The sequence below is a fragment of the Actinokineospora sp. genome (assembly GCF_052390155.1).
GTDB lineage: Bacteria > Actinomycetota > Actinomycetes > Mycobacteriales > Pseudonocardiaceae > Actinokineospora.
This window is the reverse complement of record NZ_JBQTHF010000002.1, coordinates 1-56134: the sequence shown is the minus strand read 5'-3', so window position 1 is coordinate 56134 and position 56134 is coordinate 1. Positions and strand designations below refer to the sequence as shown.

Sequence of the window (56134 nt, the reverse complement as noted above, 5' to 3'; positions counted from 1 at the left end):
CCTGCAGGTGCAGTTGCGCCGACGTGCACGCCGACTCCGAGAGGATGGAGTCCTGCAGGCTGCGCAGCCGTTCCGGGCGCTGCCCCGGCATCGGCGAGCCCTCCATGTTCAGCAGCATCTCCTCGCCCCGGGCGGCGAAGATCTGGTCGTTGAGCTTGCGGTAGCGCGGGCTGTGCGAGAGCCACTTCGGGTGGAAGTGCTCGCCGCGCAGCGTCGGCAGGGTGCCGATCATGACCAGCGTCACACCCGCCTCGCGGGCCTTGTCGCTCGCGTCGGCGATGGTGTGCCGCAGTTCGATCTCCAGGTCGGCGGCCTGCTCGCCGCGCAGCGGCCGGGGCGGCATGTTCAGTTCGAGATTGTGCTGCCCGAGTTCGATGGTGTAGCAGGGGTTGTCGATTTTCGCCAGCACCGCGGTGTTGAGCATCGCGGGCTGCAGCGCGTCGTCGACCAGGCTCAGTTCGATCTCCAGGCCCATGTGCGGCGGAGACTTCGAGAAGCCGCCCTCGGTGAGCATCCGCTCCAGCGCGTCCAGGCACCGCTGGACTTTGTGGCGGTAGCGCTGCCGGTCCTCCTGGCTGAACGCGTCGGTCGATACGTGCTGGCCCATGCCGCCTCCCGTTTGGCCGGCTCACCGTCCGACCCTCGCGCGGGAGGCCAACGTTCGCACAGCGCGGACTCCCTTGCTAGCGGCCAAAGTGGTGCCGTGAGTTATATCGATGTGACGCTGAGCAATCACCGCTCGGCGGCGTCCGCGGCGCGGCCTATGCGAGACTGCCGTTGTGGCGCAGGTGATCGAGGTGACGGACCCGTCGGACCCGCGGCTCGACGACTTCCGCGACCTGTCGACCGCCGACCGCAGGCCGGATCGGCCGGGCGGACGCGGTCTGGTGATCGCCGAGGGAGTCGTGGTCGTGCAACGGCTGCTCGCGTCCCGCTACCCCGTGCGCGGCCTGCTCGGCGTCCGCCGCCGGATCGAGGGGCTCGCAGCGGAGCTGGCCGGGCTCGACGTGCCCGCCTACGTGGCGTCGGCCGAGGTGATGGCCGAGACCGTCGGCTTCCACCTGAACCGCGGCGTGCTCGCCGCCGCCGACCGCGCCGCCCCGCCCGACCTCGCCGACCTGGTCGACCGCGCGCGCACCCTCGCCGTGCTGGAAGGCGTCGGCGACCACGAGAACCTGGGCGCGCTGTTCCGCAACGCCGCCGCCCTCGGCGTCGACGGCGTGCTGCTCGGCCCCGGGTGCGGCGACCCGCTCTACCGGCGCAGCGTCCGAGTGTCGATGGGGCACGTGCTCAGCGTCCCGTTCGCGGCTGTCGAGCCGTGGCCGGAAGGGCTGAAGTGGTTGCGGGACAGCGGGTTCCGGGTTCTGGCATTCACCCCGCGGCCCGGTTCGGTACCGCTGTCCGTGGCCGTTCGCCCCGGCGAACGGGTGGCGGTCATGGTCGGTTCGGAAGGCCCCGGCCTCACCGAGGAGGCGATCGCGGCGGCCGACGCCGCGGTGCGCATCCCGATGGCGGGCGGGGTCGACTCGCTCAACGTGGCCACCGCCGCGGCGGTGGCTTTCTACGCTCTCACCGAAGGGGGTGCCGATGGAGCTGCGCGCCAGGGATGAACGAGCCGTGCTTGTCGGACACGACGGCACGGGCGAACGCGAGGTCGACCCGCACACCCTCGCCCTCGGCGGCGACCTGTCCGCCGCCCTGCACGAATGGGCCAGGGTGGCGGGCGCCGTCCGCCGCACCGACGCCGACCTGGTTGGCGCGGGTGTCGTGGTGTCCCACCGGGGTCTCCAGCTCGCGGGCCGCGTCGCCACCGCCATGGGCACCCCGATCAGCTACGTCGACCCGCTGACGGGCGAGGTGTCCGTGGTCGAGCCGCCTGCCACCGCCACCGAGGCCCCGGCGGAGCCCACGCCGTGGGCGACCGGGCTGACGGTGGCGGCATTCACCCTGGTGCTGGTGCTGTTCGCGATCCTGACCCTGGCCGGCACGCTGTACGAGACCAGCCCGTTCCTGGCGATCGGGTCGAACATCGTGATCACCGGCGGCCTGCTCCCCTCGGTCTGGCTCGCCCGCCGCGTCGCCGTGTGGCGCTGGGTGGCGGCGGGCGTGGCTGGCGGCATCGCCTTGGGCTGGCTCGGCCTCCCCTTCATCCTCTTCGGCTGACGCTTGCCCGCTCAGACCAGCGAATCGCGCCAGGCGGTGTGGAGGGCGGCGAAGCGGCCCTGGCCTGCCACGAGGTCGACCGGTGAGCCGTCCTCGACGATCCGGCCGTCGGCCATCACCAGCACCCGGTCCGCGATCAGCACCGTGGACAGCCGGTGCGCGATGATCAGCGCGGTCCGGTCGGCCAGGACTGACTCCAGGGCGGTCTGCACCGCCCGCTCGGTCGGCACGTCCAGGCTGGAGGTGGCCTCGTCCAGCACCAGCACCGCCGGGTCGGCCAGGAAGGCCCGGGCGAACGCCACCACCTGCCGCTGGCCTGCGGACAGGCGGCCGCCGCGTTTGCGGACGTCGGTGTCGTAGCCCTCCGGCAGCGCCGTGATGAACTCGTGCCCGCCGACCGCGTGGGCCGCCGCCTCGATCTCGGCGCGGGTCGCGGTCGGGCGGCCGAGGGCGATGTTGTCCGCGACCGAGCCCGAGAACAGGAAGTTCTCCTGGGTGACCATGACCACTGACCGCCGCAGGTCGACGTCGGGCACCGCGCGCAGGTCGACGCCGTCGAGGCGGACTTCGCCCGCGGTCGGGTCGTAGAACCGGGCGACGAGCTTGGCCAGGGTCGACTTGCCCGCCCCGGTCGCGCCGACCAGTGCCACGGTCTGGCCTGCCGGGATGGTCAGGTCGAACTCCGGCAGCACCACTGGGCTGGTGTCGGCGTACCGGAAGCCGACCTGGTCGAACTCGATCGACCGGCCCGCGGTGCCCGTCCGCGCGGGCAGGGCGCGCGGCTGCGCCGGTTCGCGCACGTCGGGCCGCTCCTCCAGCAGGCCGGAGATCTTCTCCAGCGCCGCCGTCGCCGAGGAGTAGGAGTTGACGAACATGGAGATGTCTTCCAGTGGGTCGTACAGGCGGCGCAGGTAGAGGATGAACGCGGTGAGCACCCCCAGTTCGAGTCCGCCGTTCGCCACCCGCCACGCGTCGATGGCCAGGACCAGGGCCAGCGACAGGTTGCCGACCAGCCGGACCGTCATGGTGAACCGGGCGACGAGGTTGAGCGCGGTGCGGTTGGCGTCGCGGAAGCTGCCGTTCAGCTCGGCCAGGATCGTCTCGTTGCGGTCCTGGCGGCGGAACGCCTGGACCGCGCGCATGCCGTTCATCGTCTCCACGAACTGCACGATGATCTTGGCGATGGCGCCCCGAGTGCTGCGATAGGTCCGCCCGGAACTGCGGTAGAACCACCGCGTCACCAGCAGCAGCGGGAGGAACCCGGCCAGCACCAGCAGCGCCATCGGCGCGTCCAGCACCACCAGCAGCACCGCGATGCCCACCACGGACAGCAGCGCCGACAGCAGCCCGTCGAGGCCCATCTCCAGCAGTTCGTCCAGCGAGTCGACGTCGCTGGTGAGCCGGGAGATGACCTTGCCCGAGGTGTAGGACTCGTGGAACGACAGCGAGAGCCGCTGCGCGTGCGCGAAGATCCGCTGCCGCAGCCCGAGCAGCAGGTCCTGCCCGATCCGGCCGGAGAGCCGCAGGAAGAGGTACCGCAGCCCGGCGGACCCGGTGCTCGACACCAGGTAGCCCGCCACGCACCAGGCCAACACCGTGGTGTCGCCCGCGATCGCGTCGGGGATGCCGGTGTCGATCGCGGCCGCGATGATCAGCGGCCCGGCGAGGGCGGCCACGTTCTCCAGCACCACCAGCAGCAGCGCCAGCAGGGCCGCGCCCAGGTGTGGGCGCAGCAGTTCGCCGAGCAGCTTGCGCGAGCGGGCCTGCAGTTTCCCGCCCACTACGCGGTCGATGTCCTCGGTGTCCTCCGCCGCGACGCCGCGCCAGGACTCCTCCTCGGCCGCGTCTTGCCCGGTGCTCATGACGCCACGCTCGCTCGGTCGTCGTCCATTGTGGACAGTAGGGCTCGGTAGGCCGGGTTCGTTGCCAGCAGATGGGAATGCTCGCCCACCGCGGTGATCCGGCCGCCGTCGAGCAGGGCGACCCGGTCGGCGAGTTGCACGGTGCTCGGCCGGTGGGCCACCACCAGCGCGGTGACGCCGGCCAGCACGCTGCGCAGCGCGTGCTCGACCTCGGCCTCGGTGTGCACGTCGAGGGCGGACAGCGGGTCGTCGAGCACCAGCACCTGCGGTCTGCCCACCACCGCGCGGGCCAGCGCGAGCCGCTGGCGCTGGCCGCCGGACAGCGACAGGCCCTGCTCGCCGATGCGGGTGTCCAGGCCCCACGGCAGGTTGTCGACGAACTCCTCGGCCTGCGCGATCCGCAGCGCGGTGCGCACGTCGTCGTCGGTGACGTCGGGGGCGCCGAGGGCCACGTTCTCCCGCACGCTGGCGGAGAACAGCACCGGCTCCTCGAACGCCGTGGCCACCGCCGTGCGCAGTTCGATGAGCGCCACGTCGCGCACGTCGACGCCGTCGACGGTGACCCGCCCGGCGGTCACGTCGGCCAGCCGGGGGACCAGCATGGTCAGGGTGGTCTTGCCCGACCCGGTCGGGCCGACCAGTGCGATGGTCTCGCCGGGCCGCACGTCGAGGTCGACCCCGCGCAGCACCGCGTGCTCCGCGCCCGGGTGTCCGAAGTGGACGTTCTCGAAGCGCAGCCTGCCGACGCCGTCCGCAGGCAGGGCGCGCGGCTGGTCCGGGTCGGTGACGGTGATCTCCGCGTCGCGCACCTCCCAGTACCGCTCGGCCGCGGTGGCCGCCTGGTTTGTCTCGGCCAGCAGCCAGCCGATCGAGTCGGTGGGCCAGCGCAGATACGTGGCCACGGTGATGCCCGCGACCAGGGTGCCCACGGTCATGGTGCCGTCGACGATGCCGAGCGTGCCGAACAGGAGCTGGGCGGCGATACCCAGCTCGGGCAGCACGATGATGGTGGCCCACAGCGCGGCCAGCACCCGGATCTTGTGCAGCTCGGTGCCGCGCAGCTCGCGCGCCTCGCGGGCGAACTTCGCCGCCAGGTCCGGGCCGCGGCCGAACGCCTTGAGCACCCGGATGCCCAGCACCGACTCCTCGACCGTGGTCGCCAGGTCGCCCGCCTGGTCCTGCGCGCGCCGCGACAGCACCGAGTACTTCGACTCGTAGAGCGTGGAGATCAGGATCAGCGGGGCGGTGCAGACCAGCGTGATCAGCCCGAGGGTGGGGGACAGGATGAACAGCACCGTCAGGCCGAGCAGCAGCGTCAGGGTGTTGACCACCAGGAAGATCCCGGCGAACGCGATGAACCGGCGCAGCGTCGACAGGTCGGACACGGCGCGGGAGAGCAACTGGCCGGACTGCCAGCGGTCGTGGAAGGCGATCGGCAGGTGTTGCAGGTGGTGGTAGAGGTCGGCCCGCAGCTCGGCCTCGACCTGCGTGCTCGGCCGCGAGATCAGCCTGCGCCGGGTGTAGAACAGCACGGCCTCGACGGCGCCGAGGGCGGCGACGGCCAGAATGAGCCAGGGCAGCGGCCCGGTGTCGCGCGCGGCGACCGGGCCGTCGAGGATGCGTTGGATGACCAGCGGGATGGTGAGCCCGCAGATCATCGACCCGAGCACCGCCGTCCCGGAACCGATGATCCGGCCGCGGACCGGCCGCAGGTACGGGCCCAGCCGCCGCAGCGTCGCCAGACTCGTTCCCCGGGCCGGTCTTTCGGATTCCCCAGGTGGTGCCTCGTCCATGACTTCCCCAATCGCCCCGTCGACGGTAGCCGCCGATGGGCGTCGGGGCATCCGATTTTCGCTGGCGGCAGACTCCTACCTCTAGATAGGTGGAGGTCAACCGGGCGACGGAGTGTCCTGCATGGACGATCAAGTGCCCGCGGCGCCGGTCGCGCGCGCCCGCGTCCGGCGGCATCATGGACGCATGACTCGACCGGAGCCGGTGCGCTACCTGCGCACCGAGCCGAGCATGGCGTTTCCCGACGGCAGGCTCCTCGCGCTGCGCGACGGTCGGCTGCACGTGCTGGCCCCGGACGGCTGGACCCGGCTGGCCTACCCGCGCCCGCCCGCGGCGGTCTGGCTGACGCGGGAGGCCGCCGAGGACTGGTGCGAGCGCGAAGGCTGGGACCTGCACCTGCTCGACGACGTGCCCGCGGCGGACGCGATGTCGTGACGGGCGGGCGCCCGCCACGACATCAGCCCCGGTTGGACCTGGTCCCCAACAGGACGTCTTCCCACGACGGCACGATCGGCCGCCCCTTCTTGGCCTTGCCGCGCCGCGGAGGCTCGGCCGCCTTGCGAGCGGGCTCCTCGATCAGCGCGTCCTGGTGTTCCTCGTCGTCGGCCACCGGCGCGGGCTCGTCGTCGGGGAGTTCCACCTGGGCGGCGGGCTCCTCCTCGACCGGTGCCTCGACCGGTGCCTCGACCGTCTCGGGCACGGGCTCCGGCTCGGGGGTGAGCTCGGGGGTGAGCTCGAAGTCCTCCACGAACGCCTGTTCCGAGCGCGCCACCGGCTCCCGGTACACCGGCTCGGGCTCCGGCTCAACCGGAACCGGCGCCTGAACCGGAGCCTGCTGTACCGGAGCCTGCTGTACCGGCGCCTGCTGTGCCGGGATGTGCGGGGCGGGCGTCGGACGGACGAGCTCCGGGTCGAGGTTGAGCGCGGCCTGGGCCAGCTCGGTCACCGGCCGGACCGTGCGCAACGGCCGGTTCGGCTGGGGGTCGAGCAGGTCGTGGGCGTGGTCGTCGAGCGGGGTGACGGTGCCGCCGTGCGCGCCGGGGTGGAACGACCAGTGCGCCAGGTTCAGCGACCGGCCCGCGGTCCAACTGAGCTGCACCATCCACTTGCCGTCCTCGCCGCGCCAGGAGTCCCAGGCGGCCACGGCGTAGTCCTGGCCGCGCAGCCCGAAGGCGTGCGCGGCCAACTCGCCCAGCGTCTGGACGTCCGGCCCGTCCTCGCGGACCGGGTGGGCCCGTTGGGCTAAATCGGCGGTGCGGGAGCGCTCCAGCAGCACCGGGTAGGCGAACCGTTCGACCTTGTGCGCGGGGATGCCCGCGGCCTCGGCGACTTGCTCAACGGACTCGCCCGCACGGATGCGGGACTGGATCTCACGAGGACGCATCTGGCTCTCCAGCTCGATTTCGATCTGGCCGAGTCGGGTGACGTCGCCACGGGCGGCCGCACGCAGCCGTTCGTCCGCAGGCAGCGTGAAGCGCTCGCCACGCGCCGGGTCCTCGCAGATGACGGTCTTGCCGTCATCCGAGAGCCCGACGACCCGCAGCGCGCGCATCGCGAACCTCCGTACGAAAGTGAGCAGACTTCACTCGCCAGCGTCCCACGGTAGATCGGCGCGTCGACTTGACGGACTAGGCGCGCCGCGATCCCCGTGACATCCACTCGTGATCTTGCCGTATCCACCGCCCGGTGCGCACCTGGGTTGACGCACCGTTCACCCGTTCGCGGGCGTGTCACGGGGCCAGGCGCTCGACCACCCAGTCGACGGCGGCCGTCAGCGTGCTGACGTCGGTGGGCTCGATGGCCGGGAACATCGCCACGCGCAACTGGTTGCGCCCGAGCTTGCGGTACGGCTCGACGTCGACGATGCCGTTGGCCCGCAGCACCTTGGCCACGGCGGCGGCGTCCACCGAGTCGGCGAAGTCGATGGTGCCCACGACCTGCGAGCGGTGCGCGGGGTCGGCCACGAAGGGCGAGGTGTATTCGGTCTTCTCGGCCCAGGTGTAGAGCCGCTCGGACGAGTCCCTGGTGCGCGCGACCGCCCAGTCCAGGCCGCCCTTGCCCAGCATCCAGTCGATCTGCTCGGCCAGCAGGAACAGCGTGGCCACCGACGGGGTGTTGTAGGTCTGGTCCTTGACCGAGTTGTCCACCGCGGTCGGCAGCGACAGGAACTCCGGCACCCACCGGTCCGACGCGCCGATCTCGGCGACCCTGGCCAGCGCGGCCGGGCTCATCAGGGCCAGCCACAGCCCGCCGTCGGAGGCGAACGACTTCTGCGGGGCGAAGTAGTAGACGTCGAAGTCCGCGGCGCGCACCGGCAGCCCGCCCGCGCCCGAGGTGGCGTCGATGGCGACCAGCGCGCCGTCCGAACCCGCGGGCCGCACGACCGGCACGGACACGCCCGTGGAGGTCTCGTTGTGCGCCCAGGCGACCAGGTCGGCGCCCTCGGCGTAGGCGACCCGCGGCGCGCTGCCCGGGTCGGCCTTGACCACGATCGGGTCGGCCAGGAACGGCGCGCCCTTGGTCACGCCCGCGAACTTCGCGGAGAACTCGCCGAAGGTGAAGTGCTGCGAGCGTTCCCGCACCAGGCCGAACGCGGCGATGTCCCAGAACGCCGTCGCGCCGCCGTTGCCGAGCACGACCTCGTAGCCCTCAGGCAGCGCGAACAGCTCGCGCAGGCCCGAGCGCACCCGCCCGACCAGCGACTTCACCGGCTTCTGCCGGTGGGAGGTGCCCAGCAGCGCGGCGCCTTCCGCGGCCAGCGCGGCGATCTGCTCGGGGCGGACCTTCGACGGCCCGCAGCCGAAGCGGCCGTCGACGGGCTTGAGCCCGTCGGGCAGCACCAGCGTGCTCGGATCGGCGGTCTGCGTCATCTCGGCGCCTTTCGAAAAGGGGAGGACTGGGGACCCGGCGACGGTGGCGGGCGGCCGACCCCAGTCTCGCATTTAGTCCTGACGCGTTCGCCACCCCTGCGGGTCCACGCCGCCGGGGATGGCCTCGGCCGTGCCGTAGGGCTCCCGGGTGAACACGAAGGTGGCCAGGTCGAAGTGGCTGGGGTTGCCCTCGGTGTCCCGGCACAGTGTCAGCGTCTCGCCCGCGTAGTAGCCGTCCTGGCCGATCCACGTGTCGCGGGTCACCGGGAGGAACCGGGCCTGGCGGCCGCGGCCGTTGACCGGGGCGAGCAGCAACCAGCCCGCGGGCAGCAGGCGCAGCGTGTACGGGGTCGGGCCCCAGTGCCACAGCCCGGTCAGGCCGAGCAGCTCCGGGTCGGCCTCGGCCATCGGCTCCCACTCGGCGGGCAACTCGGGCTCGTGCTCCTCGACCAGGTTGATCAGGTCGGCCGACAGGGTGACGATGCCCACCCCGGACGTCGAGTTCGCCAGGGCCAGCGCGCCCGTGCCGGTGCGCGCGTCGATCAGCACGCTGGCCAGGAACCCCGGCATCGAGCCGCTGTGGCCGGACAGCCGCCTGCCGCCGATGCGCAGGGCCTCGAACCCGAGCCCGTAGCCGTTGGTCCACACGTCGTTGTCGTCGACGTGCGCGGGTACGCGCATCTCGGCGACGGTGTCCGGGTGCAGCACGTCGCCGGTGTCGCCACCGATGAACCGCACCCAGCGGGCCAGGTCGGTGACGGTGGACCAGAGTTGGCCGGCGGGCGCCATCGCGCCCGCGTCCGGCGTGGGCTCGTTGAGCAGGACGTCGGCGAACGGGTGCACCGCCCACCCCAGCGCGGCGGGCGCCCGCGGGTGCGGGGTTGTGCGCGCCATGTCGAGCGGTTCGAGAACCTCCGCCCGCAGCGCGTCGAGCCAGCTCACGCCGCGCAGCCGGGCGACCAACTCGCCGAGCACGCCGTAGCCGACGTTGGTGTAGTGGAACCGCGCGCCGGACCGGTGCCGCAGCGCGTCCTGCGCCAGGCTCGACGCCAGCGTCTCCCAGTCGGCCCCCTCGGACCGCTCCCACCACGCGCCGGGCGACTCCGAGGTCAGGCCCGCCGTGTGCGCGAGAAGCTGCGCGATGGTCACGTTACCGAACGACGTGCCGGGCACGTGCTTGTCCAGCGGGTCGTTGAGGTCGAGCTTGCCCTCGTCGCGCAACCGCAGGACGAGCACCGCGACGAAGGTCTTGGTGATCGACCCGATCCGGTACTGGGTGTCGGCGGTGGGGCCAGCCCCGTCCACCTTGCCCCGCGCACCGGTCCAGACAAGGTCCCCACCCCGCACGACGGCCGCGACCAGCGACGGCGCACGACTCTCCGCCTGCTCCGTCGCGACCCGGCGGAGCAACGCGAACTCAGTGGTCTGCAACATGAAGGGCATTGTCGGTCATAGGCCCACCCGATAAGTCGGAGGCCACCTCCCGAAACGGGAAGTGGCCCCCGGCGAAATCCGACGGACTCAGTTGTGGGCGATGGCGTCCCAGCCCTCGACCTCTTCCGGCTTGCGCGGGCCCGGCCCGATGTACCGCGCCGCGGGGCGGATGAGTTTGCCGGTGCGCTTCTGTTCCATGATGTGCGCGCACCAGCCCGCCGTCCGGGCGCAGGTGAACATGGCGGGCATCATGTGCGGCGGCACCTCGGCGAAGTCCAGGATCACCGCGGCCCAGAATTCCACGTTGGTCTCGATCGCGCGGTCCGGGCGGCGCTCGCGCAGTTCGGTCAGCGCGGCCTGCTCCAACGCGACCGCCACCTCGTAGCGCTCGGCGCCGAGTTGCTGGCAGGTGCGGCGCAGCACGCGGGCGCGGGGGTCCTCGGCCCGGTACACCCGGTGCCCGAAGCCCATCAGCCGCTCCTTGCGGTCGAGGATGCCCGCGACCACCTTCCGGGCGTCGCCGATCTTCTCGACCTCGGCGATCATCGGCAGGACCCGGGCGGGCGCGCCGCCGTGCAGGGGGCCGGACATGGCGCCGATGGCACCGGACAGGGCCGCCGCGACGTCCGCGCCGGTCGAGGCGATGACGCGGGCGGTGAAGGTGGAGGCGTTGAGACCGTGTTCGGCGCCGGAGACCCAGTAGGCGTCGACGGCCTTGACGTGGGCCGGGTTCGGTTCGCCGCGCCAGCGGGTCATGAACCGCTCGGTGATGGTGTCGCACTCGTCGATGCGTTTCTGGGCCACAGCGGGCTGATGGATGCCGCGCGCGGACTGCGCCACGTAGGACAGCGCCATGACCGACGCGCGGGCGAGCTGCTCGCGGGCCTCGTCGTCGGAGATGTCGAGCAGGGGGCGGTAGGCCCAGATCGGCGCCAGCATGGCGAGCGCGGCCTGCACGTCGACGCGGACGTCGCCGGAGTGGACCGGGAGCGGGAAGGGCTCGGCGGGCGGCAGGCCCGGACCGAAGCGGCCGTCGACGAGCAGCGCCCACACGTTGCCGAAGGTGACCCGGCCGACGAGGTTCTCGATGTTCACCCCGCGATAGCGCAGCGCGCCGCCGTCGCGATCGGGTTCGGCGATCTCGGTGCGGAAGGCCACCACGCCTTCGAGGCCGGGTCGGAAGCCGTCATCCGGTTCGGCCGCCGCCGCTGAGGTCTGCTCGATGTCCTGCACCGCGTTGTGCATTGCCTCGCCTTTCACGCCATGTCCCCCGACGGGTTTCGCGCAGCGGGGCAGTTCGGCACCAAGGCAGGTCGCCTGCACCGAGCACCACCGCACGGCTGGCCCGAACCTTGCTCCTTGTCCGCGCGGTTAGCAATCGTTCACGCTCGTGTCGTCGGTCACGATCCAGGGAAACGATTCAGATTGTCGATTCCCGACAGCGCCCCGCACCCTGTGTCGATCATGTACCGGACCGGGTGGCCGCTGTCACCGTCCGGGCGGTTTCCGTTCACCTGGATTCCCCGTAGCGTCCAGGCTGTGCGGCGATCCCCACAGGTGGCGGAGGAGATGCGACATGGCTGACAGCGACATCGCTCTGGAACTTCCGACCATGCGGGTCGCCTACGAGGACGGTGCGCTCGCCGAGGGCGAACTCGCGGACACCTGGCACGCCCAGTTGCAGCACTGGCTCGACGACGCCAAGCAGGCCGCGCTCGCCGAGCCCAACGCGATGGTGCTCGCCACCGCCGACGCGGACGGCGCCCCGTCCTCGCGCACCGTGCTCGCCAAGGGCCTCGACGCGCGCGGCGTGGTGTTCTTCACCAACTACACCTCCGCCAAGAGCCACGACCTGATGGCCACCCGCCGCGCGTCGGCGACCTTCCCCTGGTACGGCATCCACCGGCAGGCCACGGTCCGCGGCACGGTGGAGAAGGTGAGCCACTCCGAGACGGCCGAGTACTGGGCCAAGCGCCCGCGCGGCTCGCAGCTCGGCGCGTGGGCGTCGCCGCAGTCCATCGTGGTCAGCGGCCGCGGCACGCTGGACTCCGCGCTGGCCAACGTGGAGCGGCGGTTCGCCGGCGCGGAGACCGTGCCGGTGCCGCCGCACTGGGGCGGCTGGCGCATCGTGCCCGAGGTGGTCGAGTTCTGGCAGGGCCGCCGCGACCGGATGCACGACCGGCTGCGCTTCAAGCTCACCCGCGACGGGTGGAAGGTCGAGCGGCTCGGTCCTTAATTACGGCAGGCCAAGTCGTTAGTTGCCCTAAGCTAACGACTTGTGAGTATCGAGTCCCCGCGGCGCAAGCGCCGGGTTCGTGCCGTCCTCGGCAAAGTCGTGATCGACACCCGGCCGCTGCGGATCCCGGCCTACCGCAGGCTCTGGCTGTCCACCCTGATCACCGCCGTCGGCAGCCAACTCACCGCGGTCGCGGTCCCGAAGCAGGTCTACGACCTCACCGGGTCCTCGGGCTGGGTCGGCCTCACCGGCGCGGTGGGCTTGGTGCCGCTGTTGGTCTTCGGCCTCTGGGGCGGCGCGATCGCCGACGCCGTCGACCGGCGCAAGGTTCTGCTGGTGAGCAACGTCGGTGTCGCGGTCAGCTCGGGTCTGCTGTGGCTGCAGGCGTTCGTCGGGCTGGACTCGGTGTGGACGGTGCTCGCGCTGCTGGGCGTGCAGCAGGCGTTCGTCGCGGTCAACCTGCCCACGCGCAGTGCCGCCGTGGCCCGGCTGGTGCCCGCTGAACTGATCGCGCCCGCGAACGCGCTGGGCTTCACCACGGCCACCTTCGGCCTGGTGTTCGGCCCGCTGGCGGCGGGCGCGCTCATCCCGGTTCTCGGACTGTCCACTTTGTACCTGATCGACACGGTGGCGCTGTTCTTCGCGCTGTGGCTGGTTTTCCTGCTGCCCGCCATCCCGCCCGGCGCGGGCTCGTCGCGCCGGGCGGGCCTGCGCGACATCACCGACGGCTTCCGGTATCTCAGCGGGCGCAAGGTGTTGCTGGTGTCGTTCCTCGTCGACATCATCGCGATGGTCGCGGGCATGCCGCGCGCGCTGTTCCCGGAGATGGCCGAGCGCACCTTCGGCGATCCGCCCGGCGGTGGCCTCGCGCTCGGCTGGCTCTATGCCGCCATCCCGATCGGCTCGGCGGTCTGCGGGCTGCTGTCCGGGTGGTTCGCCCGGATACCGAGGCAGGGCGCGGTCATCACGGTCGCGGTGGTGGCGTGGGGCGCCGCGATGATCGGGTTCGGCCTGGCCGACGCGCTTTGGCTGGCCGTGCTGTTCCTCGCCATCGGCGGCGCCGCGGACCTCGTCAGTGCCATCCACCGCGGCGCGATGCTGCAAACCGAGGCCACCGACGAGATGCGCGGCCGGATGCAGGGCGTGTTCATCGTGGTCGTCGCCGGCGGACCGCGGGTCGCCGACATCCTGCACGGCTGGGGTGGCGCCGCGGTCGGCACGGCCATGGCCGCCACCGCGGGCGGCGTCCTGGTGATTGTGCTGACCGTGGCGGCGGTCGTCGCGCTGCCCGCGTTCTGGCGTCACCGGTTCATCCCGAACTGACCTGCTGGGGAAAATCTTCACCGGTTGTGTTGGTGGTGTGTGACTTGTGGCACCCTCCATGCATGGCTGACGAGACGCGGGCGTCCGCGACCACAGTGGAATCCGGTGACCAGGGGCAACAGCCCGAACTCAAGCGGGTGATCGGGCCGGGACTGCTGCTGCTGTTCGTCGTCGGCGACATCATCGGCACCGGCGTGTACGCGCTCACCGGCACGGTCGCCGGGAAGATCGGCGGCGCGCTGTGGCTGCCGTTCCTGATCGCGTTCGCGGTGGCGTTCCTGACCGCGTTCAGCTATCTCGAACTCGTCGGCAAGTACCCGCGCGCGGCGGGCGCCGCGCTGTACGCGAACCGGGCGTTCAAGATCCAGTTCTTGACGTTCATGGTGGCGTTCGCGGTGATGTCGTCGGGCATCACCTCCGCCGCGTCGGCCGCGCAGGCGTTCGGCAACACCTACCTGCGCAAGCTCCTCGGCGACTCGCTGGTCGTGCCGACCGTGTGGATCGCGATCGGCTTCGTCATCCTGCTGGCGGCCATCAACTTCCGCGGCGTCGCGGAGTCGATGTGGGCCAACGTGGTGCTGACGTTCATCGAGCTGTCCGGCCTGCTGATCATCATCGTGATCGGCTTCTACGCGATCGCCAACGGCCAGGGCGACCCCGACCGGCTCACCCAGATCGACACCGTCGGACAGACCCCGCTGATCGCGATCAGCTCGGCGACCGCGCTCGCCTTCTTCGCCATGGTCGGCTTCGAGGACTCGGTCAACATGGCCGAGGAGTGCCGCGAGCCGGTGCGGATCTTCCCGAAGGCCATGCTGCTCGGCATGGGCATCGCCGCGGTGATCTACGTGCTCGTCGCGGTCACGTCCTCGCTTCTGTTGCCCGCCAACGAGTTGGCCGCCGCCAAGAGCGACGCCCTGCTGCGCGTGGTGTCCACGGGCGCGCCGGGCTTCCCGCTCTGGCTGTTCGCGCTGATCGGACTGCTCGCGGTCATCAACTCCGCGCTGATCAACATGCTGATGGCCAGCAGGCTGGTGTACGGCATGGCCAACGAGCGCATCATCCCGCGGGTGTTCGGCACCGTGCACCCGTTCCGCCGCTCGCCGTGGGTGTCGATCCTGTTCACCAGCCTGATCGCGGTCGCGCTCGTGGCCACGGTCGACATCAGCCTGCTCGGCGGCACCACGTCGCTGTTGCTGCTGCTGGTGTTCACCGTCGTCAACATCGCGGTTCTGGTGCTGCGCAAGGACACCGTCGAGCACAAGCACTTCCGCGCGCCCACGGTGCTGCCGGTGGTCGGCGCGATCGCCTGCGCCTACCTGGCCAGCCCGCTGTCCGGCCGGCCCGCGCGGGAGTACGGCATCGCGGCCATCCTGCTCGGCGTCGGCGTGCTCCTCTGGATCGTCAACCGGCTGGTCGTCGGCAAGGTCACCGTCGACCCGGAGAAGCTCACCAAGTAGCCCAGTAGGTCAGCCGGACAGCCTGCGCAGTTCGGTGGCGTCGTGGGCGGAGAACACCGTGACCTCCGCCCCGTGCGCGCGGACCAGGTCCCGCACCCGGGCCTGGTTCGCGAGCCGCGCGGGGCCGTCGACCTGCATGCGGGCCTGGAAGAACCGCAGCAACGGCGGGCACGACGGCGAGTCCGGCACCATCTCGTCGCGGTTGAAGTACGTGTCGCCCGCGTGCAGCAGCCAGCCGTCGTCGGAGCGCACGGCGACGCCGACGTGGCCGCGGGTGTGCCCGGCGAGGGGGACCAGCAGGAAGTCCTCGGACAGGCCGGTCAGCCCGCGCACGGCCTCCAGGCCGAACCACGGCTCGCCCGCGGACGGCTCGTAGATCTCCCATTTCGGCCCGTGCGCCCAGTGCGCGGACCGGTAGCGCTCGCGCTCCACCGCCGTCGCGCGGGCGGTCGCCGCGCGGTGTTCCGGGCCGTAGACGTGCACGGTGGCGTCCGGGAAGTCGGCCAGGCCGCCCGCGTGGTCGAGGTCGAGGTGGGTCAGCACGATGTGCCGTACGTCCGCGGGCGCGAAGCCCAGTTCGGCCACCCGCCGCACCGCGGCCTGCGCCGGGTCGGGCACGGGCCGCACCAGCCGGACGAACGCGGGCGGCAGCACACCGGGCAGCGCGCTGAGGTCGGACAGCCCGAAACCGGTGTCCACCAGCACAAGGCCGTCGTTGCTCTCCACGAGCAGCACGTGGCAGACCAGGTGCGCGAACCGGAACAGGCCGGGCTCGCCGTCGAGCAGTCGTCCGCCGAGAGGGCGCAGGCTGCCGCAGTCGAGGTGGTGTACCCGCATGGTGGTGTCCTTTCTGGAGCTTCAGGCAGAACTATACAGACCGGTCAACAAAAGAGCAGCCTCGTACGCTCTGCCCACATGGACGCACCCACCGGCGAACAGCTCTCGATCCGCAACCGCGACGCGCACGCCGTCGTCACCACGATCGGCGCGACATTACGCGCCTACGAGGTCGACGGCGTGGCCTACCTGGAGACCTTCGGCGCGGACGAGGCCGCGCCGATGGGCTCCGGCGCGGTACTCGTGCCGTGGCCGAACCGGGTCGCGGGCGCCGTCTGGACCCACGCGGGCGAGCGGCACCGCCTGGAGGTCACCGAGCCCGCGCGCGGCAACGCGAGCCACGGCCTGGTGCGCCGCGAGCCGTGGACGGTGACCGCGCACGACGCGGACTCGGTGTCGCTGGCGGTCGTCGTCGAGGGCCGTGAAGGCTGGCCGTTCTCCTTCCGCGCCACCATCACCTACGCCCTCGGCGACCGGGGCCTCACCGTCACCCACGGCCTGCACAACCTCGGCGACCACCCCATGCCCTTCGGCGTCGGCACCCACCCCTACCCGCGCCCCGGCCACGCCGACCCCGACGACTGCGTGCTGCGCCTCGCGGCCACCACCCACCTGCCGCTCGACCCCGAGTCGATGGTGCCCACCGGCGGCCCGGTCCCGATCACGGGCCACGACTTCGCCGCGGGTACCCCGTTGCGGGACGTCGACCTGGACGACGCCTTCGGCGGCTGCGTGCCCGGCCCGGACGGCCTGGTCCGGCACTCGCTGCGCGGCCCGCGCGGCGGCGTCGAGCTGTGGGCCGACCCGGTGTTCGGCTGGGTGCAGGTGTTCACACCGCACGCGTTCCCCGGCCGGGCCGGGCGGGCCGTCGCCATCGAGCCGATGACCTGCCCGCCGGACGCCCTGAACTCCGGGATCGACCTGCTGGAGTTGGCCCCCGCCTGCACGTGGACCGCGGCCTGGGGCCTTACGCCGCTGGCCTGACGGCCACTGTTTGCGCAGGTCACACGTCCGGGTGAACCCGGTCGGCCGCGTCCGTGTCTCGACCGATCGAACCGTGTGGCTCCCCTTGGGTGTGGATCACCGAACCGCCGGAATCCGACAAGGGGTACTGAATGACGCGTCCTGGGCCTGCGGCTCGACTCTTCGACGTCCACGCCGTCGCGTTCGACTGCGACGGAACCCTGGTGGACAGCGAGCGCTGCCTGAGCGAGGCACAGTCCACCCTGTTCGCCCGACGCGGCGTGGTCTTCGACTCCGGGCACGAGTCGCTGCTGTACGCGCTGTCGTTCCCCGACAAGTGCGCGCTGATGGCGGGTCTGCTCGGCGAACCGGGAAACGCGCCCGCGCTCAACCGTGAGTTGCTGGCCCTGGCGGTCGAGGCCGTCGCGGCGGGCGGGCGGCCCATGCCGGGGGCCCGCGAGTTCGTGGCGCTGGTCAGCGCCACCGTGCCCGTCGCGGTGGTCAGCAACGCGCCCCGGCCGCTGCTCGACGCGTCGCTGCGGCGGGCGGGGCTGGCGGACCTGTTCCCGATCGTGATCGCCGCGGACGACGTGCCCAACCCGAAGCCCGCCCCCGACCCGTACCTGATCGCGTGCGCCCGGTTCGGCACCCGGCCCGAACACACCCTGGCCGTCGAGGACTCGCCCGTCGGCCTGCGTTCCGCGTTGGCGGCGGGGCTGGTCACCCTCGCGGTGCCCAGGTTCCCGGAGCTGCCGACGCCCGCTGACGTCGTGGCGGAGTCGCTGGCGGATTCGTCGTTGACCGAGTGGGTGCGGTCCTGGTCCACCCCGAAATCCGCCGCCGACCTGGCCCGGACCGCTCCGTAGCCGGTTCGGGCGCGCACGCGCGGCGACGAAGCATGCCCTAGGGTCGGCGTCGTGACTATCGCGGTGACCGGTGGATATGTGGTACCGATCGAGGGCGAGCCCCTGGTCGGCGGGACGGTGCTGATCGACGGCGGCAAGATCGTCGCGGTCGGCGCCGAGGCGGACGTGGAGATCCCGGACGACGCCGAGATCGTCGACGCGTCCGGCTCGTGGGTGCTGCCCGGCTTCGTCGAGGCGCACGGCCACCTCGGCGTGCACGAGGAGGGCGAGGGCTGGGCGGGTCAGGACACCAACGAGATGACCGACCCCAACACCGCCCGGGTCCGCGCCATCGACGCCATCAACCCCGACGACGAGGGCTTCCGCGACGCGCTGTCCGGCGGTGTCACCACGATCGTGGTCAAGCCCGGCTCCGGCAACGTGATCGGCGGCCAGACGGTGGCCGTGAAGGCGTGGGGCCGCACCGTGGACGACATGGTCCTGCGCGACCCGGTGAGCATGAAGAGCGCGCTCGGTGAGAACCCGAAACGCGTCTACGGTGACAAGAAGACCATGCCCTCCACCCGCCTCGGCGTCGCCGCGGTGATCCGCGACGCGCTGACCAAGGCGCAGGACTACAAGGCACGCAAGGCCCACGCCGAACTGGAGAACAAGCCGTTCGAGCGCGACCTCACCAGCGAGGCGCTGGTCAAGGTGCTCGACGGCGAGCTGCCGTGGTGCCAGCACGCGCACCGTGCCGACGACATCGCCACCGCGCTGCGCCTTGCCGACGAGTTCGGCTACAAGCTGGTGATCAACCACGGCACCGAGGCGCACCTGCTGGCCGACACGATCGCCGAGCGCGGCGTGCCGGTGGTCATCGGCCCGCTGTTCACCACCAGGGTCAAGGTCGAGGTGCGCGGCCGGTCCCTGCGCAACCCGGGCATCCTGGCCCGCGCTGGCGTCCCGATCGCGATCACCACCGACCACCCCGTCGTGCCGATCAACTTCCTTGTGCACCAGGTCACCCTGGCGGTCAAGGACGGCCTGGACGAGGAGACCGGGCTGCGGTCCATCACCGTGAACCCGGCCAGGATGCTCGGCCTGGACGACCGCGTTGGCGCGCTCAAGCCCGGCCTCGACGCCGACCTGGTGATCTGGTCCGGCGACCCGCTCGACGTGATGAGCCGCGCGATGCGGGTCTTCGTCGACGGCCGCGAGGTCTACCACTTCGACGAGACCACCGGCGAGGGCGTCACCGCGGACCCGTTCTACCGCGAGTCCTAAGCGGACGAGTCCACCACCTGGTCGACCGTGCGGTCTGGGTTCTGCCCGCAGCCGTAGAGCACGGCGGCCACGATGTAGGGCTCCTGCGCCCGCACCGGCTGGTTGCGGGCGCGGTAGACGCGTTCGAGGATGGCGCGCTGCTCGGGTTCGCCGAGTGCCCAGAACGTCCGGCACGGCGTGCTGCCGCCGAGGGGCGGCGGCTCGGTGAGCGCGAGGTAGCCCGCCCGCCCGCCGATCACCAGCCCGAGGGCCGCGACCATCGCGGCCACGCCGAGCCAGACCCGTCTCCTGGGCGGCTCGGCCGCGGGCGGCCGTTCGACCAGCGCCCGCGGCGGGGCGGGCACCGTCGCCTCGACCAGCTCCGCCACCGCGTCGCGAAACCGCGGATCGACCAGGAACTGCTGGTTGAGCAGGTCGACCAGGCCCCGTCTGCGGGCCGGTGAGAGCGGGTCGGCCTCGAACACGTCGAACACGCCCGCCATTCGGATCCGGCGCAGGCGTCCGATGATCGCGTCGAACAGCGTGTCCGCGGCGCGGGCGTGCGGGCCGTCGATCGTCCGGGTGATCAGCTTGGCCAGGATGTCGGCCACGTGCTCGGCAAGAGTCGGATAACTCATGTGCTCACCCACGCTTCGCGAAACAGACACTTTCCCCATGTCGGGTGCATCGTTCGCGAGTGGATCAATGTGAGCAGATCCACACTCGCGATTTTGCGACATGATCACCCGGTGCGGAGCTGCCGGGCGATCACCATGCGCTGGATCTGGTTGGTGCCCTCGAAGATCTGCGGCACCTTGGCCTCGCGCATGTACCGCTCCACCGGGAAATCGCGGGTGTAGCCCGCGCCGCCGAGCACCTGCACCGCGTCCGTGGTGACCTTCATTGCCGCGTCGGTGGCCACCAGCTTCGCGATCGACGCCTGGCGCACGAACGGCAGTCCGCGGTCGCGCCTGCGCGCCGCCTCCAGGTAGGTCGCCCTGGCCGACTCGACCGCGGCGGCCATGTCGGCCAGCAGGAACTCGATGCCCTGGAAGTCGATGATCGCCTTGCCGAACTGCGTGCGCTGCTTGGCGTAGGCCACCGATTCGTCCAGCGCGGCCTGCGCGAGGCCGACCGCGCACGCGGCGATGCCGAGCCTGCCGGAGTTCAGCGCGCTGAGCGCGATCTTGAAGCCCTGGCCCTCGACGCCGAGGAGCCGGTCGGCATCCACGCGGGCACCCTCGAAGATCATCTGGGCTGTCGTGGACCCGTTGAGCCCCATCTTCCGCTCCGGCGCCGCCGCCGACAGTCCGTGCGTCGCCGCGTCGACCAGCAGGCAGCTGATGCCCTTGCTGCCGGTGTCGGCGGTCCGCACCATCGTGGTGTAGAAGTCGGCCTCGCCCGCGTGCGTGATCCACGCCTTGGTGCCGTCGACCAGATAGGTGTCGCCGTCGCGCACCGCTCGGGTGGACAGCGCCGCCGCGTCCGACCCGGAGTGGCTCTCGGACAAGGCGTACGCGCCGAGCAGGTCGCCCGCGAGCATGTCGGGCAGGAAGCGCCCGCGCTGCTCGTCGGTGCCGTTTTCGGCCAGCGCGTAACAGGACATGGTGTGCACCGACAGCCCGACGCCCACCGACATCCATGCCGTCGCGATCTCCTCCAGCACCTGCAGGTAGACCTCGTAGGACAGGGCTGAGCCGCCCCACTGTTCCGCGTAGGGCAGGCCGAGCAGGCCGCTGCGACCCAGCAGCCGGAACTGCTCGCGGGGGAAGCGCGCCTGCTCCTCGTGGGCCGAGGCCAGCGGGGCGAGCTCGTCGCGGGCGATCTCCCTGGCGAGTTTGAGCAGGTCTTCCGCGTCGGTGTTCGGCAGGAGCCGCTCGGCAGGCATTCGATCCTCCGTGATACGGATGTCGGTACTGTGGGACGCTCCAGAGTACTGTCCCGGTCGGGTGGATGTCGATACGCTGGGGGTATGACCCGGCGTGCGCCCACCGCTCGGCAGTCGGCCCTGTTGGAGGAACTGCTGGCCCTCTTCCTCCGCGACGGTTTCGCCGAGTCCACCCTCGACGACTTCGCCGCGCGGCTGCACTGTTCGAAGTCGACGCTGTACGCGCTCGCGCCGAGCAAGGAGCAGTTGGCCCTCAAGGTCGTCGGCCACTTCTTCCGCGCCGCCACCGAACGCATCGAGAAACGCGTCGCCACCGCCCGCGACGCCCGCGACCAGATCGCCCGCTACCTCGCCGGCGCGGCCTCGGAACTCGGCGTCGCCTCGGCGCGGTTCGTCGCCGACGTCGCCGCGTTCCCGCCGACCGCCGCCGTCTACCAGCGCAACGCCCAAGCCGCCGCCGCCCGCATCCAGACCTTCATCCAGCAGGGAGTCGTCGACGGCCTCTTCCGCGACGTCCACGCCCGATTGGTGGGCGAGATGGCCGGGTGGCTGATCGAGGGCATCCAGACGGGGGTGCTCGGCGACCGCGCGGACGTGTCGGACGCGGAGGCGTTCGCCGTCCTCGCCGACCTACTCCTCGGCGGCCTCGCCCCTCGCCCGCGCTCTGCCTGAGGAGGTCGCGGATGTCCTCGGGGCCGGGAAGCCGCCTGATGCCCGCGTGGACGGCGGCCTGGTAGGCGGCTGTGGTGAGCTGAGGTTGGATCGGCCCGCGCCATCGGACTCGCCGCCCCGAATGTGGAAGGCGTCGGTTCCTGAGCTGCGCGTTCCTGGTCCACGGACTTCATGGTCGCCTATTCGGCGCACTGGGCCAAGGGCGAAGCGCACTTCTGCACCGCTCTCGCGGTAGTCGAACGGTGCTGTCCCGTTCGGGCCGATGCCCGCGACCCGGACGCGCTCGACCTGAATCGTGTGCTCCTGCGGGCGAGGAGAGCAGGTCAGGTGACGGTCCCTCAGATTTTGCCGACTGTCTGGTGTGGACAGTGTGGATGGGCGACGCGGGTCGGCGGGATCTGGTTGGTGGGCGTCGATCGCGGCCGGGCAGTGCCTGCGCAGGCAGGCGTCGCATCGGGGCCAGGTCGACCACGGCCACGTCAGGTTGGTGGCGTCGACGCACGGTGTACCGCACACCGCTGCACGCGATCCTGTTCGAGCCCGCGCTCCACTTGCCCATCGGCGGCCCGGCGGTGATGCGCGGCCAACTCGATCATCTCGTCGCCCGCGCCCAGGCACCCAACATCACCGTGCAACTTCTGCCGTCGTCGCTCGGCGCGTTCCCGGGCATCGGCACGGCCTACCACCTGATCCACTTCGATGAGGAGGGGCCCGGAGCGGCCTACGTCGAGGGCCTCCAGGATGGCACCTACATCGAGGATCCAAACGAACTGGAGGCGTATAGCCTCAACTTCGAGCACCTGCGCGAACAGGCGCTCACACCGGAGGAAACGGCTCGGCGGATCACCGAGATCAAGAGGGCCTGGACGTAGAGGAGTCGGCCGTGTCCACGCCAAGAACGACGTTCACCAGGTGGCGCAAAAGCCACCGCAGCAACGGAAACCAGGCCTGTGTCGAGGTCGCGAACACCCCGAACACCATCGGAGTGCGGGACTCCAAGAACCCCGCCACCAACCTGGAGTTCATGCCCGGCGGCTGGAACGCCCTGCGGAGGTTCTGCCCAAGGTGCTCCCGGCCGGGAGCACCTTACGGGTCTGGTACGTCCCGAAAGGCAAGCCGATCGCATTCAACGACTTCAGCGGGAGGTGATCACCGGTCATACCTGATCTTGTGGTCACGGCCAGGGGCGATCGAGGCGATTCCCCCTACATCGTCGCCATCAAGCCGACTCAGGTCGAGATGCTGGTAGAGCTGGCGCTACGCGAGCCGGACGCAACCGGCGCGGCGACAGGACTGCACACCAAGATCAACTTTTACGTCTGGGATCGACCTGTCGGCATGGGCTTGGGCGCACCGCCGCGTCGGTGGTTGCAGGTGGGCTTCTTCGGCAGGTTCGGCGGAGTCTTCTTCTCCGACGAGACCACTTCCGAAGGCGACGACTGGGCTTGGCTCGCGCTACGCCCCGCACCTTTTCCCGACTCGCCGTTCGTCTACTTCGACCAAGAGGGCCAGGTTCGTTTTCCGCCCAGGGCGGTCATGCCAGTCAGCGAGCTGCGCGATGTCGTCATCGAGTGGGCCACCACGGGTGTGCGTCCGACTTGCGTTCCCTGGCTGACCGTGAACGCCCCGGTTTGGCAGCTTGACGGTGCGGGCGATCCGGCGACGGACGAACCGAATTGACTCAGATCAGCGGGTTGGCTTTCAGGAGGTTTGTCCCATGCGGGGCAGGCCTGGGGTTGTGATGCGTGTCCCAACGGTGTTCGTCCGTCGGGGTCGCGACTGTCAGGAATGCGCGTGGAGCACTAGCGTAGGAAACTCAGGACCCCAACGGGGCGGTGCTGCGCTGCGGCGACAACCGAGTCGCGATCGCACCCGACCAGGGCCATACCGGCTCGGCTGTCACCGCCGCCCTGTCCGAGTGTGAGAGGTACTTGCATGCCCGACGGGACCGCTGTGCCCACCGGCACCGAGCAGACCGCCGCCCTCCGATTCCCCGGCGGCGAGCACGAGATGGCGGTCGTCCCCGCCACCGATGGCACATCAGGCGTCGACCTGGGCAAGTTGCTGGCCAAGACCGGTCTGGTGACCCTCGACCCGGGCTTCGTCAACACGGCCGCGTGCGCGTCGGCGATCACCTACATCGATGGCGACGAGGGCATCCTGCGCTATCGCGGGTACCCGATCGAGCAGCTCGCCGAGCAGTCGACGTTTCTGGAGGTCAGCTACCTGCTGATCTACGGCGAGCTGCCGAGCGGGACCGAGCTGGACGAGTTCACCCACAAGATCAGCAGGCACACGCTGCTGCACGAGGATCTCAAGCGATTCTTCGACGGCTTCCCCCGCGACGCGCACCCGATGCCGGTGTTGTCGTCCGCGGTGTCCGCATTGTCCACTTTCTACCAGGACAGCCTCAAACCGTTCGACTCCAACCATGTGGAGATCTCCACGATCCGGCTGCTGGCCAAGCTGCCGACCATCGCGGCGTACGCGTACAAGAAGTCGGTCGGGCAGCCGTTCCTCTACCCGGACAACTCGCTCGGTTTGGTGGAGAACTTCCTGCGGATGACCTTCGGATTCCCCGCCGAGACCTACGACCTGGACCCGACCCTGGTCAAGGCCCTCGACCTGCTGTTCATCCTGCACGCCGACCACGAGCAGAACTGCTCCACCTCCACCGTGCGCCTGGTCGGCTCGTCCGAGGCGAACCTGTTCGCCAGCATCTCCGCGGGCATCAACGCCCTGTTCGGCCCGCTGCACGGCGGTGCCAACAGCGCGGTGCTGGAGATGCTGGAGGGCATCCGCGACTCCGGCGGCGACGTCGACGCGTTCGTCAAGAAGGTGAAGAACAAGGAGGACGGCGTCAAGCTGATGGGCTTCGGCCACCGGGTCTACAAGAACTACGACCCGCGCGCCGCGATCATCAAGAAGACGGCCGACGAGATCCTCGGCAAGCTCGGCGGCGACGACTCGCTGCTCGACATCGCCAAGCAGTTGGAGGAGCACGCGCTCGCCGACGAGTACTTCGTCTCCCGCAAGCTCTATCCGAATGTCGACTTCTACACCGGCCTGATCTACCGTGCGATGGGCTTTCCGACGAAGTTCTTCACCGTGCTGTTCGCGCTGGGCCGCCTGCCGGGCTGGATCGCGCACTGGCGCGAGATGATGAACGACCCGGCCACCAAGATCGGCCGCCCGCGCCAGGTCTACACCGGCCACACCGAGCGCGACTACAAACCGGTCACCGAGCGCTGATTCGCGCAGGGCCGTCCCGCCGGGGCGGCCCTGTAGCGTGCGGCGGGTGACCGATTCCCCCGCGATCGTCTGGTTTCGGCGCGATCTGCGCACCGGCGACCACCCGGCACTGCTCGAAGCGGCTACCCGCGCCCGCCGCGGGCTCGGGCTCTTCGTCCTCGACGACGCGCTGCGCGGGCCGTCCGGCGCGCCCAGGCTGGCGTTCCTCTACCAGTGCCTGCGCGACCTCGACGCGCAACTCGGCGGGCGGCTGGTGGTGGTGCGTGGTGAGCCCGCCGATGTGGTGCCGCGGATCGCCGAAACCGTTGGCGCGCAGTCGGTTCACGTCTCAGTGGACGCGGGTCCCTACGGTCGGGCGCGTGATGCAGGCACCGAGCGCGCACTGTCGGAAATGGACATAGAGTTCGTCCGCACGGGTTCGCCGTACGCGGTGACCCCGGGCCGTGTGCGCAAGACCGATGGCGAGCCGTTCAAGGTGTTCACCCCGTTCAGCCGGGCTTGGCGGGCGCACGGCTGGCGAAAGCCCGCCGACACCGGTCCGTCCACACTGGACTGGGTGGACTTCGACGGTGGCACCGGCGTGCCCGACGACCCGAGCCACGGCGCCGACCTGCCGGGCGCGGGGGAGCAGGCCGCGTTGACGGTCTGGGAGAACTTCCACCGGGAACGGCTGGCCGACTACCAGCACCACCGCGATCGCCCGGATCTGCCTGGTACCAGCCGAATGTCGCCGTATCTGCGCTGGGGCTGCGTGCACCCGCGGACCCTGCTCGCCGACCTCGGGGACGGCGCGGGCGCCGAGACCTACCGCACCGAACTCGCCTGGCGCGACTTCTACGCCGATGTGCTTTGGCACCGCCCGGAAACCGCGCGGGAGAACTACAACCCGAAGTTCGACAAGCTGGCGTACGACACGGGAACCGCTGCCGCGGAACGGTTCGCGGCGTGGTGTCGCGGCGAGACCGGCTATCCGATCGTGGACGCCGGGATGCGCCAACTGCTGGCCGAAGGCTGGATGCACAACCGGGTCCGCATGATCGTCGCCAGCTTCCTCTGCAAGGACCTGCACGTGCCGTGGTGGTGGGGCGCCCGGCACTTCATGCGCCACCTGGTCGACGGCGACCTCGCGTCCAACCAGCACGGCTGGCAGTGGACCGCGGGCTCCGGCACCGATGCCGCGCCGTACTTCCGTGTCTTCAACCCCACCACCCAGGGCGAGAAGTTCGACCCCGACGGCGCCTACGTGCGCAGGTACGTGCCGGAATTGCGGGATATACCGGGAAAGCGGGCCCACCAGCCCGGCGAGATCGCGGGCTACCCCGCCCCGATAGTCGACCACGCGCACGAACGCCAGGTCGCCCTCGACCGGTACGCCGAGGTCAAGGGCTGACCTCCCGCGCGGCCATCCAGCGCGCGGAGACCTGCCCACCCCGCTCAGGGGCGTCCACCAGCAGGACGAGCTGACCGGCGTGGTCGCTGTAGAGCAGTTCGATGTTGACGTCGTTGTCGGCCATGGCGCGGCACAGCTTGCCGAGCTGGCCGGGTTCGTTCTGGCGCAAGCGTTGCAGCAGGACCGGCCTGCTCGCCCGCACTCGAATCCGCGCTTTTTCCAGGGCATTGCGGGCGGCCACACCGTCAGCCACGAGGAAGTGCGCGACTCCCTCGCCGCGGACGACGAACATGCCGCCACCCTCGACGCTGATGCCCGCGCCCGCCAGCACCTCGCCCAGCTCGGCGAGCGCGCCCGGCCGGTTCGGCAAGGCGATCTCGATGTCGAACACGGTGGGCTCCTAATCGTGGGCTTGGCGGCTGTCGCGCGGGGCTTCGTTTCGGTCTTTCGGCCCGTAGTCGCGGATCACTTCGGCCATCCGCAGGCGGTAGTCGGTGAAGAGGCGACCCCTGCCCAGGCCCTGGACACGGCGGTGTTCGGGACGGTTGCGCCACCGGGTCACGGCGGCCTCGTCGTCGAAGAAGCCGATCGCGACGAACTTTCCCGGTGTGCCGGAGCTTTCGAATCGCTCGACGCCGCGGAACCCCTCGATCTCGGTGAGCACCTCGCGCACTTGGTCGGACTCACGCAGGTACTCGTCGAAGAGTTCCGGCGCGGCCGGGTCGAACCAGTACTCGAAGATCATCGCAAGCACGGTGTACCACCTCGGATCGGCTCGTGTGGCCCGAAGGTAGTGCGGAAACACTTCGGTGTGCGCCGAAACGTCGGTCGCTACTGTGGGGTCCATGAGCGGCAACCAGTTGGCGACTATCGGCTCGCTGCTGGCCGACGAAACGCGCTCCGAGCTGCTGTTGACCCTGATGGACGGTCGGGCGCACACGGGTGGGGAACTCGCCCGCCACCTGCGGGTCAGCGCGTCGACCGCCAGTGAGCACCTGCACAAGCTCCTCGACGCCGGGATGGTCACCGTGCGGGCGCAGGGCCGCCACCGGTATTTCCAGCTCGCCGACAGCCGGATCGCCGAGCTGCTCGAACTCCTCGGCGCGACCGCGATCCCGGCGCCGCCGCCGCGGCCGAAGGTGCCGACCTCGCTGGCGTACGCCCGCACCTGCTACGACCACCTCGCGGGCGAACTCGCGGTCCGCATCTACGATCGGTTGCTGCGCAACGGACATCTCACCGAAGACGACCACCACGTCCGCCTCACGTCGACCGGCGGCGCACTGCTGAGCGGCATCGGTGTCGACACCACGGCCCTCGACACGCCGCACCGGCCGACCGCGCGCCGCTGTCTGGATTGGACGGAGCGCCGCGGCCACCTCGCCGGGTCGGCGGGCGCCGCGCTGCTGCACGCGCTGGTGGACAACCGCTGGGTCGCCCGCGGCCCCAGCCCCCGATCGGTCCGCGTCACCCGCGCGGGCCGAGCCGCCATCCCGGACACCTTCGATGTCGGGCCGCTCTGAAACCGGAAACTGTCGGTGGCCGTGTTTATGGTGTCCTCAGTAGTCCACTTGCGACAGGGGAACCATGATCATTGTTTCGGGTTGGCTGAAAGTCGACCCCGCCGCACGCGCCGGGTACCTGGACGAGTGCCGGACCGTGATGGAGCAGGCGCGCGCGGCGGCGGGGTGTCACGACTTCACGTTGTCCGCCGATCTGCTCGAACCGGGCCGCGTCAACATCTACGAGCGCTGGGAGACCGACGAGGAATTGGCCCTGTTCCGGGGCTCGGGGCCGGATTCGGCGCAGACCGCGCAGATTCTGGACGCCTCGGTGGCGAAGTACCGGATCTCCGCTACCGAGCCGCCATAAGGCTTATCGGCGCAGGGCCTCGCGCAGGCTGAGGCGGGGGCCGGTGCGGAGCACCGCGCCCGCGTAGATTCGGCCGCCCAGCCAGGCCAGCACCGCGACGGCCGCGCACAGCAGCACGGCCGCCAGTGCCACCTGCCAGCCGGGCACCGCGGCCATTGCGAGCCTGCCGGGCATCAGGATCGGCGCGAACGGCGGCAGCAGCGACAACACCGTCGTCGCGATGCCCGACGGGTTCTGGGAGAACAGGCCGAACCCGAGCACGAAGGCCAGCACCAGGGTCATGGTGACCGGCAGCAGGGCCGCCTGGGTCTCCTCCTGCCGCGACACCAGGGAGCCCGCGGCGGCGAACACGGTGGCGTAGAACAGGAATCCGAGGAGGTACCACAGCAGACCCCACAACAGCGTGCCCGTCGCGGCGGCGGGAATGGTGAGCACGTCGGTGGCGACGGCGAGGATCAGGCCGACACTGCCGATGACGGCGAACTGCGCCAGGCCGACCAGGCCGAGCCCGATCACCTTGCCCATCAGTAACTGCCACGGCCGCACGGCGGCGAGCAGGATCTCCACCACCCGGCTGGCCTTCTCCTCCACGACGCCCTGCGCGACCATCGTCCCGTAGAGCAGCAGCGCCATGTACAGCAGCGCGATGATCACCAGTGCGATGGCGAGGCGCTCGCCGCGCTGCGGGTCGGGTGCGCCGAGGGCGTGTACGTCCACGGTGGCGTCGGCGACGGTGGCGAGGACCTGGTTCGGGTCCAGGTCTTCCACGGCGGCGAGCTGCGCGCGCAGCACCTCCTGCTGCACCAGGGTGTTCAGCGCCCGGCGCAGATCCTCGTCCAGGCTCTCGCGCACCAGCACCCGCAGCGCGGCGGGCGCCCCGCTGACCAGCACGTCCAGCTCGCCGTCGGCGACCATGGCCTCGCCCGCGGCCAGGTCGGACACCGTGCTCGTGCGCAGGTCGAGCCCCCGCGCGCCCGCCTGCTCGGTGAGCGGCGCCGCGATCGCGGTGGCCTGCCCGGACAGCCCGACCCGGCTGCGCTGCTCGCCCGCGAACAGCGTGCTCTGCATCAGCACGAACGCGATCAGCACCGCCACCGACACCGCGGTGCCAAGCAGGAACGACTTGGTGCGCAGCCTGGTGTTCAGCTCACGCCGCGCCACCAGCCACACCATGCGCCCCGGCGACGGGTCGATCGGCCCGGTCATGGCTGGTCCGCCTCCCCGTGTCATGACGGGTCTCCCACGACGTCGCGGAACAGTTCGGTCAGCGATGGGCGGTGTCGGCTGAACTCGTGCACCGGGCCGGTCGCCAGGGCGGCGGCGAGCACGACCTGGTCGTCGGCACCCGCGGCCAGCCGCAGCCGCGTCCGCCCGTTGCCGGTGTCGAGGACGTCGGTGCCCGGAAGGCCCGTGGCCCAACCCGAAGGGGCATCGGGGGCGTGCACGACGAGCGTGGTTCCGGTGCCTGCACACAGCTCGTCGACCGTGCCGCAGGCGACCATCCGTCCACTTCGGATGATCCCGACCCGGTCGCACAGCCGCTCCACCAGGTCGAGCTGGTGGCTGGAGAACACCACCGGCACCCCGGCGGCCGCGCGCTCGCGCAGCACCGCCGCCAGCACGTCGACCGCGATCGGGTCGAGCCCGGAGAACGGCTCGTCCAGCACCAGCACGTCCGGGTCGTGCACCAGCGCGGCGGCGAGCTGCACCCGCTGCTGGTTGCCCAGGCTCAGCTTCTGCACCTCGGTGGCGCGGTACTCGCGCAGGCCGAGCCGGGCGATCCAGGTCTCGGCGTTGCGGTGGGCCTCGTTGACCGCGAACCCGTGCAGCTCCGCGAGGTAGACGAGCTGGTCGAGCACCTTCATCCGCGGGTAGAGGCCGCGTTCCTCGGGCAGGTAGCCGAACCGCCTGCGTGCCCCGGGCCCGACCGGGGCGCCCGCCCACCGCACCTCGCCCGCGTCGGCGGCCACCACGCCCAGCATGATCCGCATAGTGGTGGTCTTGCCCGCCCCGTTGCCGCCGACGAAGCCGAACAGCTCGCCGCCGCGCACCTGGAAGCTGAGCCGGTCGCAGGCGAGTACGTCGCCGTAGCGCTTGGAGACCGAGTCGATCTCCAGCACCCCCGCAGCAGGCACGCCGACCCCTTTCCCGCCTGTCCCGTCCGCACCGAGTATCCCGCGTGGGCGGCGGCGGGTGTCGCCCGGTCGGGTGCGCCTGCAAACGAGTTGGCGGATTGCGGCCCGTCAGGGAACCGGACGGGGGATGCTCCGTCAAAGATGGGCGGATGATCCGGGTAGGACCATTGGAGGGGCCAGGATGAATCCCGAACAGTGGCTCGCGCAGTACGACGAGACGCTGAAGAAGGCCGCGGCGAGTGCCCAGAAGGCCGACCAGGCACTGCGGGAGGTGGGCGGTACGGCGACCTCGTCCGACGGCGAGATCACCGTGCACGTCAGCGCCGGCGGTGCCACCACCGGTCTGGTGTTGCGCCCCGGCGTCCGTGATATCGAGCCCGAGCAGCTCGCGCGCATGATCCTGGAGGTGGCCAGGCAGGCGCAGCGCGCGGCAGGCGCCCAGGTCGTGGCCGCCATGGCGGAGTTCGTGGGGGACGGGCCCGCGCTGGAGGTCGTCAAGAGCCACCTGCCCGAGGGGTTCGACGGGGACGGCAAGGACGAGCCGTTGAACCTCGAACTCAACCGGGACACCAGGCCGGACGAGGAGTACTTCGAGAACCCACCCGAAGTCGTCAACTAGGAACTAGGCGGATCTCATGGGCAGTGGCTTCAACGTCAACGTGGGCGAGGTGCGGAGGCACGCCCGCACGGTGGCGACCTGCTCGGCGCAGGTGCGGTCGAGCACCGCGGCCGCGCAGTCGGTGTCGGACGCCGCGTACGGCGTGATCGGCCAGTTCTTCGCCGCGGCGATCATGAGCGCGTGCGGGGACGTGTTGCAGGGCATCCAGAAGGTCGCCACCGCCGTCGACGACGTGCGCGCGGGCCTGGAGTCCGTCGCGGCCGACTACGAGTCCATCGACTGGGGCAACGCGGCCACCTTCGGCGGCGGAAAGATGGGTGCCTGACATGGTCACGACGACGACCGGCACGCCGACCAGCGAGCAGGCGGCGACCAACCTCACCAACGACGTCCGCAGCGCCAAGGACGCCATCGAACGCGGCGACTGGGTCGACGCGGGCCTGTCGATCTCCAACGTCGCGATGGACGTCGTCAGCATCGCGGGCGACCCGCTCGGCGCGGCGGCGGGCGCCGGATTCGGCTGGATCATCCAGCACATCTCGTTCCTGCGCGAGCCGTTCGACGCCCTGCTCGGCGACGCCGACTCGATCGCCAACAGCGCCCAGGGCTGGGTCCGCGCGGGTGAGCAGCTCACCGCCACCGCGGAGAAGTACCGCGAAGCCGCGAGCACCGAGACCTGCGGCTGGCAGGGCACCGCGGGTGATTCCTACCGGCGCGCGAGCAGCACGCAGGCGCAGGGCATCGACGCGTTGGCGCAGGTCAGCAAGGGTATCGGCCAGGCGATCAGCGGCGCGGGGCAGTTGCTCGCCGAGGTCCGCAAGGTGGTGCTGGACTTCATCAACAAGTGCGTGCAGAAGGTCATCCAGATCATCATCGAGGCGCTGGCCAAGGCGTGGCTGACCTTCGGCGCCAGCATCGCCGAGGGCATCGTGCGGTCGGTCGCCGAGGCCGTGCAGACCGCGCAGAAGATCATGACCAAGGTGCAGAAGTTCGTCTCCTCGCTGCAGAAGATCATGACGACCGTGCAGAAGATCGTGAACCTGGCCAAGGCCGTGAAGCAGCTCCTGGCCACGATCGGCGGCAAGGCCAACCAGACCCCGGGCGCGACCACCATGCAGGCGCCCACCGTGCGGACCTCCGGCATCGACGCCGCCGCGAACGCCCGCTACACCAACCCGACCGGCGGCCTGAGCGGCCCGACCTACCAGCAGAACGCCGCGCGCGACTACAACTACGACCAATTCCGCCCAGGCGCCGCCGCGACGAGCCCGACCTACGGCCAGACCGCCGCGCCGACCTACGGCGGATACCAGCAGCCGACCGGCGGCGGTCAGCGCCAGGGCGGCAACTACAACCAGACCGAGCCGGTCCGGCCGCTGCCCGCGCCGTCGTTCGGCCCGAGCGGTCCGCCGCCGGACGCGGGCGCCCCGGCGTCCCGGGTCGACCGGGCCAGGTGGATCGGGTCGGCGGTGGAGATCCTGATCAGCCACGGCGTGCAGCCGTCGCGGATCGACACCGAGCAGATCGCGCAGATCGTGGACCGCAACTCCGGCGGCAATCCGCACGCGATGAACCTGCAGGACCCCAACGCGGCCAACGGCTTCCCGCCGAAGGGGCTGATGCAGATCACCGACCCGGTGTTCCAGCAGCACCAGATCGCGGGCTACGAGAACATCTGGGCGCCGGTGGACAACATGCTCGCCGGGATCATGTACGTCCTGGCGCAGTGGGGTTCCCTGATGGCGGCGATGGAGGGCCCGGCGCCCGCGATCGGCCAGCAGTAGTCTCCGCCGAAGGCCACTCCCGTTGCGGGAGGGGCCTACGGCGTCTTCAGAGTCGCGATCGGTCCGGCGACAGTCCCCGCATTCGGCGTTTCACAGTCGGGCCAGCCCTTGCAGGGTGCGTTGGACCAGGTCGGCCACCATCGGCTCGGCGGCGGCGTAGTCCGTTGCCACCAGGCCGATTCGGGTCCGGCGGTGCAGCACGTCGTCGGCGTCCAGTGCGCCCTCGTGGCGGACCGCCCACACGACCTCGGCCGCCGTCACCGCGCTGCCGGGTGCGACCGGTGTCGCCAGCTCAGGATCCAGCTCGCCCAGTGCGTGCACGGTCGGCGCTTCCGTGCCATATCGGGAAACCAGTCGCAGAGGTGCGTCTATAGTGGACAGAACGGTGCGTGGTGCGGCGCCGACGAGCGGGAGGGCGCGGGTTCGGGATGGGCCTGCCGCGAGGCCCGCCCGCTCGATGGCCGCGTTGACCGTGTCGGCCGCCATCCGGCGGTAGGTGGTCAGTTTCCCGCCGACCACCGTGATCACGCCGTTCGGTGCGGTCAGCACGGCGTGGTGCCGGGAAAGATCGGCGCTGCGTCCGGGTGCGTCGATCAGCGGGCGCAGTCCGGCGAAGGCGCCGAGCACGTCGGCCCGTCCCAACGGTTTCTCCAGCACCGACGACGCCACGCCGAGTAGGAAGTCCACATCGGACTCCGGCACCTCGGGCACATCCGGCACCGGCCCGTCGACCGGTTCGTCGGTCAGGCCCACGTACACCCGCCCGTCCTGCTGCGGCAGCACCAGGGCGAACCGGCCGAACGGCCCGGGAACCGGCACCGTGAGCGCCGTGCCGCCGATGCCGAGCGCGGCAGCGTCGAACACCAGGTGCGAACCCCGCGACGGGCGCAGGCGCACCGAGTCGACCAGGTTTCCGGCCCACACGCCCGCCGCGTTGACGACTGTGCGGGCGCGAATCTCGATGGCCCGGCCGGTCAGGCCGTCGACGATCTCGGCGCCCGTGCCCGACAACGTGAGTACGCGCGCGCGGGTGAGCACCCGCGCGCCGAAGACCGCCGCCGTGCGGGCGAGGGCGACGACCAGCCTGGCGTCATCGATGACCTGGCCGTCGAAGGAAAGCAGGCCACCGCGCAGGCCGGATCGGCGCAGGCCGGGCGCCAATGCCAGCGCCTCGGGCGCGGACACCCGGCGCGGGCGGGGGAGCAGGGTCGACGGGGTGCGGGCCGTGCGGCGCAGGGCGTCGCCCGCGACCAGGCCGGTGAAGGTGAGCGCGGCGTCCTTTGTGGACACTTCGGGGTGTAGCGGAACGAGCTGCGGCAGCGCCCTGGTCAGGTGCGGGGCCGTGCGGGTCATCAGCACACCGCGCTCGACGGCGCTCTCGTGCGCCAGGCCGACATCGCCCTTCGCCAGGTAGCGCAGGCCGCCGTGCACGAGCTTGCTCGACCACCGCGACGTGCCGAACGCCAGGTCTTCGGCCTCCACCAAGGCCACCGACAGCCCGCGCGACGCCGCATCCAGCGCGACGCCCGTGCCGGTCACGCCGCCGCCGACCACGAGCAGGTCGACCACCTCGCCCCCGGCGAGCGCGGCCAGGTCGGCGGCGCGCCGCTCGGCGTTGAGGTCTCCCGCGCGCAGGGTCATCGGATCTCCGGTCGCAAGGTGGCGTCGAGCAGGTGGGCCAGTTCGGCCAGCAGCGGCTCAGGGTCGAGGTCGGCGGTGGCGGGCGCGTAGGAGAGCACGAACGACTGCACGACCAGCAGCAGCGCCCGGGTCTGCACGCCCGCGTCGGCTCGGCGCACCGAGCCGTCCGCGTGCCCGGCGACGACCTGCGCGTGCAGGAACTGCTCGGCGACGAGCTGCGTGCTGCCGAGCCGCTCGACCACGTAGGGCAACACCAGTTCGCCGTCGCGGTCGAGCACGGTGCGCATCAGCGGGTCGCCCGTGATCACGCGGACGCTCGCGACGGCCCCGCTGACCAGCCGCGCCCGCGCGGTCGGCAGGTTGGTGACCGAGTCGTGCGCGCGGGTCAGCAGCGTGCCGAATTCCCTGGTCATCAAGGCCGTGAGCAGGGATCCAACGTCGGGGAAGCGGCGGTAGAGCGTCATCCGGCTGACCGAAGCGCGGCGGGCGACGTCGGTCAGCGTCGTGCGGCGCACGCCCTGGTCGAGCACGCACGCGCGCGCGGCGTCGAGCAGCACGTCGTCGTCCACCCGGGTGGGGGACCGCTGCTCAGTGTGACGTTTTGACGTCATGTGTCACACTCTAGACGTGAAGCTGCCTGTGGACCACCTCGACCATCTCGTGCGCGGGAGCTGGACGCCCGCCGGCGCGCCCGACGCCGACCTGCCCGCGCACGCGAGTCGGTGGCTCAGCGCCAAGACCGGGCTCACCCCGACCAGCACACCAGCGGCGCCCGACTCCGCGCTCGCCGTCGGCGAATCAGCGCTCCCCGCCACGGCGAGGGCCGCGCTGGCGGCCATCGTGGGCGCCGCGCACGTCCTGGTCGATGGGCCGGACCGACTCGGCCGCGCGGGCGGCCTGTCCTACCTCGACCTGATGCGCCACCGGGGCGCGGGCGAACTCGCCGTGCCGGACGCGGTCGTGGTGCCCGCCGACCCCGAGCAGGTGCGGCGGGTCGTCGAGGCGTGCGCGGAGCACGGCGTGGGCCTCGTCCCGTTCGGCGGCGGCACCTCGGTCGTCGGCGGCGTGCAAGCGTTGCGGGGCGACAAGGTCGCGGTGATCGTGCTCGACCTGGTCCGGCTCGACCGGCTCGTCTCCATCGACCCGATCTCGCGGCTCGCCGTGTTCCAGGCTGGGGTGGTGGCGCCCGACGCCGAGCGGCTGCTCGCCGCGCACGGGTTCACCCTCGGGCACTTCCCGCAGTCCTTCGAGCGGGCCACGATCGGCGGGTTCGCCGCCACCCGCTCCTCGGGCCAGGCGTCGGCGGGCTACGGCCGGTTCGAGGACATGGTCGAGGGCGTGCGCGTCGCCACCCCGCGCGGCGAGTGGCGGCTCGGCGTGTCGCCCGCGTCGGCCGCCGGGCCCGACCTGCGTCAGCTCGTCGTCGGCAGCGAGGGCGCGTTCGGCGTGATCACCGAGGTCACCGTGCGGGTGCGGCCGGTGCCGGTGGTCGACCGCTACGAGGGTTTCGTGCTCGACGGCTGGGCGGCGGGCGCCGACGCGGTCCGCGCGCTCGCGCAGAGCGGCACCCTGGGCACCGTGACGCGGCTGTCCGACCCGGCCGAGACCGAGGTCGGCTTCGCGCTCAAGGGCGGCTGGAAGATGGCCGCCGTCCGCCGGTACCTGCGGGCCCGCGGCATCGCCGAGCCGTGCCTGCTGATCATCGGCTGGGAGGGCCGCACCAGCGCGGACCTCGCCGCGCGGCGCAAGGCCACGCTGCGCGTGCTGCACGGCACCCGGATGGTCTCGCTCGGTACCGCGGCGGGGCAGGCGTGGCGGCACGGCCGGTTCGCGGGCCCCCGCCAGCGCGACGCGCTCATGGACGCGGGCGTGTGCGTGGAGACCCTGGAGACCGCCACCTACTGGTCGAAGCTGAACCGCCTGCGCACCGAGGTCCGCGACGCCCTGGCCGCCGCGCTGACCGCGCCCGGCCGCACACCGGTCGTCGCCTGCCACATCTCGCACTCCTACGAGACCGGCGCCTCGCTGTACTTCACCGTGCTGGTGCCGCGCGACCTCGGCGACCCGATGGGCCAGTGGGAGGCGGCGAAGAAGTCCGCCTGCGAGGCCATCACCGCGGACTCGCTCGGCACCATCTCCCACCACCACGCGACCGGCGTCGACCACAAGCCCTACCTGCCGCGCGAGATCGGCACCGTCGGCGTGGATGTGCTGGCCGCGGTGAAACGCGAACTCGACCCGGACGGTGTCCTCAACCCCGGCAAGCTGATTTAGGTTCTGCGCACCACACCGAGGGCGACGATGCCGATCACGCCGCCGAAGAACAGCAGCGACGTGGTGGTGCGCCGGTCGCTGATCGCGCGCTCGCAGATGTCGACGTAGGCCACGGTGGTCGGCCGGTCGTCGAACCCGAGGCTGTCGACCACGGCGCGCGTCTCGACGTCGCCGATGGCGTTTCCGCAGCTCACGGCGGCGGGTTTGGCTGGGTCGGGGCCCGCCACGCGCACCGGCAGCAGGGCCAGCAGCAGGCCGAGCAGCAGGCCCACGGTGGCCAGCACGGCGGCGAACCGGCGCGGGCTCAGGGTGACATGGGCGAGCGGGTCGTCGGGTGCGGTGCTCACGACGTCCCCTCGCAGCCTCGGTGCTGCCTTGATTCGCTCGCAGGCTCGCTCATGAGCACAGCCTGGCCGATGAACCCACGCGTTGACCACCGAATGGCGGAAGACCCCGCGACACGGCGCGGGTGTCCCAGGGTCTTCCTGTCGCGGCTCACGGTCCTCGGGAGGCTCCGGTACGCCGCTGGTGACCCCGGCCGGGCTCACCTCCGCGGCATGCCCGATGGGCCGAGTGGGCGGCGTCGGGTCTCGGCGCCGCCCACCGGGTCTCAGGGGGTGTCGACCTGGTCCGGCCGCACCGCGGACCGCCGCGCGGGCATGTCCGACGGCGACGGCGTCCGCGGCACTTCCCGCGACTCGTCCGCCTCGGCGTGCTCGGGCTCGTGGACGTCGGCGCCGACCAGGTCATTCGGTCTCATGTGCCCCACGGTCACCCCGGACCGGCCGGGGCGCAACCGCGACCGGTCGGGATCGGTTCCCCCTAAAGGGAAAGCGGTCACCCAAGGCCCCGGACAGGCTGACCGAAAGGAGTGGCCGGGCTACCCGATCGAGCGGTCTTCGGCCGGTTCGGTGGGCCGGTGGTGAACCGCGCGTACGCCATGGCCCTCGGGCGGGACAACGGGCCGCGTTCACCCCATCGGGGTCTCGATCGGCCAGGGGGTGGTGAGCGGGGTCATGCCGTCGACCGGGCCGGTCCAGATGTAGGTCCAACACTGGGTGCCGTCGGCCAGGACGGCGCGGACTCGGGCGTAGCCCGCGCCCTCGTACTCGTCCAGGGCGGCCAGTGCGGTCGGGGTGCGCAGCCGCACCTGCCGGCCGGGTACGCCGGGGCCGTCGCCGAGGCGCAGCGCGGGGTAGCCGAGGCCGGTGTCGAACAGCGTGCCGGACAGGTGGGCGGGACGCGGCGGGCCTGCCGCGTGCGGGGCGAGCAGGGGCCACGCGGTGGCGCCGGGCTGGAGGGTGCCGTAGACGAACAGGGTGCTGGGGAACGAGTCCGGGTCGGGCGGGCCGGTGAGTACCTCCGTGTCGAGGCCGTCGCTCGTGGCGGGGTGGCCGACGAGGGTGACCGCGGCTGACTGCGGCACGTCGAAGCACCGCACTGGTGCGCCGTCGACCAGGAGGGGGCGGCGGCGGTCGGATCGGCCGACGTAGGCGGGCACCCGGTCGAGTACGGCGCCGTCGGCGAGGGTGACGCGGCCGGAGGCGACCCGGGCGAGTTGGTAGCGGTCGCCGCGGCCTTCGCAGGTGTCGACGACGCGGAGCTGGTCGGGAGTCAGCATCAGCACGGCGTGCTCCTCGACCACCCCGGGCAGCGCGGCCAGCACCACCGGCCGCTGGCCGTCGACCACGCGCAGGCCCGCGGCCCACACCGCGGCCAACCCCTCGCACCGGGCGTGCAGCACGACGACCGGGCCGTGCAGGCCGAGCGCGCCGCGCAGCCACGTCAGCTTCGACGGGCACGCGTTCGACCCGTAGGACAGCACCGGCACGCGCGCGGCCAGCGGAGCGCACTCCCTTGCGGCGAGCCAGGAATCGAGGTCGACTCCCGCGACGCGCCAGCCCGCCGGGTCCGGGGTCAGCGGCAGGCCACCGCGGGCGTCGTGCACGTAGGAGCCGGGCGGGCGGGCGCCTGGATAGGGCACGGCCGGGAAGTCGGCGTCGGTGAACAACGGATCTCCTCGGCGGTTACCCGGCCGCCTTGCGTTCGTCGTAGGCTCCTTGCGCGACAAGGACTTCCGGCATGCTGCGGTCGATCTGCCGGTACAGCGCCCGGATGTGCTCGGCCATCGGGACGCCGAGGTCGGTGAGCGAGTAGTCGACGTGTGGCGGGATCACCGGCCGCACCTCGCGGTGTACCAGGCCGTCGCGCTCCAATGCCTGCAGCGTCTGCGCGAGCATCTTCTCGCTGACGCCGCCGACCGTGCGCCGCAGTTCGCCGAAGCGCTGCGTGCCGTCCAGCAGCGCGCCCAGCACGAGCACGCCCCAACGGCTCGCCACGTGCTCCATCACCGCCCGACCCGGACAGTTCCGATCGAACACGTCGAACTCCGTGTCCCCGCTCACATTGAGCATCGTGGCCGCGCCTCTCACCATGATTCTTTCCTTGAGGTAAGTATAGAACTTCAAGGTAGGTACTTACGAGAAGAAAGTAGCAATCCTACGGTGAGCGAACGCATTCGATGAGGGAGTGACCACAGTGACGATCTTGGTGACCGGTGCGACCGGACAGCTCGGCGGACTCGCCGTGCGACACCTGCTGGACCGCGTGCCCGCCGGGGACCTGGCGGTCTCCGTGCGCGACGCAGGCAAGGCCGCCGACCTGGCCGCGCGCGGCGTGGCCGTGCGGCGGGGCGACTTCGCCGACCCGGCGAGCCTGGACTTCGCGGGCGTCGACACGCTGCTGCTGGTCTCGGCGGACGGACCCGACGACCTGCGGATCGCCATGCACGCCAACGCGATCGACGCGGCCGAGCGGGCGGGGGTGCGTCGCGTGGTCTACACGAGTGTGGTGGCCGCGGACACCTCACCGCTCGCGCTGGCCCGCGTGCACGTCGCGACCGAGCGCCGCATCCGGGCATCCGGGCGCGCGTTCACCATCCTGCGCAACGGTTTGTACCACGAGAACTACACCGCCGGACTGCCCGGCGCGCTCGACCGCGGCGCCCTGGTGACCGCGACGGGCGAGGGCCGCGTTGCCAGTGTCGCCCGGGACGACCTCGCGCTGGCCGCGGCGATCGTGGCCACCGGGGACGGCCACGACGGGCGCACCTACGAGCTGACCGGCGACCGTGCCTGGAGCTTCGACGAGCTGGCCGAGGCCGCCGCCGAGGTTGCCGGGAAACCGTTGCCGCACAAGAGTGTCAGTGGTGGCGAGCTGCGCGCGGGGCTGCTCGCGGCCGGTCTGCCGGAGTTCGTCGCGGACCTGCTGGCCGACATCGACGCAGGCATCCGGGCGGACGCGCTCAGCACGGTCCGCCCCGATCTGGCCGACCTGATCGGCCGCGCGCCCGCGCCGGTCGAGCAGGCCGTGCGGGCCGCGCTGTAGACATGTACCGATGGGGTGCCGCCGATGCCGTCCCACCTGGCGGCACCCCATCGATCCCCCGACCCCCCCGAACTGTCCGCGGGTGCGTCACGCCCGGGGCAGCCGCCAGTGCGGCGGAGTGATCACGTACGCGACCCCGCCGGAGCCGCCCGCGACCGAGCCGCTCGCCGTGTAGCGCTTGGTGCGCAGCCAGATGTTCTCGAACTGGGCGCGGTCGTAGACCCGGCGCACCGCCGCGTTGCCGCTCGACGCCGGGTCGTTGGCGATCACGTCGCCGTCGGCGGTGAACCCGATGACGACCATCAGGTGCCCGGCCGTGCCGTACCCGGCGCCGTCGAGTTCCTCGGCGTGGAACGACTGCGAGGTGATCACCGGGATGCCCCTGGCGATGTAGCGCTCCAGTTCGGTCAGCGACCCGAGTCGGGTGACGTGGCCGGACAGGCCCAGCGTCGCCGCGTACGCGGTGTTGAACGGCCAGTTGCCGGTGCCGTCGTAGTCGCGGTCGTAGGTGTAGCGGGCCGCGTGGTCCACGCTCGGGTCCGCGTACGCCGGGTCGACCCACGCCAGGTCGGCCGCGCTCGGGCGGCGGCCCCAGTACTCGACCACCATCTCCGTCGAGGTCGGGCTGCACCACGCCTCGCCGCCGCCGCCGTACTGCGGGTACTCCCCGACGTGGGTGTTCTGCGAGTACCGCGGCACCCGCAGCTCGATCCCCCGCGCGGGGCCGGGGGTGCTCGCGGGCACGGTGAACCGGTCGGGGATGGCGGAGGTCATCGCGCCCACCATGCCCAGGCTCGGCGACGCGGCGGTGCCCGCGAGCCGGTACAGCGTCACCCGGAGCTGGTAGCTGCGCAGCGGCACGTCCTTGCGCGCGACGAACGTGTCCACATCGACGTAGCCCGCCGCGTCGGACTGGTCCGGCACGCTGGTGCGGATGATGTCGGCGTCGCCGGAGGCCCAGCGGCCCATCGTGTACCAGCGCGGGCCGTCGGCGCGCAGCTCGACGGCGAGCCAGGTGCCCGCCGGCGTGGTCGCGTTCCACGACGCGACGAGTTGGGTGGCGTCGAACCCGGGCCGGTACACCGGCGAGGTCCAGGTGCCGTAGTCGTAGGTCCTGGTCGTGCCCAGCTCGGGCTCGGTGTGCTCGACGGTGCCCGCGGGCGTGCCGACGCGCAGGTCGCCGCGCGCGCCGAGGCGCACGCCCGCGGACTGGCCCGCGTGGAAGTCGCGGGGGGATTTCCACTGGTGGAAGTCGACCGGGGCGCCTGAGGTGGCGGTGGCGGGCACGGGCAGCAGGGTGGCCGCGAACGCCAGCGCGAGGACACCGGTGGCGAGCAGACGCAATCTCATGGGAGAGATTTTCACGCTTGCCCGCTGTTATGTAAACAGTTCTCGCCCTAGTGGCCCTGTTCGGCTTCCAGCTCGGCGATGAACTCCGCCCAGAACTCCTCGACGCAGCGCTCGTACCTGATCCCCAGTTCGAGCGATTTCACCTGCCACCGGTCGCCGTGGTCGACGATCTGCTCGTGCTGTTCGAGGTAGCCGTCGCCGCGCGCCTTGTGCGAGGCGTGCCGGTCGCGGGCGAGCTTGAGCAGGTTGTCCGGCTCGGCGAAGGTGGCGAAGAAGAGCTTGAGCAGGCCGAGATCGCGGACCTCGGTCTGGTCCTCGGTGGGCGAGACGAGCCATTCGCGCAGCACGTCGCCGCCCTCGGCGGTGATGCAGTACGTGCGCCTGCGCCGACCGCCCTGCTCGACCGACGCGGTCACCAGGCCATCCTCGGCGAGCCGGGCGGGCTCGTCGTAGAGCTGCGAGTGGGCGAAGGCCCAGAAGTTGCCGATGGTGTAGCCGACGCGCTGCTTGAGGTCGTAGCTGGTCGCGGGCCCGTGCGACAGCATGCCCAGCACGACGTACGACGTGGCGTTGAGCTTTCGGTGGCGTCCGTTCGGTGTCGACGTGTCGGGCAGCCTGGTCACCTCCTGGCGTGAGTCGGGACCCAAGAGACCCTACCTACCCGGCGCAGCGGCCGACCCCGGTTGGCGGTACCGGTCGGCTAACGCCCACCCTGGGTAGCACCTCAGGGGCGGACCGCCCCGGAGGTGCCGCCCGCTCAGCCCAGGTGCTTGACGTCGAGGCTGCCCGCCGAGTGCGCGGCCCGCAGCACCTTCTTGTCGAACTTGCCGACGCTGGTCTTCGGGACCTCCGTGATGAACGCCCAGTTCTCCGGGAGCTGCCACTTCGCGACCTTGCCGTCGAGGAAGTCGCGCAGCTCCTCCGGGGTCGCCGTCGCGCCCTCGCGCAGCACGACCGTGACCAGCGGGCGCTCGTCCCACTTCTCGTCCGGCACACCGATGACCGCGGCTTCGGCCACCGCCGGGTGCGCCATCACGTGGTTCTCCAGCTCCACCGAGGAGATCCACTCGCCGCCGGACTTGATGATGTCCTTGGACCGGTCGGTCAGGGTGAGGAAGCCGTTCGAGGTGAGGACGCCGACGTCACCCGTGCGCAGCCAGCCGTCGTCGAACTTCTCCGCGCCCTCGCCGTCCTCCTCCAGCCGGTAGTACGAGGCGGTGATCCACGGCCCGCGCACCTCCAGCTCGCCGACGGTCTCGCCGTCCCAGGGCACCTCGGTGCCGTCGTCGCCGATGAGCCGCGCGGTGACGCCGGCGGGCAGCCTGCCCTGGGTGTAGCGGTATTTCCAGGTCTCCTCCTCGGAGAGCCCGGTGGGCGGGCGGCACACCGTGCCCAGCGGCGAGGTCTCGGTCATGCCCCACGCGTGCGTGATGTGCACGCCGTACTTCTCGGCGAAGGTGTGCATCATCGTGGGCGGACACGTGGAGCCGCCGACCACGACCTCGCGCAGCGAGCTGAGATCCTGCGGGTGGTGCTCCAGGTGGGCCAGCAGGCCCTGCCAGATCGTCGGCACGGCGGCCGAGTGCGTCGGGCGCAGCGTGGCGATGAGCTGGGCCAGCGGCTCCGGCTGCAGGAACCGGTCGGGCATGATCAGCGACGCGCCGCACAGGAACGCCGCGTACGGCATGCCCCAGGACATCGCGTGGAACTGCGGCACGATCACCAGCGAGCAGTCGGCCGCCGACAGCGCCATGCCGTCGGCCGCGCAGACCTGCATCGAGTGCAGGTAGATCGAGCGGTGCGAGTAGACGACGCCCTTGGGGTTGCCGGTGGTGCCCGAGGTGTAGCACATCGCGGCGGCCGAGCGCTCGTCCACCTCGGGCCAGTCGAACTCGTCGGACTGCGCGCCCACCAGGTCGGCGTAAGAGTGCACCCGCACGCCGTCCGGCGCCTGGAGGGTCGACGCGTCGCCGTTGGCCACGATGACGTGTTTGACGGTCTCGAACGTCGGCAGCACTTTCGCCAGCAGCGGCACCAGGGTGCCGTCGACGATGACGACGTGGTCCTCGGCGTGGTTGGCGATGTAGGTGAGCTGCTCGGGGAACAGCCGCACATTGAGGGTGTGCAGTACCGCGCCCATCGCGGGCACCGCGAGGTAGGCGGTCAGGTGCTCGGCGTTGTTCCACATGAACGTCGCGACCCGCTGGTCGCCGGTGACACCGAGGCCGCGCAGCGCGTTGGCCAGCCGGGCCGAACCGGTGCCGATCTCGGCGAAGGTGGACCGCCGGGCGTCGGTGCCGGTCCAGGTCTTGACCTCGCTGGTGGCGTGCACCGTCGACCCGTGCCGCAACAGCGTGCCGATGGTCAGTTGGCCGTCCTGCATGGTGCTCAACATCGTCGATCAAGCTCCCTGTGGGTCTGACGGCGGACGCCGTCGGCAGCGGGTTTCTTCGGCCCCGACGTACTGGCAAGAGTCAACAACGATAGTGCGCGTTTCGCGCCCGCAACACGGTCGAGATCGGTCATTTCGACTATTCGATCATGCAGGCGGCCGATCTTGATCATGATGTCACGCAGTGTCGCCAGTCTCCCCCGCGGCGCGCTCCGCGCGAGGTTTGCGCGTGTCGGGGGTATGTTGCCCAGCGAGGTGTCGTTTACTGGTGAAAGGCGTCGGGCGGCCAGGTCGCGCGATGAGCCGAGGTGGGGACCTGGTGTTCCGCTCCGGTGACCGTCGGTAGTCGCGGCGCCTGTCAGACAACCTGCCAGACGACAAAAGTCAGATCCGTCGCTGCCGCGACGGGTGAAGAAGGAAGGACAACCACGTTGGCTCTGCCCACGTTGACTCCCGAGCAGCGCGCGGATGCGCTCGCCAAGGCAGCCGAGGCCCGCAAGGCGCGCTCCGAGCTGCTGGCGACGATCAAGTCCGGTGAGCGGACCATCGCGTCGGTGCTCGGCAAGGCCAAGGACGACAAGACCATCGGCAAGACCAAGGTCGCGGCCCTGCTCAAGGCGGTGCCCGGCCTGGGTGCGGTGAAGGTCGCCGCCCTGCTGGACCAGGCAGGCATCGACCCGGACCGCCGCGCGGCGGGTCTGGGCGACCGGCAGCGCTCCGCGCTGATCGACGCGCTCGGCTAACGAAATCGCCACCGCCGGGTGGGTGACGGTTCGTCGCCCACCCGGTGTGGTGGCCAACGACATACCGCGGTCGGCCGGACCGCTGGGCATGATGGTGTGGTGGCAGACGACGGAGATCGCGGACCGGCCGGGCTGATCGAGGACTACCTGCCCGGATCGTTCCTGCTGGCGGGCCCCGAAGGCACGCTGCTGGCATCGGGCACCCAGGCCGTGGTCGCCGAACCGGATCCCGACGAGCTGGCCGCGCGGGTCACCAAACTCCTGGTCGACTCCGACGCCCCCGTCGCGGTCGGCGCCCTCCCGTTCGACGTCGGCGCCGCGTCGCACCTGGTGATCCCGGACACGGTCCGGCGCGCGGGCCCCGTGCACGGCCACCTGCCGCCTCGTGGTCCGTGGACACCGGCCTCCCCCCACCTGGCGCAGATCCCCGAGCCCGCGGTGTACGAGCGGGCCGTGGCCGCCGCGGTCGCCACCCTGCGCGACGGCTCCGACCTGCGCAAAGTCGTCCTCGCCCGGTCGCTGCTGCTCACCTTCGCCGAGCGCGTCGACGTGGGCGCCATGCTCCCCGGCCTGGCCGCGGCGAGCCCCAGGGGCTACACCTACGCCGCCGACCTGCCCGGCGGGCGCACGCTCGTCGGCGCCAGCCCCGAGCTGCTGCTCGCGCGCACCGGCACCCATGTGGTGTCGCATCCGCTGGCGGGCTCGACGCCCCGCGACGCCGACCCGGACACCGACCGCGGCAACGCCCGTGCCCTGCTCGCGTCGACCAAGAACCAGGCCGAGCACCGGCTAGTGGTCGAGATGGTGGTCGAGACGCTGCGGCCGTTCTGCCGGCGCCTGGACGTGCCCGCGGCCCCGTCGCTGGTGGCCACCCCGACCGTCTGGCACCTGGCCACCAGGATCACCGGCGAACTGGTCGACACCGGCGTCTCGTCGCTGCGGCTGGCCAGGGCGCTGCATCCGACCCCCGCGGTGTGCGGCACGCCGAGGCAGCGGGCGCGGGCGGTCATCGCCGAACTCGAACCGTTCGACCGGGGCTTCTACAGCGGCGTCGTCGGCTGGTGCGACGCCAACGGCGACGGCCAGTGGGTGGTTGCGCTGCGCTGCGCGGAGGTCCACGACACCGCCATGCGGCTGTACGCGGGCGCCGGGATTATGCCCGACTCCCGCCCGGACCAGGAACTCGCCGAGACCTCGGCCAAGTTCCGCACCCTGCTCCAGGCCATGGGCGTCGCACTCTGACCCGCCGAATGGCCGCTCTCCCGGCGAGCGGCGAAGCTATCGGGCGGTCTCTGTCGGCTGACCCGTCCCGCGTCCGGCGGCCTGGATCGGCAGCAGCAGACCGGCCGCCGCGATCAGGGTCGCGGTCGCCGTCGCGATCACCGCGATCACCGTGATCGAGACGGGCAGCACCGACACCAGGACGATCTCCGCGACCAGGCCGCCCCAGATCAGCGGGCCGATCAGCCGGTCGGTGGCGGCCACCCGCGAGACGATGACCAACTGCGCGATCGCGAGCAGCGCGCCCTCGGCCGCGAACAGCCACAGCAGGCCGTTCACACCCTCGTAGCCCGGACCCACGGTGAGCCGGAACAGGCTCGGGCCGACCAGCAGGATGCCCACGACCTCGACGATCCCCAGCCCGGCGAGGACGGCGACCGACACCCGCAGGGTGTCCCGGCGGTGCGTGGCGACGGCGAACCGGGGCACCGCCACCTGGGTCACCGCCTGCGGCAGCCACAGCGCCACCTTGGTGACCACCGCCGCCGCCCCGTAGAGACCGGCGTCACCCGGGGGCAGGTAGCGCTGGGCGAGCAGGACGTCCACCGTGGTGATCGCCACCGCGGCGAGCATGGTCGCCGCCGCGCGACCGACCTCGCGGACGACGGCCGCGCCGTCGGCGATCGTCGTCAGCGCCCGCCGGACACCGGGGCCGACCAGCACCGCCGAGACCGCGGCGGTGGCGACCATGCCGATCGCCATTCCCGCCATCGCGGAGGTGGCCGTGGCGTAGAGGCTCACGGCGAGCATCGCGCCGCCGCTTCGCCCTATCCCCATGACGACGCAGATCGCGGCGAGCCCGCCGAACCGGTGCGCCCCCTGCACCGCGCCCATCAGCGCACCGACGACCGTCAACGGAATCAACGTGACCACCAGCAGCACCACCGCCGCGGTCGGCAGTCGCAGCACCGGCCCGAGGATCGGACTGGCCAGCGCGCCCACGAGCGCGACGGCGGCTGTCGTCACCACGACAGCGCGGCCGAGACCGCCAGGTTCGCCCGCCGCGATCCGCCGGGCGACCACGACCTGCAGGGTGAGCGCCGGGACGTTGCCCACCAGCAGCAGGCCGAGCAGCGCGGCGAGGTCGCCGTAGCCCTGCGGGCCGAGCACCCGGGTGCCGACCGCCGCGAGCACGTAGCTGAGCAGGTTGAACGCCACGGTCGCGGCGGTCATCAGCAGTGACGCGGTGACCAGGGACCGGCCGGGCGGCGGCCGGACGGGCGAGTCGTTCAGCACGGACGGAAGACCACGTTGTTCACGTATCTCGGCTCGGGCGAGCGGATGGTCGCCAGGTAGCCGCGGCCCTCGATCAGCGGGGCGACGCGCGCCTGGTGGCCTGCCAGGTCGAACTCGCCCAGGCCGCGCCAGTGCCCGTCGACCAGGACTTCGCCCTGGTAGCCGTAGCCCGCGAGGTACTCGACCACCTCGTCCACCGGGCTGCGCCGGTACTCCAGTTCGATCATCAGGACCGGGTGCTGCGCGGCCAGGGTCTTCGCGGCGCCGTGCAGCGCGGCGAGTTCGACGCCCTCGACGTCCATCTTGATCATCGTCACGTCGTCGACGGCGAGCGTGTCGATCGTGGTGGTGGCGACCGCGGTGGCCGTGCTGCCGTCGGCGGCGGCCGTCAGCAGCGACGCCGTGCCCTCGGTGCCCATCCCGGTCCGGGGGACGAACAGCGTGCCGTCGCCGACCTGGTCGCTGACCGCCGCCTGGACGACCCGCACGCTGCCGGGAACCGTCCTGGTCAGTAGGTTCGCCACGGCCGGGTTCGGCTCGACGGCGACCACGCGGTCGAGCCTGCGGGCGAACGCCCGCGACCACGGGCCGTACCAGGCGCCGATGTCGAGCGCGGTGCCGTGGTCGGGGCAGAAGTCGGCGAGCCGGCTGAGTTCGGGCTCGAACCGGTGGTAGGTACGGGCCACCGCGGCGGCGAAGACGCGGTCCGGCACCCGCGCGGCCAGGAAGGAGACCGCGGCCGTGACCCGCCGCCCGGACAACCAAGATGACATGGCGCGGACACTAGCCGAGCCCAGTTGACCGGCGACAGGCCGAGAGTGTGGTGATGACGTGCGGGAACGGAGCCTGGTCCGGCTCGCCGGGATCGTCGGCGCGGCGGCCGGGGCGCTGGCGCTGGGGCCCGCGCTGGGGCCGGGGTTCCTGCTGCACGTCGACATGGTCGGGCTGCCGGGTCCGCCGTGGAACCCGGACCTGCTCGGTCTCGGCGCGGCGCTGCCCAGGGCGGTGCCCAGCGACCTGGTGGTGTACCTGCTGTCGTGGGTGCTGCCCGACGCGTGGGTGATCAAGGCGCTCGTGCTGGTCGCGTTCGCGCTCGGGTGCGCGGGCATGGCGGCGCTGGTTCCGGTGACCGCGCCGCTGCCGAGGCTCGCCGCGGGGGTGCTGTTCGTCTGGAACCCGTGGACCTACGAACGGCTCGACCTCGGGCAGTGGGCGATCCTGCTCGGCTACGCGGGCCTGCCGGTGGTCGCGATCGCGGCAAGGCGCGTCGCCGAGCGCGGGGTCGCGGAGCTGCCGCGGCTCGGATTGGCCCTGCTGCCGGGGGTTGTCGGCGGGGTGAGCTGCTGGGTGCTGACCGCGGTCCTGCTGGTCGCGCAGTTCGCCGCGAGCCGTGCTCGGGCGGCGAACTGGCTGGTGGGACTGGGTGCGCTGCTGCTGGCGTCGACACCCTGGCTGCTCCCGGCACTGTTGCGAACCACGGACATCCGCGCCGACCCCGCCGGGTTCGACGCGTTCGCGCTGCGGCCGGATGGGCCCTTCGGCCCGTTCGGCACGGCGCTGCAACTTGCCGGGGTGTGGGCGTCGGGCGCCGTGCCCGCCGGGCGCGAGCTGCTGCTGGTGCAGGTGCTCGCGCTGACGCTCGGCTGCTTCGCGCTGGCCGGCTACCGGTTCGCCCGCGACGTGCCGACCGCGCACTGGGCCGGGCTGCTCGGCGCGGGCGCGGTGGGCATGGTCGGCGCCTGTCTGCCGACACTGGACGCGGGCGCCGCGCTGCTGCGCGCGGTGGCCGAGGTGGTTCCAGCGGTCGCGGTACTGCGTGATTCCAGCCGGTGGCTGGGGCTGGTCGCGGTCGCGGTCTGCTACGGGTTCGCCCTGGTGGTGGCCGCGGTCGGCAGAGCCGCCGGACCGGCGGCCGCGCTGGTCGGCGTGGTCGCGGTCGCGGCACCGCTGGCCCTGCTGCCCGCGATGGCGTGGGGCCTGTCCGGCGCGCTGCGGCCCGCCACCTACCCGGAGTCGTTCGAGCTGGCCAGGGCGGCCGTGCGCGGACCGGACGCGGTGCTCGTGCTGCCCTGGAAGTCCATGCGGGGCTACCCGTGGAACCCGGGCGGGCCATCGATCGCGCCCGCGTCGAAGATGTTCGCCGCGCCGACCGTGGCCAACGACGAGGTGCGGGTCGGCGACGTGGTGATCGCGGGGGAGAGCCCGCTCACGCCGCGGGTCGGCCGGGTCCTCGCCGAGCCGGGGCCGCTGTCGCCGCCGCTGCGCGCGCTCGGGATCGGCTGGGTGCTGGTGGAACTCGACGGCACCGCCGAGACGGCCGCGCTGGTCGACCGGCTGGCGGGCGCCACGCTCGTGGTCGACCGCGCCGACCTTCGGCTGTACCGGCTCGACGGGCCGGTCGGCCCAGTGCCGGACGCCGTTCGCGCGAACGCGCTGGTAGTGGTGTGGACCGCTGTGAACGGTGTTGCGATTGGGGCTGTCCTTTGCGCGTTACTGGCGGGTAAGCTCCGCGCGTCGGCCACCAGGAACCAGTAGGAGTTCGCATGCTCGCCACCGTTGCCTCGGTTCTTGTCGGGGCTGCACTAGCGTTCGCCGTCGCCCTCGGCATCGTCTCGGTGGCCAACACCTCGCCCACTCCGCAGGCCCCGGAGAATCTCGTCGCCGACAACCTGTACAAGCGTTGATGGGCCAGTGGGCACCCAGCTCACGGTCGTCGTCCCCGCGCTCAACGAGGAACGGCGGCTGCCCACCACACTGACCGGACTGACTGCCGCGCTCGCCTGCTACGCCCCCGCGAGCGAGATCGTGGTCGTCGACAACGGCAGTACCGACCGCACCGCGCACGTCGTGGCCGCCCACAGCGGCGGACCCGTGCCGGTCCGGTTGATGCAGTGCGCCGAGCGCGGCAAGGGGGCGGCGGTCCGCGCCGGAATCCTCGCCAGCGACAGCGCTTTCGTCGGGTTCTGCGACGCCGACCTCGCCACCGGGGTCGACGCGCTGGCGGGTGTGCTGGTCCAGCTCGGCGCCGGGGTGAACGTCGTGGTCGGGTCCCGCGCGCACCCCGGGTCGACCGTGTGCGCGCGGCACAGCGCGGTCCGGCTGGCGGGCGCGTGGGCGTTCCGCCGGGCGGTCCGGGAGCTGGTGCCCGGCATCGGCGACACCCAGTGCGGGTTCAAGTTCTTCGACCGGGCCACCGCGCACGCGCTGTTCCAGCCGCTGCGCACGGTCGGGTTCGCCTTCGACGTCGAGCTGCTGGCGCGGGCGCAGCGGGCCGGGCTGGTGGTCTCGGAGCTGCCGGTGCAGTGGACCGACGTGCCGGGCTCGTCCTTCGACGCGGTGCGCGACGGCTACCGCAGTTTCCTCGCCCTGCTGGAGATCCGCGCCATCCTGGCCGCCGAGTCGGCGCCGAGCCCGTCGGTGCTCCCGGCATTCGGTGCGGTGGAGGCCACCCAGAGTGCGTGACGGAGTCCGCGCGCTGGCCGGTGTGCGGGTCGCGCTGGTCAACTGGCGCGACCCCGGGCATCCGCTCGCGGGCGGTGCCGAGGAGTACGCCTGGCGCGTCGCCGAGGCGATCTCCGCGGCGGGCGGGCGGGTGGTGTACCTGACCGCACGGGCCCCGGGGCAGACGCGTTCGGACCGGTCCGGCGGGATCACGACAGTGCGTCGCGGCGGCCAGTGGACCGTGTACCTGTGGACCATGTGGTGGCTGCTGCGACACCGCCGATCGATCGACGTCGTGGTCGACTGCCAGAACGGCATCCCGTTCTTCAGCCCGCTGGTCACCGCCCGCCGCACTGGTGTGGTGCTCGTCGTGCACCACGTGCACGACAGCCAGTTCGGCGTGCACTTCCCGGCCTGGCTCGCCGCGGTCGGCCGCTGGCTGGAGGGCCCGGCGTCGAAGGTGGTCTACCGGCGCGCGGTGACCGTCGCCGTCTCACCGTCCACAGTGGACGCTATGCGCGAGCGGCTTACCTGGCGCGGCAAGGTTTTCGTCGTGCCGAACGGGCTGACCCGGCGCGCGGTGACGCGGTCGGCACGATCGGACACCCCCGCGCTGGTGTGTCTCGGCAGGCTCGTCACGCACAAGCGGGTGGACGACCTGGTCCAGGTCACGCTGCGGCTGCGGGAGCGCTGGCCGGACCTGCGGCTGCACGTGATCGGTCGCGGCCCGCGGGAGCAGGCGGTGCGCGAACTCGCCGAGCGGTCCGACGGCGCCGTGGTGGTGCACGGCTACGTCGACGACGCGACGAAGTCGGCGCTGCTGACCAGCTCGTGGCTGCACGTGACGCTGTCCGACGGCGAGGGCTGGGGCCTGGCCGTGCTGGAGGCCGCCGAGCACGGCCTGCCCACGGTGTGCCTGACCGTCGACGGGCTGCGCGACTCGGTGCGCCACGGCGAGACCGGCTGGCTCGTCCCGCCCGGCGGCGACGTCGCCGACACGATCGACGCGGCCCTGCGCCACCTCGCGGACCCGGACGCCGCCGCCGAGGTCACCGACTCGTGCGTCCGGTGGGCGGGCCGGTTCGACTGGGCGGACACCGGCAGGCGCTTCGTCCGCGTCGTCGCGGGCGGGCACCGGGGCGGGCACGCGGGCACCTGGCGGCCGGAGGCCATGGTCGCCGAGTTCAGCGGTCCGCCGGGACTCGACGGCATACTCTCCACTGTGGACATGGGCGCGGCCGGGTGCGGCGACGGCGGACGCGGTTGGCTGCTGGCCGAGCAGTGCCGCCCGGGCGACCTGCTCGACGCGCTCACCGCGGCAGGCCTGCACCAGATCACCATCCGGCCTGCCAAGGACATCGAGCGACTACTCGGCGCACCCCTGCCAACGCTGGACCGCGTAACGTGAGTGAGCTCGCGAGCGAACCCGGCGCCGAGTCTTCCTATCGGCTGCGGGGCAAGCGGTCGGTGGCCATGGTCGCCCGACTCCGGGCGGTCGCCTGCTGCGCGCTGCTCACCGCGGTGGCGTTCCTCCAGGCGCCCGGCAAGATCGTCGGCGACACCAAGCTGGACCTGGTGGTCGACCCCGGCGCGTTCCTCGCCAGGGCACTGTCGCTGTGGGACCCGGCGGCCGAGCTGGGCCGGTTGCAGAACCAGGCGAACGGCTACCTGTTCCCGATGGGCCCGTTCTTCGGCCTCGGCCAGCTCGCGGCGGTCCCGCCGTGGATCGTGCAGCGCGCGTGGATGGCGGCGCTGCTGGTGCTGGCCTTCCTCGGCGCTCGCCGGGTGGCGACGCTGCTGAACATCGGCAGTCCCAACACCCGGCTGATCGGCGCGCTGGTCTACGCCCTCGCGCCGCGGGCGCTGACGCTGCTGGGCACCAACTCGGCCGAGCTGCTGCCGACCAGCGTGCTGCCGTGGGTACTCGCGCCGCTGATCGCGGGCAGCCGCACGGGCAGCACCCGCAAGGCCGCCGCGCTGTCGGCGCTGGCGCTGCTGTTCGCGGGCGGGATCAACGCGGCGGCCGTGTTCGCGATCCTGCTGGTGCCCGCGGTGTGGCTGCTGACCCGGCCGCGCGGCCCGCGGCGGAACGCGCTGATGGCCTGGTGGGCGCTGGGCGTCGGGCTGGCGGTGACCTGGTGGCTCGCGCCGCTGCCGCTGCTGGGCCGCTACGGGTTCCCGTTCGTCCCCTACACCGAGACCGCGTCGGCCACGACCAGCGCGGGCGGGCTCGTCGACGCGACCAGGGGCACCACGAACTGGGTCACCCGGCTGGTGGTCGACGGGCAGACCTGGTGGCCCGGCGGTGCCGCGGTCGGCACGGGCCCGATCCTGATCGTGCTCACGGCGGTGATCGCGGCGATCGGGCTGTCCGGGCTGCTGCGGTTCGGCATGCCGGAGCGCCGGTTCCTGGTGTTCACCGCCGTGCTCGGGGTGATCCTGCTGTCCGCGGGCCACCTCAGCGACTTCTCGGCGCCCTGGTCGGCGGCGCTGCAGAACCTGCTGGACGGGCCCGCGGGTCCGCTGCGCAACCTGCACAAGTTCGACCCGCTGGTGCGGCTGCCGCTGGCGTTGGGCGTGGCGTATGTGCTCGGGCAGCCGTGGCCCGCCGAGCGCAGCGTCGTGGCCACCGGCGGCACGGCGCTGGCGCTGCTCGGCCTGGTGACCACGGCGGTGAGCACCCAGGTGATCACCCCGGGGCCGTTCGCCGACATCCCGCCGTACTGGCGGGAGGCGACGTCCTGGCTCGACCGCAACGCCGACCGGGGCGCCACGCTGGCGCTGCCCGCGGCGCCGTTCGGCGAGTACCAGTGGGGCCGCACCATGGACGACCCGATGCAGTCGCTGATGGCGGGCGGTTGGCTCACCCGGGCGCTGGTGCCGCCGGGATCGCCCGGCCTGGCCAGAACCCTGTCCGCGCTCGACGAACTGGTCACCAGCGGCCGCGGGTCACCGGGCCTGGCCGAGGTGCTCGGCCGGACCGGCGTCCGCTACCTGCTCGTGCGCAACGACACCAACCTCCAGCGCACGCCGTATGTCGAACCGGGTCTGCTGCGCGCGTCGCTCGACGCGTCACCGGGCATCGTGCGGGTGGCGGGGTTCGGGCCGGTAGTCGGTGGCCGCGCGGGCCCGGATGTGCTGGACAACGGGCTGTTCCCGCGAATGCAGGCGCTGGAGGTCTACCGGGTCGACGCCTACCGCGAGCAGGTCGTCACCTACGACATGGCCGATCTCGTGCGGGTGCTCGGCGCGCCGGAGAGCATGTTGCAGCTCTCGGACGCGGGCCTGGCCGACCGCCCGGTGCTGCTCGGCGCGGACGACCCCGACCGCCGGGTGCCGACCATCACCACGGACACCCTGCTCCGGCGTGAGGTCGAGTTCGGCCGGGCCAGGGAGAACGTCTCGGCGCCGCTCGGGCCGGGAGAGCAGCCCCGGTCGGGCCGCCGCGTCACCGATCTGCTGGACCCCGCCTGGGCGGACTCCGACAGCCGGATCAGCTACGGGGGTGGCCTGGCCGCGGTGTCGGCGTCCTCGTCGGCATCCGACGCCGCCGCGGTCGGCCTGCCGAAGGGCCTGGAGTTCCAGCCGTTCGCGGCGGTCGACGGCGATCCGTCGACGTCGTGGATCTCCTCCGGCGACGAGTCGGTGGTCGGCCAGTGGCTCGACGTGGTGTTCGACGGGCCGAAGCGGGTCGGCGAGATCGACGTGACCATGCTCGACTCCGGTCTGGTCGACCGCGCCATCACCGGGCTGCGGGTGAGCACCGACAGCGGGGACGTCGAGGTGTCCGTCGCGGGTCCGGGCAAGTACCGGGTCCGGTTGCCGGGCCCGACGACGCGGCTGCGGGTCACCGTCACCGGCACCCGGCTCAGCGGCCCGGGCCGGGTCGGCATCACCGACATCGACATCCCCGGCGTCGACCCCGTGCGGACGGTCACCCTGCCCACCGCGACGGGCGTCGAGTCGGTGCTGCTCAGCAGGCGTCCGCAGGTCGCGCCGTGCGTGGCGACGGAACCGTATTGGGCCTGCGGCAACCCATTGGGTGGCCGCTCGGCCGAACCGGGCGAACTGCGGCGCGAGTTCGACGCGGACTTCGGCAGCCCGCCCGAGGTGACCGCGTTCGCCCAGCCGGTGCCCGGGCCGGGCCTCGACGAGGTGGTGTTCGGCCGGATGGGCGTGGTCGCGAACTCGTCGTCGCTGGCCTACCAGCAGCCGGCGGCCTCGCCGTACGCCGCGGTGGACGGCGACCTGCGCACGGTCTGGCTCGCGGGCCGCGAGGACCGCACCCCGACCCTGGACCTGGCCTGGGGGCGGCAGGCGACGCTGACCGGGCTGCGGCTGCGGATGCCGGACGCGGTGGCCGCGTCGGTCCCGGTCGAGCTGGAACTGCGGGCGGGCGAGGAGGTCCGCTACGTCACGGTGCCTGCGTCCGGCGATGTCGCGTTCGCGCCGCTGGTCACCAACCGGCTGCGGATCAAGGTCGCCCAGGTCGCCCCACTGTCCACTGTGGACGTCCACACTGGAGGGACGACACTGCTCCCGGTCGGCATCGGCGAACTCAAGCTCGACGGCATGGACTTCGCCCCCGCGCCGCGTGCGGACGAGGTGGTCGAGCTCGCCTGCGGCCAGGCCGGACGGCTCCTGCTCGACGGCCAGGCCGTGCCGTTGGCCGCCGAGCCGACCGTGCGATCGTTGCTGGCCCTGGAACCGTTGCCGGTCCGGCCGTGCGCGCCCCTGCCGGATCTGTCCGCCGGACGGCACACCCTGCGCGCCGACGCGGGTGTCGGTGTCCTGACGCCGACAACGGTGCTCCTCGGCAGGCCACTGCCCGCCGAACGCCGTGGTCGGCCCGCCATCCCGCTCACCTGGGCCGCCACGAGCCGCTCGGTGGTGGTCGGGCCCGGTGACGAGCAACTCCTTGTGGTGCGGGAGAACCACAATCCGGGGTGGGAGGCCACTTTGGACGGTCAGATCCTGCAACCGATCAGGATCGACGGTTGGCAGCAGGCATGGGTGCTCCCGCAGGGCGCGGGCGGCGAGGTGCGGCTCACCTACCGGCCGAACACGACCTATCTGGTGCTGCTCGGCGTCGGCGCGGTGTTCCTCCTTGTCCTGATTGGACTGTTCGCCTGGCCCGTCCGCCGGACGCCGCCCGCTGACCCGCGTCGGGCCGGGGTGCGGTGGCCGCCGTGGCTGTGTGTGCCGGTCGGGTTCGTGTTGGCCGGGTTCGCGGGCCTCGGGGTCGCGGTGGTGGTCTACGCGGTGCGCCGCACGTGGCTGTTCGGCAGACTCCGCCCGCACGTCGTCGCTCCGGTGGCGGCTGTGGCGGCCGGGTTGTGCCAGGCGGTCGCCACGGGCCGCGACCTCGCGCTGACCGACCTGCGCGGAGAGCTACCGGCCAGTTTGGTGGGCTGGCTCGGCGATGGTGTTCCGCAACTGTTGTGCGCGTTCGCGTGGGTTGTGGTGTGCGCGGCAGCGGTCTCGGCTGAACCACCTGCCCTAACGGACGACCTTGACGATCAGGTTGTGTATCGCGCCGCGAGACACGGATAGGCACTCTCCGGCCGCTTGCTGTCCCGGATGGGCGTGTGATCGGGTGCTGGCAGGTTCGTCCGTTTGGGGTCTTGGTGTCGGGGCTGTCAGCGGGGATGCTGTGAGGCGTTGTCTGGGGTCGTGTGGTGTCGGGGGGCGCGCGCGAATCGCTGGGGGGATCCACCGTCGTGTTAT

54 protein-coding genes (1 of these 54 cut by a window edge) are annotated in these 56134 nt (G+C 71.8%); 29 read left to right on the top strand and 25 right to left on the bottom strand.

The window, feature by feature from the left end; genetic code table 11:
- Window positions 1–607, bottom strand: partial view of a glutamate--cysteine ligase gene (locus ACT4N7_RS00305; RefSeq protein WP_444826475.1) — the 5' end (the start) only. The gene continues 893 nt to the left of window position 1, outside the view; the window shows 607 of its 1500 coding nt (coding positions 1–607); the start codon lies at window positions 605–607; its stop codon lies beyond the left edge, outside the window.
- A 172-nt stretch (window positions 608–779) separates the two neighbouring features.
- On the opposite strand from ACT4N7_RS00305, the gene ACT4N7_RS00300 reads away from it, so the two are divergent.
- Entirely contained in the window at window positions 780–1610 is an 831-nt protein-coding gene (locus ACT4N7_RS00300) for a TrmH family RNA methyltransferase (RefSeq protein WP_444826474.1), read from the top strand.
- Window positions 1588–2163: a DUF2537 domain-containing protein gene (locus ACT4N7_RS00295; RefSeq protein WP_444826473.1), complete on the top strand. Its 576-nt coding sequence runs from the start codon at window positions 1588–1590 to the stop codon at window positions 2161–2163. Before ACT4N7_RS00300 ends, ACT4N7_RS00295 begins: the two co-directional genes overlap by 23 nt.
- Window positions 2164–2174: 11 nt before the next feature.
- Here the strand turns inward: ACT4N7_RS00295 and ACT4N7_RS00290 are convergent, their stop codons facing one another.
- A complete protein-coding gene (locus ACT4N7_RS00290; RefSeq protein WP_444826472.1) occupies window positions 2175–4025 on the bottom strand; it encodes an ABC transporter ATP-binding protein in 1851 nt (616 codons plus the stop codon).
- Entirely contained in the window at window positions 4022–5818 is a 1797-nt protein-coding gene (locus tag ACT4N7_RS00285; protein WP_444826471.1) for an ABC transporter ATP-binding protein, read from the bottom strand. The genes ACT4N7_RS00290 and ACT4N7_RS00285 overlap by 4 nt, the downstream gene beginning before the upstream one ends.
- A gap of 184 nt (window positions 5819–6002) precedes the next feature.
- On the opposite strand from ACT4N7_RS00285, the gene ACT4N7_RS00280 reads away from it, so the two are divergent.
- On the top strand, window positions 6003–6251 hold the full coding sequence (locus ACT4N7_RS00280; RefSeq protein WP_444826470.1) for a hypothetical protein: 249 nt from the start codon (window positions 6003–6005) through the stop codon (window positions 6249–6251).
- A gap of 22 nt (window positions 6252–6273) precedes the next feature.
- Here ACT4N7_RS00280 and sepH read toward each other — a convergent pair whose 3' ends face one another.
- The 4 genes from sepH to ACT4N7_RS00260 form a co-directional block, all read right to left on the bottom strand.
- Window positions 6274–7368 carry a septation protein SepH gene (sepH, locus tag ACT4N7_RS00275; RefSeq protein ID WP_444826469.1) on the bottom strand — a complete coding sequence of 365 codons (1095 nt, stop codon included), beginning with the start codon at window positions 7366–7368 and terminating at the stop codon, window positions 6274–6276.
- A 178-nt stretch (window positions 7369–7546) separates the two neighbouring features.
- Window positions 7547–8686: a phosphoserine transaminase gene (gene serC / locus ACT4N7_RS00270; protein ID WP_444826468.1), complete on the bottom strand. Its 1140-nt coding sequence runs from the start codon at window positions 8684–8686 to the stop codon at window positions 7547–7549.
- 72 nt (window positions 8687–8758) lie between these two features.
- Window positions 8759–10120, bottom strand: coding sequence for a serine hydrolase domain-containing protein (locus tag ACT4N7_RS00265; RefSeq protein WP_444826467.1), 1362 nt, complete (start codon window positions 10118–10120; stop codon window positions 8759–8761).
- A gap of 87 nt (window positions 10121–10207) precedes the next feature.
- Window positions 10208–11365 (bottom strand): citrate synthase 2, encoded by a 1158-nt coding sequence (locus tag ACT4N7_RS00260; protein WP_444826665.1) that lies wholly within the window; start codon window positions 11363–11365, stop codon window positions 10208–10210.
- 331 nt (window positions 11366–11696) lie between these two features.
- Between ACT4N7_RS00260 and pdxH the strand changes: the two genes are divergently transcribed.
- From pdxH to ACT4N7_RS00245, 3 genes are all read left to right on the top strand, one after another.
- Window positions 11697–12356, top strand: a complete 660-nt coding sequence (gene pdxH, locus ACT4N7_RS00255) for a pyridoxamine 5'-phosphate oxidase (RefSeq protein ID WP_444826466.1) — start codon at window positions 11697–11699, stop codon at window positions 12354–12356.
- A 42-nt stretch (window positions 12357–12398) separates the two neighbouring features.
- Window positions 12399–13679 (top strand): MFS transporter, encoded by a 1281-nt coding sequence (locus ACT4N7_RS00250; protein ID WP_444826465.1) that lies wholly within the window; start codon window positions 12399–12401, stop codon window positions 13677–13679.
- Window positions 13680–13741: 62 nt separating this feature from the next.
- Window positions 13742–15139, top strand: coding sequence for an APC family permease (locus tag ACT4N7_RS00245; protein ID WP_444826464.1), 1398 nt, complete (start codon window positions 13742–13744; stop codon window positions 15137–15139).
- 9 nt (window positions 15140–15148) lie between these two features.
- Here ACT4N7_RS00245 and ACT4N7_RS00240 read toward each other — a convergent pair whose 3' ends face one another.
- Entirely contained in the window at window positions 15149–15976 is an 828-nt protein-coding gene (locus tag ACT4N7_RS00240) for an MBL fold metallo-hydrolase (protein ID WP_444826463.1), read from the bottom strand.
- Between the two features lie 78 nt (window positions 15977–16054).
- Between ACT4N7_RS00240 and ACT4N7_RS00235 the strand changes: the two genes are divergently transcribed.
- The 3 genes from ACT4N7_RS00235 (at window position 16055) to ACT4N7_RS00225 (ending at window position 19071) form a co-directional block, all read left to right on the top strand.
- Window positions 16055–16960, top strand: a complete 906-nt coding sequence (locus ACT4N7_RS00235; RefSeq protein ID WP_444826462.1) for an aldose 1-epimerase family protein — start codon at window positions 16055–16057, stop codon at window positions 16958–16960.
- Between the two features lie 131 nt (window positions 16961–17091).
- The gene (locus tag ACT4N7_RS00230; RefSeq protein ID WP_444826461.1) at window positions 17092–17805 is read left to right on the top strand and encodes an HAD family hydrolase; all 714 of its coding nucleotides are present in this window, start codon (window positions 17092–17094) and stop codon (window positions 17803–17805) included.
- 51 nt (window positions 17806–17856) lie between these two features.
- Window positions 17857–19071: an amidohydrolase gene (locus ACT4N7_RS00225; protein WP_444826460.1), complete on the top strand. Its 1215-nt coding sequence runs from the start codon at window positions 17857–17859 to the stop codon at window positions 19069–19071.
- On the opposite strand, the gene ACT4N7_RS00220 is transcribed toward ACT4N7_RS00225, so the two are convergent.
- Complete coding sequence (locus ACT4N7_RS00220; RefSeq protein ID WP_444826459.1) at window positions 19068–19688, bottom strand: hypothetical protein; 621 nt, start codon at window positions 19686–19688, stop codon at window positions 19068–19070. The genes ACT4N7_RS00225 and ACT4N7_RS00220 overlap by 4 nt on opposite strands.
- A gap of 104 nt (window positions 19689–19792) precedes the next feature.
- On the bottom strand, window positions 19793–20938 hold the full coding sequence (locus ACT4N7_RS00215) for an acyl-CoA dehydrogenase family protein (protein ID WP_444826458.1): 1146 nt from the start codon (window positions 20936–20938) through the stop codon (window positions 19793–19795).
- 84 nt (window positions 20939–21022) lie between these two features.
- On the opposite strand from ACT4N7_RS00215, the gene ACT4N7_RS00210 reads away from it, so the two are divergent.
- From ACT4N7_RS00210 to ACT4N7_RS00185, 6 genes are all read left to right on the top strand, one after another.
- Window positions 21023–21610, top strand: a complete 588-nt coding sequence (locus tag ACT4N7_RS00210; protein ID WP_444826457.1) for a TetR/AcrR family transcriptional regulator — start codon at window positions 21023–21025, stop codon at window positions 21608–21610.
- Between the two features lie 503 nt (window positions 21611–22113).
- Entirely contained in the window at window positions 22114–22482 is a 369-nt protein-coding gene (locus tag ACT4N7_RS00205) for a DUF5753 domain-containing protein (RefSeq protein WP_444826456.1), read from the top strand.
- Between the two features lie 11 nt (window positions 22483–22493).
- Window positions 22494–22859, top strand: a complete 366-nt coding sequence (locus ACT4N7_RS00200) for a DUF397 domain-containing protein (protein WP_444826455.1) — start codon at window positions 22494–22496, stop codon at window positions 22857–22859.
- On the top strand, window positions 22781–23290 hold the full coding sequence (locus tag ACT4N7_RS00195) for an Imm1 family immunity protein (protein ID WP_444826454.1): 510 nt from the start codon (window positions 22781–22783) through the stop codon (window positions 23288–23290). The genes ACT4N7_RS00200 and ACT4N7_RS00195 overlap by 79 nt, the downstream gene beginning before the upstream one ends.
- 255 nt (window positions 23291–23545) lie before the next feature.
- The gene (locus ACT4N7_RS00190) at window positions 23546–24862 is read left to right on the top strand and encodes a citrate synthase (RefSeq protein ID WP_444826453.1); all 1317 of its coding nucleotides are present in this window, start codon (window positions 23546–23548) and stop codon (window positions 24860–24862) included.
- Between the two features lie 46 nt (window positions 24863–24908).
- A complete protein-coding gene (locus ACT4N7_RS00185; protein ID WP_444826452.1) occupies window positions 24909–26252 on the top strand; it encodes a cryptochrome/photolyase family protein in 1344 nt (447 codons plus the stop codon).
- Here ACT4N7_RS00185 and ACT4N7_RS00180 read toward each other — a convergent pair.
- The gene (locus ACT4N7_RS00180) at window positions 26242–26643 is read right to left on the bottom strand and encodes a hypothetical protein (protein WP_444826451.1); all 402 of its coding nucleotides are present in this window, start codon (window positions 26641–26643) and stop codon (window positions 26242–26244) included. The two genes, ACT4N7_RS00185 and ACT4N7_RS00180, sit on opposite strands and share 11 nt — an antisense overlap.
- A gap of 9 nt (window positions 26644–26652) precedes the next feature.
- Window positions 26653–26997, bottom strand: a complete 345-nt coding sequence (locus ACT4N7_RS00175; protein WP_444826450.1) for an antibiotic biosynthesis monooxygenase family protein — start codon at window positions 26995–26997, stop codon at window positions 26653–26655.
- 100 nt (window positions 26998–27097) lie between these two features.
- Between ACT4N7_RS00175 and ACT4N7_RS00170 the strand changes: the two genes are divergently transcribed.
- On the top strand, window positions 27098–27775 hold the full coding sequence (locus tag ACT4N7_RS00170; RefSeq protein WP_444826449.1) for an ArsR/SmtB family transcription factor: 678 nt from the start codon (window positions 27098–27100) through the stop codon (window positions 27773–27775).
- Window positions 27776–27839: 64 nt separating this feature from the next.
- Complete coding sequence (locus ACT4N7_RS00165; RefSeq protein ID WP_444826448.1) at window positions 27840–28124, top strand: putative quinol monooxygenase; 285 nt, start codon at window positions 27840–27842, stop codon at window positions 28122–28124.
- A gap of 3 nt (window positions 28125–28127) precedes the next feature.
- On the opposite strand, the gene ACT4N7_RS00160 is transcribed toward ACT4N7_RS00165, so the two are convergent.
- Window positions 28128–29330, bottom strand: a complete 1203-nt coding sequence (locus tag ACT4N7_RS00160; protein WP_444826447.1) for an ABC transporter permease — start codon at window positions 29328–29330, stop codon at window positions 28128–28130.
- 20 nt (window positions 29331–29350) lie between these two features.
- Complete coding sequence (locus ACT4N7_RS00155; protein ID WP_444826446.1) at window positions 29351–30259, bottom strand: ABC transporter ATP-binding protein; 909 nt, start codon at window positions 30257–30259, stop codon at window positions 29351–29353.
- A 181-nt stretch (window positions 30260–30440) separates the two neighbouring features.
- Between ACT4N7_RS00155 and ACT4N7_RS00150 the strand changes: the two genes are divergently transcribed.
- The 3 genes from ACT4N7_RS00150 to ACT4N7_RS00140 are packed head-to-tail and all read left to right on the top strand — an operon-like array spanning window position 30441 to window position 32662.
- Window positions 30441–30878, top strand: coding sequence for a YbaB/EbfC family nucleoid-associated protein (locus tag ACT4N7_RS00150; protein WP_444826445.1), 438 nt, complete (start codon window positions 30441–30443; stop codon window positions 30876–30878).
- Between the two features lie 16 nt (window positions 30879–30894).
- Window positions 30895–31203: a type VII secretion target gene (locus ACT4N7_RS00145; protein ID WP_444826444.1), complete on the top strand. Its 309-nt coding sequence runs from the start codon at window positions 30895–30897 to the stop codon at window positions 31201–31203.
- 1 nt (window position 31204) lies between these two features.
- Window positions 31205–32662: a hypothetical protein gene (locus ACT4N7_RS00140; RefSeq protein ID WP_444826443.1), complete on the top strand. Its 1458-nt coding sequence runs from the start codon at window positions 31205–31207 to the stop codon at window positions 32660–32662.
- 90 nt (window positions 32663–32752) lie between these two features.
- Here ACT4N7_RS00140 and ACT4N7_RS00135 read toward each other — a convergent pair whose 3' ends face one another.
- Window positions 32753–34297, bottom strand: coding sequence for a glycerol-3-phosphate dehydrogenase/oxidase (locus ACT4N7_RS00135; RefSeq protein WP_444826664.1), 1545 nt, complete (start codon window positions 34295–34297; stop codon window positions 32753–32755).
- A 2-nt stretch (window positions 34298–34299) separates the two neighbouring features.
- A complete protein-coding gene (locus ACT4N7_RS00130; RefSeq protein ID WP_444826442.1) occupies window positions 34300–34914 on the bottom strand; it encodes a TetR/AcrR family transcriptional regulator in 615 nt (204 codons plus the stop codon).
- Between ACT4N7_RS00130 and ACT4N7_RS00125 the strand changes: the two genes are divergently transcribed.
- Complete coding sequence (locus ACT4N7_RS00125; RefSeq protein ID WP_444826441.1) at window positions 34913–36577, top strand: FAD-binding oxidoreductase; 1665 nt, start codon at window positions 34913–34915, stop codon at window positions 36575–36577. The genes ACT4N7_RS00130 and ACT4N7_RS00125 overlap by 2 nt on opposite strands.
- On the opposite strand, the gene ACT4N7_RS00120 is transcribed toward ACT4N7_RS00125, so the two are convergent.
- The 4 genes from ACT4N7_RS00120 to ACT4N7_RS00105 form a co-directional block, all read right to left on the bottom strand.
- On the bottom strand, window positions 36574–36924 hold the full coding sequence (locus ACT4N7_RS00120) for a hypothetical protein (RefSeq protein WP_444826440.1): 351 nt from the start codon (window positions 36922–36924) through the stop codon (window positions 36574–36576). The genes ACT4N7_RS00125 and ACT4N7_RS00120 overlap by 4 nt on opposite strands.
- Window positions 36925–37187: 263 nt before the next feature.
- Window positions 37188–37337 carry a hypothetical protein gene (locus tag ACT4N7_RS00115; RefSeq protein WP_444826439.1) on the bottom strand — a complete coding sequence of 50 codons (150 nt, stop codon included), beginning with the start codon at window positions 37335–37337 and terminating at the stop codon, window positions 37188–37190.
- A gap of 210 nt (window positions 37338–37547) precedes the next feature.
- A complete protein-coding gene (locus tag ACT4N7_RS00110) occupies window positions 37548–38588 on the bottom strand; it encodes a gamma-glutamylcyclotransferase family protein (RefSeq protein ID WP_444826438.1) in 1041 nt (346 codons plus the stop codon).
- 16 nt (window positions 38589–38604) lie between these two features.
- On the bottom strand, window positions 38605–38991 hold the full coding sequence (locus ACT4N7_RS00105; protein WP_444826663.1) for a winged helix-turn-helix transcriptional regulator: 387 nt from the start codon (window positions 38989–38991) through the stop codon (window positions 38605–38607).
- A gap of 124 nt (window positions 38992–39115) precedes the next feature.
- On the opposite strand from ACT4N7_RS00105, the gene ACT4N7_RS00100 reads away from it, so the two are divergent.
- Complete coding sequence (locus ACT4N7_RS00100) at window positions 39116–39964, top strand: SDR family oxidoreductase (protein ID WP_444826437.1); 849 nt, start codon at window positions 39116–39118, stop codon at window positions 39962–39964.
- Window positions 39965–40051: 87 nt separating this feature from the next.
- On the opposite strand, the gene ACT4N7_RS00095 is transcribed toward ACT4N7_RS00100, so the two are convergent.
- The 3 genes from ACT4N7_RS00095 to ACT4N7_RS00085 form a co-directional block, all read right to left on the bottom strand.
- On the bottom strand, window positions 40052–41314 hold the full coding sequence (locus ACT4N7_RS00095; RefSeq protein WP_444826436.1) for a peptidase C39 family protein: 1263 nt from the start codon (window positions 41312–41314) through the stop codon (window positions 40052–40054).
- Window positions 41315–41361: 47 nt separating this feature from the next.
- Window positions 41362–41937, bottom strand: a complete 576-nt coding sequence (locus ACT4N7_RS00090; protein ID WP_444826435.1) for a helix-turn-helix transcriptional regulator — start codon at window positions 41935–41937, stop codon at window positions 41362–41364.
- Window positions 41938–42071: 134 nt separating this feature from the next.
- Window positions 42072–43709 (bottom strand): long-chain fatty acid--CoA ligase, encoded by a 1638-nt coding sequence (locus tag ACT4N7_RS00085; protein ID WP_444826434.1) that lies wholly within the window; start codon window positions 43707–43709, stop codon window positions 42072–42074.
- A gap of 428 nt (window positions 43710–44137) precedes the next feature.
- Between ACT4N7_RS00085 and mihF the strand changes: the two genes are divergently transcribed.
- Window positions 44138–44449: an integration host factor, actinobacterial type gene (mihF, locus tag ACT4N7_RS00080; protein WP_444826433.1), complete on the top strand. Its 312-nt coding sequence runs from the start codon at window positions 44138–44140 to the stop codon at window positions 44447–44449.
- 96 nt (window positions 44450–44545) lie between these two features.
- Window positions 44546–45691 carry an isochorismate synthase gene (locus ACT4N7_RS00075; RefSeq protein WP_444826432.1) on the top strand — a complete coding sequence of 382 codons (1146 nt, stop codon included), beginning with the start codon at window positions 44546–44548 and terminating at the stop codon, window positions 45689–45691.
- 36 nt (window positions 45692–45727) lie between these two features.
- On the opposite strand, the gene ACT4N7_RS00070 is transcribed toward ACT4N7_RS00075, so the two are convergent.
- Together ACT4N7_RS00070 and ACT4N7_RS00065 are read right to left on the bottom strand one after the other, a co-directional pair.
- On the bottom strand, window positions 45728–46966 hold the full coding sequence (locus tag ACT4N7_RS00070) for a lipopolysaccharide biosynthesis protein (protein ID WP_444826431.1): 1239 nt from the start codon (window positions 46964–46966) through the stop codon (window positions 45728–45730).
- Window positions 46960–47739, bottom strand: a complete 780-nt coding sequence (locus ACT4N7_RS00065; protein ID WP_444826430.1) for an FkbM family methyltransferase — start codon at window positions 47737–47739, stop codon at window positions 46960–46962. Before ACT4N7_RS00065 ends, ACT4N7_RS00070 begins: the two co-directional genes overlap by 7 nt.
- A gap of 58 nt (window positions 47740–47797) precedes the next feature.
- On the opposite strand from ACT4N7_RS00065, the gene ACT4N7_RS00060 reads away from it, so the two are divergent.
- Genes ACT4N7_RS00060 through ACT4N7_RS00040 form a run of 5 tightly spaced genes read left to right on the top strand, consistent with a single transcriptional unit; the run spans window position 47798 to window position 55960 of the window.
- The gene (locus ACT4N7_RS00060) at window positions 47798–49501 is read left to right on the top strand and encodes a hypothetical protein (RefSeq protein WP_444826429.1); all 1704 of its coding nucleotides are present in this window, start codon (window positions 47798–47800) and stop codon (window positions 49499–49501) included.
- A gap of 8 nt (window positions 49502–49509) precedes the next feature.
- The gene (locus tag ACT4N7_RS00055) at window positions 49510–49650 is read left to right on the top strand and encodes a DUF2613 family protein (RefSeq protein WP_444826428.1); all 141 of its coding nucleotides are present in this window, start codon (window positions 49510–49512) and stop codon (window positions 49648–49650) included.
- A 7-nt stretch (window positions 49651–49657) separates the two neighbouring features.
- A complete protein-coding gene (locus ACT4N7_RS00050) occupies window positions 49658–50428 on the top strand; it encodes a glycosyltransferase (RefSeq protein WP_444826427.1) in 771 nt (256 codons plus the stop codon).
- Window positions 50421–51815: a glycosyltransferase family 4 protein gene (locus ACT4N7_RS00045; RefSeq protein WP_444826426.1), complete on the top strand. Its 1395-nt coding sequence runs from the start codon at window positions 50421–50423 to the stop codon at window positions 51813–51815. The genes ACT4N7_RS00050 and ACT4N7_RS00045 overlap by 8 nt, the downstream gene beginning before the upstream one ends.
- Window positions 51812–55960, top strand: a complete 4149-nt coding sequence (locus ACT4N7_RS00040) for an alpha-(1->3)-arabinofuranosyltransferase domain-containing protein (RefSeq protein ID WP_444826425.1) — start codon at window positions 51812–51814, stop codon at window positions 55958–55960. The genes ACT4N7_RS00045 and ACT4N7_RS00040 overlap by 4 nt, the downstream gene beginning before the upstream one ends.
- The last annotated feature ends 174 nt before the right edge of the window (window positions 55961–56134 follow it).

Excerpts from the sequence above, each read along its gene's own strand:
- ACT4N7_RS00125 (WP_444826441.1), top strand. The coding sequence starts at position 34,913 with ATGTGTCACACTCTAGACGTGAAGCTGCCTGTGGACCACCTCGACCAT.
- ACT4N7_RS00280 (WP_444826470.1), top strand. The coding sequence starts at position 6,003 with ATGACTCGACCGGAGCCGGTGCGCTACCTGCGCACCGAGCCGAGCATG.
- ACT4N7_RS00175 (WP_444826450.1), bottom strand. The coding sequence starts at position 26,997 with ATGATCTTCGAGTACTGGTTCGACCCGGCCGCGCCGGAACTCTTCGAC.
- pdxH (WP_444826466.1), top strand. The coding sequence starts at position 11,697 with ATGGCTGACAGCGACATCGCTCTGGAACTTCCGACCATGCGGGTCGCC.
- ACT4N7_RS00115 (WP_444826439.1), bottom strand. The coding sequence starts at position 37,337 with ATGAGACCGAATGACCTGGTCGGCGCCGACGTCCACGAGCCCGAGCAC.
- ACT4N7_RS00140 (WP_444826443.1), top strand. The coding sequence starts at position 31,205 with ATGGTCACGACGACGACCGGCACGCCGACCAGCGAGCAGGCGGCGACC.
- ACT4N7_RS00150 (WP_444826445.1), top strand. The coding sequence starts at position 30,441 with ATGAATCCCGAACAGTGGCTCGCGCAGTACGACGAGACGCTGAAGAAG.
- ACT4N7_RS00095 (WP_444826436.1), bottom strand. The coding sequence starts at position 41,314 with ATGAGATTGCGTCTGCTCGCCACCGGTGTCCTCGCGCTGGCGTTCGCG.
- ACT4N7_RS00055 (WP_444826428.1), top strand. The coding sequence starts at position 49,510 with ATGCTCGCCACCGTTGCCTCGGTTCTTGTCGGGGCTGCACTAGCGTTC.
- ACT4N7_RS00085 (WP_444826434.1), bottom strand. The coding sequence starts at position 43,709 with ATGTTGAGCACCATGCAGGACGGCCAACTGACCATCGGCACGCTGTTG.
- ACT4N7_RS00145 (WP_444826444.1), top strand. The coding sequence starts at position 30,895 with ATGGGCAGTGGCTTCAACGTCAACGTGGGCGAGGTGCGGAGGCACGCC.
- ACT4N7_RS00065 (WP_444826430.1), bottom strand. The coding sequence starts at position 47,739 with ATGTCATCTTGGTTGTCCGGGCGGCGGGTCACGGCCGCGGTCTCCTTC.
- ACT4N7_RS00295 (WP_444826473.1), top strand. The coding sequence starts at position 1,588 with ATGGAGCTGCGCGCCAGGGATGAACGAGCCGTGCTTGTCGGACACGAC.
- ACT4N7_RS00160 (WP_444826447.1), bottom strand. The coding sequence starts at position 29,330 with ATGACCGGGCCGATCGACCCGTCGCCGGGGCGCATGGTGTGGCTGGTG.
- sepH (WP_444826469.1), bottom strand. The coding sequence starts at position 7,368 with ATGCGCGCGCTGCGGGTCGTCGGGCTCTCGGATGACGGCAAGACCGTC.
- ACT4N7_RS00235 (WP_444826462.1), top strand. The coding sequence starts at position 16,055 with ATGGACGCACCCACCGGCGAACAGCTCTCGATCCGCAACCGCGACGCG.
- ACT4N7_RS00105 (WP_444826663.1), bottom strand. The coding sequence starts at position 38,991 with ATGCTCAATGTGAGCGGGGACACGGAGTTCGACGTGTTCGATCGGAAC.
- ACT4N7_RS00240 (WP_444826463.1), bottom strand. The coding sequence starts at position 15,976 with ATGCGGGTACACCACCTCGACTGCGGCAGCCTGCGCCCTCTCGGCGGA.
- ACT4N7_RS00220 (WP_444826459.1), bottom strand. The coding sequence starts at position 19,688 with ATGAGTTATCCGACTCTTGCCGAGCACGTGGCCGACATCCTGGCCAAG.
- serC (WP_444826468.1), bottom strand. The coding sequence starts at position 8,686 with ATGACGCAGACCGCCGATCCGAGCACGCTGGTGCTGCCCGACGGGCTC.
- ACT4N7_RS00215 (WP_444826458.1), bottom strand. The coding sequence starts at position 20,938 with ATGCCTGCCGAGCGGCTCCTGCCGAACACCGACGCGGAAGACCTGCTC.
- ACT4N7_RS00165 (WP_444826448.1), top strand. The coding sequence starts at position 27,840 with ATGATCATTGTTTCGGGTTGGCTGAAAGTCGACCCCGCCGCACGCGCC.
- ACT4N7_RS00230 (WP_444826461.1), top strand. The coding sequence starts at position 17,092 with ATGACGCGTCCTGGGCCTGCGGCTCGACTCTTCGACGTCCACGCCGTC.
- ACT4N7_RS00245 (WP_444826464.1), top strand. The coding sequence starts at position 13,742 with ATGGCTGACGAGACGCGGGCGTCCGCGACCACAGTGGAATCCGGTGAC.
- ACT4N7_RS00170 (WP_444826449.1), top strand. The coding sequence starts at position 27,098 with ATGAGCGGCAACCAGTTGGCGACTATCGGCTCGCTGCTGGCCGACGAA.
- ACT4N7_RS00285 (WP_444826471.1), bottom strand. The coding sequence starts at position 5,818 with ATGGACGAGGCACCACCTGGGGAATCCGAAAGACCGGCCCGGGGAACG.
- ACT4N7_RS00210 (WP_444826457.1), top strand. The coding sequence starts at position 21,023 with ATGACCCGGCGTGCGCCCACCGCTCGGCAGTCGGCCCTGTTGGAGGAA.
- ACT4N7_RS00265 (WP_444826467.1), bottom strand. The coding sequence starts at position 10,120 with ATGTTGCAGACCACTGAGTTCGCGTTGCTCCGCCGGGTCGCGACGGAG.
- ACT4N7_RS00290 (WP_444826472.1), bottom strand. The coding sequence starts at position 4,025 with ATGAGCACCGGGCAAGACGCGGCCGAGGAGGAGTCCTGGCGCGGCGTC.
- ACT4N7_RS00190 (WP_444826453.1), top strand. The coding sequence starts at position 23,546 with ATGCCCGACGGGACCGCTGTGCCCACCGGCACCGAGCAGACCGCCGCC.
- ACT4N7_RS00260 (WP_444826665.1), bottom strand. The coding sequence starts at position 11,365 with ATGCACAACGCGGTGCAGGACATCGAGCAGACCTCAGCGGCGGCGGCC.
- ACT4N7_RS00130 (WP_444826442.1), bottom strand. The coding sequence starts at position 34,914 with ATGACGTCAAAACGTCACACTGAGCAGCGGTCCCCCACCCGGGTGGAC.